This is a genomic window from Candidatus Hydrogenedentota bacterium (assembly GCA_035450225.1).
In the GTDB taxonomy this organism is placed as follows: Bacteria; Hydrogenedentota; Hydrogenedentia; order Hydrogenedentales; family SLHB01; genus DSVR01.
Genome location: DAOTMJ010000001.1, coordinates 127813 through 185483, shown reverse-complemented (window position 1 = coordinate 185483; position 57671 = coordinate 127813). Strand labels below are relative to the sequence as shown.

Annotated in this window: 52 protein-coding genes and 1 tRNA gene (2 of these 53 only partly in view); 26 read left to right on the top strand and 27 right to left on the bottom strand. The window is 57.7% G+C overall.

Features of this window, described 5'->3' with window-relative positions; genetic code table 11:
- The 3 genes from P5540_00745 to P5540_00735 all read right to left on the bottom strand — a co-directional run.
- Positions 1–1507: the 5' portion of an immunoglobulin domain-containing protein gene (locus tag P5540_00745; GenBank protein ID HRT63325.1), read on the bottom strand. 1052 nt of this gene lie to the left of the window's left edge; only the first 1507 of its 2559 coding nucleotides appear in the window; the start codon lies at positions 1505–1507; its stop codon lies off the left edge, out of view.
- A 479-nt stretch (positions 1508–1986) separates the two neighbouring features.
- A complete protein-coding gene (locus tag P5540_00740) occupies positions 1987–2466 on the bottom strand; it encodes a hypothetical protein (GenBank protein ID HRT63324.1) in 480 nt (159 codons plus the stop codon).
- Positions 2467–2481: 15 nt separating this feature from the next.
- Complete coding sequence (locus P5540_00735) at positions 2482–2769, bottom strand: hypothetical protein (GenBank protein HRT63323.1); 288 nt, start codon at positions 2767–2769, stop codon at positions 2482–2484.
- 266 nt (positions 2770–3035) lie between these two features.
- On the opposite strand from P5540_00735, the gene P5540_00730 reads away from it, so the two are divergent.
- The 3 genes from P5540_00730 (at position 3036) to P5540_00720 (ending at position 4993) form a co-directional block, all read left to right on the top strand.
- Entirely contained in the window at positions 3036–3266 is a 231-nt protein-coding gene (locus tag P5540_00730) for a hypothetical protein (GenBank protein ID HRT63322.1), read from the top strand.
- A 393-nt stretch (positions 3267–3659) separates the two neighbouring features.
- On the top strand, positions 3660–3917 hold the full coding sequence (locus P5540_00725) for a hypothetical protein (protein ID HRT63321.1): 258 nt from the start codon (positions 3660–3662) through the stop codon (positions 3915–3917).
- Positions 3918–4147: 230 nt separating this feature from the next.
- Complete coding sequence (locus tag P5540_00720; GenBank protein HRT63320.1) at positions 4148–4993, top strand: hypothetical protein; 846 nt, start codon at positions 4148–4150, stop codon at positions 4991–4993.
- A 252-nt stretch (positions 4994–5245) separates the two neighbouring features.
- On the opposite strand, the gene P5540_00715 is transcribed toward P5540_00720, so the two are convergent.
- Positions 5246–6115: an HDOD domain-containing protein gene (locus tag P5540_00715; GenBank protein HRT63319.1), complete on the bottom strand. Its 870-nt coding sequence runs from the start codon at positions 6113–6115 to the stop codon at positions 5246–5248.
- A gap of 98 nt (positions 6116–6213) precedes the next feature.
- Positions 6214–6933, bottom strand: coding sequence for a hypothetical protein (locus P5540_00710; protein HRT63318.1), 720 nt, complete (start codon positions 6931–6933; stop codon positions 6214–6216).
- 220 nt (positions 6934–7153) lie between these two features.
- On the opposite strand from P5540_00710, the gene P5540_00705 reads away from it, so the two are divergent.
- From P5540_00705 to queF, 3 genes are all read left to right on the top strand, one after another.
- On the top strand, positions 7154–7801 hold the full coding sequence (locus P5540_00705) for a radical SAM protein (protein HRT63317.1): 648 nt from the start codon (positions 7154–7156) through the stop codon (positions 7799–7801).
- Positions 7802–8031: 230 nt separating this feature from the next.
- On the top strand, positions 8032–8730 hold the full coding sequence (locus P5540_00700; protein HRT63316.1) for a 6-carboxytetrahydropterin synthase: 699 nt from the start codon (positions 8032–8034) through the stop codon (positions 8728–8730).
- Entirely contained in the window at positions 8720–9157 is a 438-nt protein-coding gene (gene queF, locus P5540_00695; protein HRT63315.1) for a preQ(1) synthase, read from the top strand. Before P5540_00700 ends, queF begins: the two co-directional genes overlap by 11 nt.
- A gap of 81 nt (positions 9158–9238) precedes the next feature.
- Here the strand turns inward: queF and P5540_00690 are convergent, their stop codons facing one another.
- On the bottom strand, positions 9239–9544 hold the full coding sequence (locus tag P5540_00690) for an antibiotic biosynthesis monooxygenase (GenBank protein ID HRT63314.1): 306 nt from the start codon (positions 9542–9544) through the stop codon (positions 9239–9241).
- 139 nt (positions 9545–9683) lie between these two features.
- Between P5540_00690 and P5540_00685 the strand changes: the two genes are divergently transcribed.
- From P5540_00685 to P5540_00670, 4 genes are all read left to right on the top strand, one after another.
- Entirely contained in the window at positions 9684–10220 is a 537-nt protein-coding gene (locus P5540_00685) for a nitroreductase family protein (GenBank protein ID HRT63313.1), read from the top strand.
- Positions 10221–10297: 77 nt separating this feature from the next.
- A complete protein-coding gene (locus tag P5540_00680) occupies positions 10298–11512 on the top strand; it encodes an aminotransferase class I/II-fold pyridoxal phosphate-dependent enzyme (protein HRT63312.1) in 1215 nt (404 codons plus the stop codon).
- Between the two features lie 6 nt (positions 11513–11518).
- Complete coding sequence (locus P5540_00675) at positions 11519–12154, top strand: HAD family hydrolase (GenBank protein HRT63311.1); 636 nt, start codon at positions 11519–11521, stop codon at positions 12152–12154.
- Positions 12151–13584, top strand: a complete 1434-nt coding sequence (locus tag P5540_00670) for an amino acid permease (protein HRT63310.1) — start codon at positions 12151–12153, stop codon at positions 13582–13584. The genes P5540_00675 and P5540_00670 overlap by 4 nt, the downstream gene beginning before the upstream one ends.
- 36 nt (positions 13585–13620) lie before the next feature.
- On the opposite strand, the gene P5540_00665 is transcribed toward P5540_00670, so the two are convergent.
- On the bottom strand, positions 13621–14769 hold the full coding sequence (locus P5540_00665) for a Gfo/Idh/MocA family oxidoreductase (protein ID HRT63309.1): 1149 nt from the start codon (positions 14767–14769) through the stop codon (positions 13621–13623).
- Positions 14770–14851: 82 nt separating this feature from the next.
- Positions 14852–15685: a DUF998 domain-containing protein gene (locus P5540_00660; GenBank protein ID HRT63308.1), complete on the bottom strand. Its 834-nt coding sequence runs from the start codon at positions 15683–15685 to the stop codon at positions 14852–14854.
- Positions 15686–15970: 285 nt separating this feature from the next.
- On the opposite strand from P5540_00660, the gene alaS reads away from it, so the two are divergent.
- From alaS to P5540_00630, 6 genes are all read left to right on the top strand, one after another.
- A complete protein-coding gene (gene alaS / locus P5540_00655; GenBank protein HRT63307.1) occupies positions 15971–18610 on the top strand; it encodes an alanine--tRNA ligase in 2640 nt (879 codons plus the stop codon).
- A gap of 167 nt (positions 18611–18777) precedes the next feature.
- Positions 18778–19212, top strand: a complete 435-nt coding sequence (gene ruvX, locus P5540_00650) for a Holliday junction resolvase RuvX (GenBank protein ID HRT63306.1) — start codon at positions 18778–18780, stop codon at positions 19210–19212.
- Positions 19209–20318, top strand: a complete 1110-nt coding sequence (mltG, locus tag P5540_00645) for an endolytic transglycosylase MltG (protein ID HRT63305.1) — start codon at positions 19209–19211, stop codon at positions 20316–20318. The genes ruvX and mltG overlap by 4 nt, the downstream gene beginning before the upstream one ends.
- Positions 20319–20736: 418 nt before the next feature.
- Positions 20737–21432: a glycosyltransferase family 2 protein gene (locus P5540_00640; protein HRT63304.1), complete on the top strand. Its 696-nt coding sequence runs from the start codon at positions 20737–20739 to the stop codon at positions 21430–21432.
- 58 nt (positions 21433–21490) lie between these two features.
- Entirely contained in the window at positions 21491–22894 is a 1404-nt protein-coding gene (locus P5540_00635) for a radical SAM protein (GenBank protein ID HRT63303.1), read from the top strand.
- A 13-nt stretch (positions 22895–22907) separates the two neighbouring features.
- Positions 22908–24608 (top strand): carbamoyltransferase C-terminal domain-containing protein, encoded by a 1701-nt coding sequence (locus tag P5540_00630; GenBank protein ID HRT63302.1) that lies wholly within the window; start codon positions 22908–22910, stop codon positions 24606–24608.
- A gap of 17 nt (positions 24609–24625) precedes the next feature.
- Here P5540_00630 and P5540_00625 read toward each other — a convergent pair whose 3' ends face one another.
- The 8 genes from P5540_00625 to P5540_00590 form a co-directional block, all read right to left on the bottom strand.
- Positions 24626–26716 (bottom strand): glycosyltransferase family 39 protein, encoded by a 2091-nt coding sequence (locus P5540_00625; protein HRT63301.1) that lies wholly within the window; start codon positions 26714–26716, stop codon positions 24626–24628.
- 197 nt (positions 26717–26913) lie between these two features.
- Positions 26914–27768 carry a bifunctional methionine sulfoxide reductase B/A protein gene (locus P5540_00620; GenBank protein HRT63300.1) on the bottom strand — a complete coding sequence of 285 codons (855 nt, stop codon included), beginning with the start codon at positions 27766–27768 and terminating at the stop codon, positions 26914–26916.
- A gap of 165 nt (positions 27769–27933) precedes the next feature.
- Positions 27934–28809, bottom strand: coding sequence for an ABC transporter permease subunit (locus P5540_00615; protein ID HRT63299.1), 876 nt, complete (start codon positions 28807–28809; stop codon positions 27934–27936).
- A complete protein-coding gene (locus P5540_00610; protein HRT63298.1) occupies positions 28806–29726 on the bottom strand; it encodes an ABC transporter permease subunit in 921 nt (306 codons plus the stop codon). The genes P5540_00615 and P5540_00610 overlap by 4 nt, the downstream gene beginning before the upstream one ends.
- Positions 29727–30015: 289 nt before the next feature.
- Positions 30016–31620: a peptide ABC transporter substrate-binding protein gene (locus tag P5540_00605; protein HRT63297.1), complete on the bottom strand. Its 1605-nt coding sequence runs from the start codon at positions 31618–31620 to the stop codon at positions 30016–30018.
- Between the two features lie 275 nt (positions 31621–31895).
- Positions 31896–32708: a sugar phosphate isomerase/epimerase family protein gene (locus P5540_00600; protein ID HRT63296.1), complete on the bottom strand. Its 813-nt coding sequence runs from the start codon at positions 32706–32708 to the stop codon at positions 31896–31898.
- Complete coding sequence (locus P5540_00595) at positions 32705–34048, bottom strand: diguanylate cyclase (protein HRT63295.1); 1344 nt, start codon at positions 34046–34048, stop codon at positions 32705–32707. Before P5540_00595 ends, P5540_00600 begins: the two co-directional genes overlap by 4 nt.
- A gap of 119 nt (positions 34049–34167) precedes the next feature.
- Positions 34168–34419 (bottom strand): hypothetical protein, encoded by a 252-nt coding sequence (locus tag P5540_00590; GenBank protein HRT63294.1) that lies wholly within the window; start codon positions 34417–34419, stop codon positions 34168–34170.
- Between the two features lie 164 nt (positions 34420–34583).
- On the opposite strand from P5540_00590, the gene P5540_00585 reads away from it, so the two are divergent.
- From P5540_00585 to P5540_00575, 3 genes are all read left to right on the top strand, one after another.
- Positions 34584–35348, top strand: a complete 765-nt coding sequence (locus tag P5540_00585; protein HRT63293.1) for a ComF family protein — start codon at positions 34584–34586, stop codon at positions 35346–35348.
- Between the two features lie 136 nt (positions 35349–35484).
- Positions 35485–37635 (top strand): hypothetical protein, encoded by a 2151-nt coding sequence (locus P5540_00580; protein HRT63292.1) that lies wholly within the window; start codon positions 35485–35487, stop codon positions 37633–37635.
- Between the two features lie 149 nt (positions 37636–37784).
- Positions 37785–40337 carry a Tex-like N-terminal domain-containing protein gene (locus P5540_00575; GenBank protein ID HRT63291.1) on the top strand — a complete coding sequence of 851 codons (2553 nt, stop codon included), beginning with the start codon at positions 37785–37787 and terminating at the stop codon, positions 40335–40337.
- Here the strand turns inward: P5540_00575 and P5540_00570 are convergent.
- Complete coding sequence (locus P5540_00570; protein HRT63290.1) at positions 40327–42537, bottom strand: YfhO family protein; 2211 nt, start codon at positions 42535–42537, stop codon at positions 40327–40329. The two genes, P5540_00575 and P5540_00570, sit on opposite strands and share 11 nt — an antisense overlap.
- A gap of 389 nt (positions 42538–42926) precedes the next feature.
- On the opposite strand from P5540_00570, the gene P5540_00565 reads away from it, so the two are divergent.
- From P5540_00565 to P5540_00550, 4 genes are all read left to right on the top strand, one after another.
- Entirely contained in the window at positions 42927–43421 is a 495-nt protein-coding gene (locus tag P5540_00565; GenBank protein HRT63289.1) for a nitroreductase family protein, read from the top strand.
- Positions 43422–43728: 307 nt separating this feature from the next.
- Positions 43729–44730 (top strand): D-alanine--D-alanine ligase, encoded by a 1002-nt coding sequence (locus P5540_00560; protein ID HRT63288.1) that lies wholly within the window; start codon positions 43729–43731, stop codon positions 44728–44730.
- 8 nt (positions 44731–44738) lie between these two features.
- Complete coding sequence (gene dapF, locus P5540_00555; protein HRT63287.1) at positions 44739–45566, top strand: diaminopimelate epimerase; 828 nt, start codon at positions 44739–44741, stop codon at positions 45564–45566.
- 182 nt (positions 45567–45748) lie between these two features.
- A complete protein-coding gene (locus tag P5540_00550) occupies positions 45749–47644 on the top strand; it encodes a transketolase C-terminal domain-containing protein (GenBank protein HRT63286.1) in 1896 nt (631 codons plus the stop codon).
- Between the two features lie 7 nt (positions 47645–47651).
- Here P5540_00550 and P5540_00545 read toward each other — a convergent pair whose 3' ends face one another.
- The 4 genes from P5540_00545 to P5540_00530 form a co-directional block, all read right to left on the bottom strand.
- A complete protein-coding gene (locus tag P5540_00545; protein ID HRT63285.1) occupies positions 47652–48524 on the bottom strand; it encodes a metal ABC transporter permease in 873 nt (290 codons plus the stop codon).
- Complete coding sequence (locus P5540_00540) at positions 48517–49275, bottom strand: ABC transporter ATP-binding protein (protein ID HRT63284.1); 759 nt, start codon at positions 49273–49275, stop codon at positions 48517–48519. Before P5540_00540 ends, P5540_00545 begins: the two co-directional genes overlap by 8 nt.
- A gap of 65 nt (positions 49276–49340) precedes the next feature.
- On the bottom strand, positions 49341–50183 hold the full coding sequence (locus P5540_00535; protein ID HRT63283.1) for a zinc ABC transporter substrate-binding protein: 843 nt from the start codon (positions 50181–50183) through the stop codon (positions 49341–49343).
- Positions 50184–50193: 10 nt separating this feature from the next.
- Positions 50194–50466, bottom strand: a complete 273-nt coding sequence (locus tag P5540_00530; GenBank protein ID HRT63282.1) for a CopG family transcriptional regulator — start codon at positions 50464–50466, stop codon at positions 50194–50196.
- Between the two features lie 397 nt (positions 50467–50863).
- Between P5540_00530 and P5540_00525 the strand changes: the two genes are divergently transcribed.
- From P5540_00525 to P5540_00515, 3 genes are read left to right on the top strand one after another with little or no spacing between them, the layout of a single operon-like run.
- Positions 50864–51535: a MotA/TolQ/ExbB proton channel family protein gene (locus P5540_00525; GenBank protein ID HRT63281.1), complete on the top strand. Its 672-nt coding sequence runs from the start codon at positions 50864–50866 to the stop codon at positions 51533–51535.
- 5 nt (positions 51536–51540) lie between these two features.
- Positions 51541–52008 carry a biopolymer transporter ExbD gene (locus P5540_00520; protein HRT63280.1) on the top strand — a complete coding sequence of 156 codons (468 nt, stop codon included), beginning with the start codon at positions 51541–51543 and terminating at the stop codon, positions 52006–52008.
- A complete protein-coding gene (locus P5540_00515; protein HRT63279.1) occupies positions 52005–52454 on the top strand; it encodes a biopolymer transporter ExbD in 450 nt (149 codons plus the stop codon). Before P5540_00520 ends, P5540_00515 begins: the two co-directional genes overlap by 4 nt.
- 56 nt (positions 52455–52510) lie before the next feature.
- Here P5540_00515 and P5540_00510 read toward each other — a convergent pair whose 3' ends face one another.
- The 6 genes from P5540_00510 to P5540_00485 all read right to left on the bottom strand — a co-directional run.
- The gene (locus P5540_00510; protein ID HRT63278.1) at positions 52511–52873 is read right to left on the bottom strand and encodes a flagellar protein FlaG; all 363 of its coding nucleotides are present in this window, start codon (positions 52871–52873) and stop codon (positions 52511–52513) included.
- A gap of 30 nt (positions 52874–52903) precedes the next feature.
- Positions 52904–53719, bottom strand: a complete 816-nt coding sequence (locus tag P5540_00505; GenBank protein HRT63277.1) for a flagellin — start codon at positions 53717–53719, stop codon at positions 52904–52906.
- Between the two features lie 647 nt (positions 53720–54366).
- Complete coding sequence (locus tag P5540_00500) at positions 54367–55182, bottom strand: flagellin (protein ID HRT63276.1); 816 nt, start codon at positions 55180–55182, stop codon at positions 54367–54369.
- A 589-nt stretch (positions 55183–55771) separates the two neighbouring features.
- A tRNA-Ser gene (locus P5540_00495) sits at positions 55772–55863 on the bottom strand.
- 96 nt (positions 55864–55959) lie between these two features.
- On the bottom strand, positions 55960–57453 hold the full coding sequence (locus P5540_00490; protein HRT63275.1) for a hypothetical protein: 1494 nt from the start codon (positions 57451–57453) through the stop codon (positions 55960–55962).
- Positions 57454–57568: 115 nt separating this feature from the next.
- A protein-coding gene (locus P5540_00485) for a DUF2961 domain-containing protein (GenBank protein HRT63274.1) crosses the window boundary here: on the bottom strand, positions 57569–57671 show its 3' portion. Its footprint extends 968 nt past the window's final position; 103 of the gene's 1071 nt are visible here — the last part of the coding sequence; its start codon lies off the right edge, out of view; its stop codon occupies positions 57569–57571.

The window sequence follows — 57671 nt, the reverse complement described above, 5'->3', positions numbered from 1 at the left end:
CGTAACCGCCGGTGGCCGTCACGACAAAGGAATGCGACGCGCCCGGCGCATGCGTGCCGCCGGCGGGATGCGAGACAATCTGGATGGCATCCGCGACGCGCACCACCGCGTCCGCTGTCAGAAGCGAATCTATCTGATCCCTCACGAGGCAGGTGTACGTGCCGGAATCGCCCGGCGCGAGCGGGGACAACGTCAAGGTGGCGTCCGTAGCGCCGGAAATGTCTCCGCCGTTTTTCCGCCACTGGAAGGTGACGGATCCCACGCCGTTTTCCACCACGACGGACAGCGTGTGGGATTGGCCGGTATAGGCGTCCTTGCCCTGCGGTTGTTGGGTAATTTGGAGCGGATCGCCCACGCCAAGTTCGGCTGGATTCGACGCCTTGGGCGTGTCCCATGCGTCCCTGACCACACACAGGTAATAGCCGGCATCGTCCGGTTGTAAATTGTTCATCTCGTACAAGGCCACGGTCGCATCGGGAATGGGTTCGCCGTCTTTCATCCACTGGTAGGAAAGCGATCCGCCCCCGCCGCCGATGGCCGTCACGGAGAAGGTGTGCGACGCGCCGGTATAATGGAAACCGTCGAGAGGCTGGCTGGTGAAGGTGATTGCATTGCCCACGTTGACGTACGCCACGTTGGATTGCCGCGCAGTACGCAAATCCGACACGATGCAACTGAACCAGTCGGGCATACCTTCCGGTGTCGGCTGGGTCAGCGGATCGAATCGCACGAAATTGCCCACCCATCCGGACATTTCGACGTTGTTCTTGAACCATCGGTACGACAGCGTCCCCAGCCCGCCCTGCGGAATCACGGTAAGCACGAGCACATCGCCCACATAGGCGTTTTGACTCTGAGGATGCACCGCAATCGTGAGCGGTTCCGCGACAAGGACCGTCGCCGCCTCGCTTACCACGGTGTGCGTGTCGTCCGTCACCGCACAGGTATATTCGCCCGCGTCCGCCAGTTGCGCGTTGACAATCGAATAGGATTGGGTCGTGGCGTCTGGGATGTCCATCCCGTACCGCCGCCATTGATACAGAATCGTGCCCGTTCCGTGCGCAATCTGCACCTGCATCGTGTGCGATTCGCCCGTGTAGAGGTTGGCGCCCGCCGGTTGGCCCGTAATCGCGACCGGATCCGACAACGCAATACCGCCCAACGGCACGGAGTCGTCCACTACCACGGTCCAGACCTGCCCCGCGCCCAAATCGCCCGTGCCGCCGACCAGAATGGGCGTGTATCCGGGGATCGTCAGACGCAGGCCCGTCGCCGTCGTCGAACCGGTGTTTGCAACCATAATCTGGTGGAATCCGGCGAACACGCTGTCCACGCCGGACGCGAATTTGACCAGTTCCGGACCGCCCGTATACGCAAGGCGGGCTTCGGTTTCGGTCTTGTTCCAATAATTGGTTTCGCAATACCCCGCCGTCGCGGGGCCGCCCGTCAACGTCGGTATCAGCGGCGCGCTCACCGAGGCGTTGTACGCGCTGGCGCGTTTCAACACGGCATCGTTCGTCGTTGTGCCTTGAGTAATTAAATTCAAATATGCAGGATGGAATAAATTCACGACTGAGGTTGACATATTTGAAATCAGCGAACATATCCCATTGTGATTGGCTTGTGGGTCAACTGCATTGTCTGCTTGTATTGAAGCGTTAGAAGCTTTGATGATCGAACCATGAATTTTGACCATTCCCGGTGTGCCATAACCGGCTTGACCGCCAAGTCCTCCTAAACCTCCTGGACCGCCTGCACCGCCAACTCCTCCTGAACCTCCCATTCCTCCATTTCCGCCTGCATTCGCATTTAAACCTCCAATGCTTCCGCCAGGTGCTCCGAGACCTCCCGGAGCACCTGTAGTTCCAGAAGCGCCACCACCACCATTTCCTCCAAGACCACCCGAACCACCTGATGCCGGCGTAGTGGCAGAAATGTCAATGATTGGAAAACCGTGAAATTCAACAATTCCACGCGCAGCCAATACTATGGCGCCACCTCCAGAGGCCCCTTGTGCCCCAGTCCCCCCAGTTCCGCCCAAACCACCATTGCCTCCTGCTCCTCCAACGCCAGCTGAACCGGGAGCACCACCTTCCGGCCCAGGATGAAAATACCAAGAGAGTCCATCACCTGTCCAACCTTCACCTGGATTTCCAGGATTTCCTGTGCCTGCAAGTGGAGGTAGAAAAGGATTGAATCCGGGGTTGTTTCCCGTATTGCCTGTTTGTCCAGAAAGATTGCCGCTTGCACCTCCGCCACCACCACCGGCACCACCACCTCCACCACCACCTGAGCCTCCTCGTCCACCCCCACCACCGCCACCACTTCCTCCAGTTGCTTTGCGTTGGCTGCTGGCATCGAGGAAATTTCCGCCCCCGCCACCCCCGCCGCCTTGTCCTCCTCCGCCACCAGCGCCACCGCCACCACCTCCCCCACCTGCCCCTCCTCCTCCGCCGCCACCACCATGACCGGCAGCCAAAATCAACGAATTTGCCAAATTTGTGGCATTTGAATATGAGCCTGAAGAACCTTGTCCACCTGGTGCTCCCTGTGATCCCGTTCCGCCGACTCCTGATGCATTTCCACCATTCGCGCCTTGAGTTCCATTACCACCATTTCCGAGTGGCCATCCGCGAGCGCCACCACCACCTTGTCCCGAACCACCACTTCCAACATTAATTGATCCGGAGCCTCCACCGGAGCCAGCGTTGTTGCCACCTGCCCCACCGGCCGCAGGAACTCCCGTGTCTCCAAAACCCAATGAGCCATTAGAACCGTTCATTCCGGAGCTTCCGGGTGCACCTGAATTTCCTGGATTGCCTGAGCTACCGATTGCCCCAGAAACCCCGACACAATCGTTTCCGTTTAATCTATGCGTGAATTGATCTTCGCCCCAACCCCCTTTACCGCCTGCTCCACCTGAACCACCTGCTCCTCCGGTGCCTCCCGTTCCTCCCGTTCCACCGGCGCCTCCCGCTCCACCGGCGCCGCCGCCGAGTTTGCCCGCCGGGACGTTCAGATTGGCGCCGATGAACATGTCGCCCGTGGCGGCCAATGACAGCGGCTTGTGCCCGTCCAGCACGACCGTCACGCCCGACGGGATGTTGACGGACGCCAAGTCGAACACGCACACCCCATCGGTCAGCCGGCCGTTTTTCGTGAAGGCGCCGCCCGCGTCGGTTCCCGAGGCCGTCAGCGTGTCGGTGTTGATGTTCAGGGTCGTTCCAGTCAATGGAATGAGGTTTCCATCCGTGCCATCGCTCTGATAAATGCTCAGCCCGGCGCCGCCGGTGTCGAATTGGATTGAAAAGATCGCCGAGGCGGTATTTGCGTTTCCGGCGACGTCGTTGGCTGTTCCCGCGCCGATTTGCGCCGTCACCGTGCCGTTGTCATAGGGAAACAAATCGAAGAAGTAGTTGGCCCCGCTTCCCGAAAAGTTGGTCAGTAGTGCGTTCGTCACGGTGACGTCGCCGGCCGTGAAACCGGTCACGGATTCCGAAAAAGCCGCCGTCACGCGGATCGGCACGGATGACGTCGGACCGGGAAGGGCGGTTGAGTCCAAGGCCACCGTCGGCGGAATTTTATCAATGGTGTAAATCGCCCCCGAAGCATAACCCGGGGCCTGGTTCCACGCGATATCGTACACGCTGGCGCCGTTCTTGAGATCAAGGCCCAGCGAGCCGCTGCCCGTGCCGGTGGACACGGCCACCGTGAAGGCCGTCCCGCTGGAGGCGGAGACACTCGTAATGGCGGCGTCGGCGATGCTGCCCGCGTGCAGTTGGAAGTCGTTCACATCCACGCGCCGGACGTATTCGCTGAAAACGACGGTGAAATTGACGCTCGCCGCGTTGGTGGGATTGGCGGAAGCCCGCCCGATGCCGGTGCAGGACGGGGCCGTCGTGTCGGTCAGCCAATAGTGGTAATAGTTGGCAAGGCAGTTGTTGAACAGAAGTTTGTAGCCGTCGGGGTTCAAATGGACGGCGTCGCGCCATTTGTTGCCCTTGCTGAGTTCGGGTTGATCCATGCGATCCGGTGAATTGCCGTAATCCGCCCGGCCGCCCGGATACGGGAGATAATCCGGCGGCGTCTGGCCCGGCGACGGCACGGTCAACGGGCCGAACACCTGCCCGTAGGACGCAATGTAGCCGTGCTGGAACTGGATGGTTCCGAACCCTTGGCAATAATCGCATCGCTCGACATTTTGGGCCACCTGCCGCTTATACACGCTGCAATCCGCAAACAACGAATTCAACTTGACTGTCGCCTGGCGGTTCGCCTCGAAATTGAAGGCATCGGGATCGAGTTCCATCGCCATTGGGATGGCCAGATTGATATAATTGAATTCTTCCAGTCCGTACGTGCAGGTCTCGGTGAAATTCAACTTGTCGTAATCGCAGATGAGGACCTTGACCGGGACGATCTGCCCGTTGGATCGTTGCCCCGTGGCCGCCAGATTGATGATACGGCTTACGAGCAGTTGCGTGTTGTCGCGGATGGTCGCGTAGCGCGCGTTTTTCTGTTCCTGCGTCTCGCTCTTCCACTTGGTCACCCACATGTCGTTGCCGCCGATGCTGACATGAACGATGTCAATCGTCGGATTCATGTACAGGCTGTACGCCAGACGTTCCATGTACGTGTGATCGTTGCCGTCCCACGTCGGAAAAGTATCCGTCGGTGGAACGCCGCTGCCGTTGTTCTCGGCCCAACCTTGCGCCGTCGTGCCTCCCAGCGCCGTATACGCACCGTAAACCTCGTATACGTTCGTCCCATAATTGTAATTGAGAACTTGCTGATACGCGCCGGATTTCCACGGCCATTGCGCCCAACTGTCGCCCACGAGCAGGATACGCCGTACCGCGTGCGCATCCGATGCCGCCAGCAAGCCGGCCAACAATACCAGCGCCGCCCCCACTCTCATCCCCATGCCCCGGTATCCGCGTTTATTCACGTATGCCATCCCGGATTTCCTTTCGCCGACTGCACTCTGGTATGACAACACTTCACAGACGAATTATACCCCGAAACTATTGTAATTACAATAGGATTCTGCGGGATATCCGGTGGATTTTGCGGTCATCTTCCGAAGTTGAGCGAAAAATCAACGGAAAGGGCCGCAAAGGACTGAAAAAAACCATGAAGATCCACGGTTGCCGTCCGTGTAAACCAAATAAACAAATACGGTTACGCCAGATTTGGATTCGGCCCCCGTGCGGGGAAATTCGGATTGTTTCCGTCCGAAAACCCATCACGCTTGCGCGAGACTGTCGAAAAGGGCGCGCTTGGCTTCATAACGGTTTCTGAACGCCTGCATGAATGCCGCGTTGCCGTGCAGGAACGCACAGGACTCGTAGGCCGTGGCGGGCGGCGTTTTTTTGGTTTTCGTGGCGGGAAAACCGACGTGATAACACACGGCATTGGCGATGTGAATCACTTTGAGCAGGGATGCGTCGTCCTTGGCTTCGAGGGGGGTGTGGTGCATCTGGATGCTGTGCACGATGGACGTGGGGAGATTCCATTCGCCGGAGGCCCACGCGCCGACGAGGCAATGGTTGGCGCCTCCAAGCACTTCCTGTTCGGCATGGAACTGGCTGAGATGCCGGTCGTCCATGATGGTCATGATCTCGCGCGCGGCTTCGGGCAGGGCTTGCCAGATGATGGCCTTGCCGACGTCGTGCAGCAGCGCCGCCGTAAAGATATCGTCCGCCTCGATGCCACGCAATTGGTAGCATTCGACGAGCGTCTCCGCCGCAATGCCGCACACGAGGCTATGGAGAAACAGTTGGTTGATGGCCTGGCCGCGAATGGTGCGCGCGCTGAAATGTTTCATGACGGAAATGGCGAGGCTGAGCCGTTCGACTTCTCCGAATCCCAGCACCACGACGGCGTCCTCGATGGTTTCGATGGTCCGGCGGAGACCGTAAAACGGCGAGTTGACGGTGCGCAGGAGTTTCATGGCCAGCGCGGGGTCGCGCGAAATCGCGGCGGCGAGTTTGGCGGCCGTTCCCTTGGGATCGCGCGTGATGCGCATGATCTGCGCCACCGAACCGGCCAATGTCACCAGTTCCGTCAACGCCCCGATGCGTTCAAACACTGCGTCGTAACTCAGCCTGACCATCGAATACGCCATCCTCCACCATGTCCAGAGGATACGTTACGGCGTTCCCGATATCAATTCGTGCAAGGCGGAATGGCGAAAAGGGCGGGACGGCCCCCCTACTTGTTCTCGATCAATTTCCAATCATCCCATATCACCACAACGGGAAACTCGCCGCGCTTGTCGTTGCAGCCGGTGAAAATCCGCACGGGGCGATCCGTGTTGGGGACCACCGGGCAGGAAAAGGTCTTGAATTCTTTTGTGAAAGGAGGCACTTCGATGAGGGCATCCTTGATGCGGTCATAGGGGGAAGCCGGACTGCCCGTCTCCTGCCAGGCCGTCACCATCACCATCTTGTCCGAGGGGTTCTTGACGGTTATTTCGAGCGTGTAGTTTCCGCGCGGTTTCAACCCCGCGACATTGATGCCGAATTTGTTTGTGAACGCATCCGCGCCGTCCAGCGCCTGCCATGTCTGGCTGACGGCCAACACGCCTTCCGCGACATCCTTCATTTCCTTGCGAATGGCGGACTTGGCGCCTTTGGGCGCGTCGAAACCTTTCGGCGCGGGTTCGCCGGGTTGCCACTTTTCGAATCCGCCATTGGGCAACAGCGGCGGCTTGTCGGAGAGTTTGACCTCCTCCGAGGAAAGCAGCACAAGGGTTTCGGGCGCGGGCTTTCCACGGGAGGTCTGTTCGCTGGATGGATCAACCGCCTGCGGCGCATCTGGAACATCCGCCTGCGGTTTTTCGGCCTTGCCACATCCCGGCAGGGACGTAACCACCAGGCCCGCGGCCAGAATAGCGATGATTCCCAATATCCTGAAAATCTTTACATCCATCCATGACATCCTTGTCCGGTCTAACGCACGAAAACCGTCCTTCGTTGACCGTTCGACACGTATAGCCTATCCAAAATCCGATGAAGGTTACAATGTTCCTTGTTTCCATGTCCGGCATCGGATAGACTCGACTTCCATGTGGCCATGCACGACGACGAAAATGATAACAGGTGCGAACGGGCAGCGGCGAAGCGCCTTTTCAGAATGATGCGAGGTATGTGTGCCGACGCTTGAAATCGCGGAACTATTCAGGAGCATCCAGGGCGAATCCACATGGGCGGGATTGCCGTGCGCGTTTATTCGGCTGGCGGGTTGCAATCTGCGGTGCGCGTATTGCGACACGGCGTACGCCTACGGTCCGGGCCGGCGGATGGAACTCGACGAGATTGTGCGGCAATGCGCGGTGCTGGCGTGTCCGTTGGTCGAAATCACGGGGGGCGAGCCGCTTCTGCAGGAGGCAACGCCATCCCTCGCGCAACGGCTGAACGATGCGGGGCACACGGTGCTGGTCGAAACGAACGGCACGCTTCCCATCGAGGCGCTCCCGCGCAACACGATTCGCATTATGGACATCAAATGCCCGGGCAGCGGCATGGCGGATCGCATGCGATGGGAAAACATCGAACGGCTTGCCGCTCAGGACGAGGTAAAGTTCGTCGTCGGCAGCCGCGTGGATTACGAGTGGAGCCGTGACGTGCTGCGGCGGTATGATCTGTCCGGCCGGTGCCGGGCGGTGCTTTTTTCCGCCGCATTCGGCCTGTTGGAGCCGAAAACGCTGGCCGGTTGGATCCTCGAAGACGGGTTGCCGGTGCGTCTGCAATTGCAGTTGCACAAGTACATCTGGGATCCCGATACACGGGGCGTATAGACGAAGATGAAGGAGTGAGGAGTTGGGAGTCAGAGCCCGTGAACAAATTCAATGCAACGGTTTGTAACGCCGAATTCCGATTCGGCACGGGCATTGGCCATTTAGCCGAATCGGAATTCGGCGTTACGCTTTCGACTGTGCGAATGAATTCACACGCTCTCAGAAGTCGGTAGTCGGTCGTCACGATCCTTTGGCCATAAGCCTAGAGCCATAAGCTTCAAAGGGATAGCATGCACGTAGAATTAGTCAAGCGTTTTCTAGTCGAAGTGGCGCACCGGAACACGTCGAGCCGGGGCGCGGGATCGCGTCTGCATGGCCATACTTTACGTATTGATATCGTTGCGGAAGGCGAAGTGGATTCCGCGATGGGCTGGCTGGTTGATTTCGGCGACATCAAATCGCTTTTCCAGCCGATCATGGCGCAACTGGATCACCGGTATCTAAACGAAATCCCGGGCATGGGCGACGGTTCGTTCGTTGCGGTTGAAGCATGGATTGACGCCCGGTTTCGTCCGTCCCTGCCGTGCCTGAAGGCGGTGCGCGTCTCCACCGTGGGCGAAAATGCGTTTCGGCCCGTATGGTTGGACGCGTCGCCGGATGAACATCTGCCGCGCCGGATTCGGTTCTCGTTCGAGGCGGCCCAACAACTCGCCCATCTTCCCGAAGGCCATCCCTGCCGGCGGCTGCACGGCCATTCGTACCGCGTGGAAGCGGCGGCGGCGAATCTCGAAAGGCTCGAACCCGCATTGCGCGACATTTATGACGTTCTCGACCACCGCTGCCTCAACGATATCGGAGAACTCGGGGAAGCCACCAGCGAGCGCTTGTGCGAGTGGATCTGGAACCGCCTGGCGCAATCGGTGGACGATTTGCAATGTGTTGTGGTGCAGGAAACGGAAACATCGAGGTGCATTTATCATGGACACTAAGCCCGCCCCCCAGGAGCAATTCAAGGCACTGGACCGGACCCTGCCGTTTGACGGTCCCGAAGCGATCGACCCGGGCGTGCTCGAATGTTTCGAGTACGAATACGCCGACAGCCGCATCGGGCAAAGCGCCGAGATCGTAACCACGACAGACGAATTCACGAGCGTATGCCCGTTTTCCGGCCTGCCCGATTTCGCGCGCATTACAATCGTCTACACGCCGGACCGCCTTTGCATCGAACTGCGATCGCTCAAGTATTACCTCATGTCGTACCGGAATGTGGGCATCTGGTACGAGCACCTCGTGAATCGGATGCTCGGCGATCTGGTGAATGCCTGCAAGCCGCGCAAGATGAAAGTCATCGTCGCCTGCCATCCGCGCGGCGGACTCGCCAGCACGGTCACCGCGGAATACACGAAAGGCGATTGAAGCGATTGGCAGGGACGATTTAGACCTGCCGACACCCTATGCCGCCGCCGTCCGTCTTCGGCCTTCAACCTACCGCCGGCTTCACCACTCGGAATCTCCGGGATCGCAGTTGCGGTAAAGGCCGCGGGTGCGGGGTTCGGCGAACATATCCTTGACGATCTCGGCCCATTTATTGTAATGGGCGGTTTCCTTGTGCGCCGCGACGGCCGCCTCGGTGCGATACGCCTCGACGAGCATGAAACGGGTTGGATCTTCGATCGACTGGATGAAATCGAAGCGGGCCACGCCAGGCTCATTGCGGCTCGCGCGGGCGTTGTCGCGCGTCGCCTCGATGAAGGCGTCCACGCATTCGGGCTTGATTTGAATATTCACCACCAGGATGTGCATCGGTTTTCTCTCCCAATTGCGGATTTTTACGGGTTTATTGTAGCCACGCATCCGAACCGCAGCAAATCAGATTATCATGGGTAGGCACGTTTTCGCTATAATCGGATTATGGGTATCCAGGAAACGGGATTTTTACGGCATGGATTTCTTTGACACGATTGCACACCGACACAGCTATCGCGGCGGGTTTCGTGACATTCCAATTCCGCGCGAGGATCTGAAGCGGATTGTCGAGGCGGGACTGCTGGCGCCGTCGGCCAAGAACGCGCAAACGACGACCTTCGTGATTGTGGACGATCCGGCGAAAGTGGCCGCGATCGCCGCCATGCCCTACAACAAGGCCATGACCACGGCCAAGGCATACATCGTTTGTTGCGTGGACCGAAATCCCTGCGCCGTTTATGAAGGCATCTCCTTCCAAATCGAGGATTGCGCGGCGGCGGTCGAGAACATGCTGCTGGCCATTACCGCGCTCGGATACGCCACAGTATGGGTGGACGGCTGGCTGCGCATCGAAAATCACGCCGAAATCGTGGCCGGGTTGCTGGGTGTTCCGGAAAACAAACAGGTGCGCGTCATCCTGCCCATCGGCGTGCCGGAAAAGGAAGTCGTTTCGCGAGTTGTAAAGAAACCTTTCGAGGAACGGGCATGGTTCAATAGTTATGGCCACGCCTGAATGCGCCATTTGCCCGAATGGGGCAAGAAGGGTGTAAATCAGGTAACAGGTTCAATCACGAAGTAAAGGACGGAATTATGAAGTCATCCCGCAAGGGCAGCGATCCAATGGTGAAAGCGGGCTTTTCGACCCGGTGCATTCATGCCGGCGAGGACCGGTTCCGGTATGCCGACTCAATCACGACGCCGATCGTGCAGACCTCGACGTACGCGTTCAAGGACAGCCAGGACATCGAGGCGTACACGAAGCACGGCAAGGCGCGTTTCGAGTACGGCCGTTACGGCAATCCGACGGAGCAGGTCGCGGCGCGGCGGCTGGCAGCCCTCTGCGGCGCGGAGGACTGCGTGGTCTTCAGTTCGGGCATGAGCGCGATCATCACGACCATTCTCGCGTTGATCCGCACCGGCGACAACATCGTGATCACCGACGACGCCTACAAAAAGACGCTCGAATTCTGCGCAAGTTATCTCCAGCGTTTCGGCGTGGGTTGCTCGGTGGTGCCGTTCGGGGATTACGACGCGCTGGAACGCGCCATTGACAAGCGCACCCGATTCATCTTCTCCGAATCGCCGACGAATCCGTATCTCAACATCTGCGATCTGCACCGCATGGTGGCGATCGCGCGCAAACACAAGGTGTTGACGCTGCTGGACAGCACGTTCAGCACGCCGATGAACCAGCGAACGCTCGATTTCGGCGTGGATCTCGATCTGCACAGTTGCACGAAGTATCTTGCCGGACACAACGACATCCTCGCGGGCGCCGTGCTCGGCCGCAAGGAACTGATCGAGGAAATCCGCGCCATGCACAAGGCCATCGGCGGCGTAATAGATCCTCACTGCTGTTACCTGCTCCTGCGCGGCCTGAAGACGTTTCCGCTGCGCATGGCGCGGCACAACGCCACGGGCATGGCAATCGCCCGATTTCTTGAAAACCATCCATGCGTCAAGCGCGTGTACTATCCCGGCCTTGAAAGCCATCCCCATTACAACATCGCGCGCGAGCAAATGGCGGGATTCGGCGGGGTCGTCACGTTCGACATCAAGGGTGGACTGAAAGAGGCCAAGCGTTTTCTCGACAGCCTGAATCTCTGTTATATCGCGCCGAGTCTCGGCGGCGTCGAAACGCTCATCACCCATCCCGCAACGGTCAGTTACTATGATTCTACGCGTAAGCAGCGCTACGAACTGGGCATTACCGACACCCTGCTGCGCCTGGCCGTCGGAATCGAGGAGGCCGACGACATCATTGCGGACCTCGATCAGGCGCTGCGCAAAAGCCGGCGCGGCTGATTGCCGATGGAGCACGTACTGCTGTTCGACTTCGATGGGGTCATTGCGGATTCCCTCGAAATCTACCACGCGGCCTATACCGCCGTCTGCACTGAAATGGGCTACAAGCGCATCAATTCGCGCGAAGTGTTTCTGAAAATGCTGGAAGGCAATCCGTTCCGGCAACTGCTGTGGTCCGGATTTCCGCTGTTTCGCCTCCGGCGCATTGCGCACACATTCGAGCCGCGCATTCGCGAGGCGCAACAGCGCATCCGGCCCTTCGAGACAATGCCCGCGATCGTCACGGATCTGGCCGGGAAATTCCCCCTCTACATCGTCACATCGAACACCAGCGACGCCGTCGAGCAGTTTCTGGAGCGACATGACATCCGGCATGTGCGCGGCGTGCTCGGCTCGGACGTGGATACGAGCAAAACGCGCAAGATCCGGCGTGTGGCGAAATTGCATCCGCACGCACGGCTGCACTTCGTCAGCGACACCAAGGGCGATCTGCTTGAAGCACGACGCGCCAAGGCCGATCCCATCGCCGTCCTCTGGGGATATCATGCGGCGGAGACCCTGGCGCAGGCCAAACCGTCTTTTCTGGCCGAATCGCCCGCTCAATTGCGGGCGCATCTATGGGAACTGGAATCGGGCGCATGAACCAATCATCCAGCCGAACGCACGCAAGCGGGCTTCTCCCGCGCTTGGGGCTTTTCACGGCGGTCATGATTGTCATGGGCAACATGATCGGTTCGGGGATTTTCAAAAAGAGCGCTGTCATGGCCGACGCGGTGCAGTCGCCGGGGCTGCTGTTGGCGTGCTGGCTGGGCGCAGGCCTTATTTCGCTCATGGGCGCGCTGAGCAACGCGGAACTGGCCGGCATGATCGCGGATCCGGGCGGACAGTACGCGTTCTTCAAGAGGATTTACGGGCGTCTATTCTCCTACATGTTCGGCTGGGCGGGATTTGTCGTGATCCAGTCCGCGTCGGTCGGCTCGATTGCCTATGTGTTCGGCATGTCGGCCAACGCGCTGCACGCCTTTCCACGACTCGATCCATCATGGGAATCCATATCCGTTTTTGGCCTGTTTCACCCCTTCGACAATATTGGCGTCAAGGGTTTCACTATTGCGACGTTGTTCGTCCTGACATCGATCAATTACTTCGGCGTACTCTTCGGCGGGATCGTCGCAAACATTTCGACCACGTTGAAATTGCTCGGCATCGCGATAATTGTGCTGGCCGGTTTATGGTGGCCGGACGGCTCGTACCGGCATTTGACACCGATGCTGGTCGATCCGGCGGCGGAATACTCGGCCTCGCTTGGATTGTTCGGAGCGATGTTCATCGCGATGCGCGGCGCGTTTTGGGCCTACGACGGATGGAACAACGTGATGTTTCTAGGCGGAGAGGTGCGCAATCCCAAAAGGACCATTCCGCTGGCGCTTGCGATCGGCGTGGCCGGCGTCGTCACCGTGTACACATTGGTCAATGTGGCCTATCTGCACGTCATGCCCATTGCCGAAATGCGCGCCTACGCCGGGGATGAAAACGCCATCCTCGGCGTCGAAATTATGCGGAAGGCCTTTGGAGGGAACGCGGCCCTGTTTGTGGCGGTTGTGATTCTTGTTTCGACATTCGGCGCGACAAACTGCCAGTTGCTGCCCCCTTCGCGGATGTATTTCGCGATGGCCCGCGACAGGCTTTTTTTCAAATCCGCCGCGGCATGCCATCCCCGCTTTCGCACGCCGTCGGTGTCTTTATGGATGCAATGGGGATGGACATCGCTGCTCATCCTGACCGGCACATTCGATCAACTAACCGACATGGTCATTTTCGCCTCGTTCATTTTCTACAGCGCGAGCGCGTTGGGAGTCGTTATCCTACGCAGAATCCATAGAGACGCGCCGCGAACCTATCGCGTACACGGTTATCCGTATCTACCCGTGGCTTTTGCCGCGTTCTGTCTTGTGCTGGTAATCGTGACCGTCATTGAAATGCCGGGAGAGTCCCTGTTCGGCTTGGGGCTGATCCTTTCAGGACTTCCCTTTTATTGGCGCTGGAACCGGAAACATCCGGCGGAACGATGAGCGTTTGGCTGGACGTCCTGCTTTAGAAGTGTGCCCTTACAACTCCGGGACGCATGTCCAGGCGCGAGTCCGGCGGCTTTCGAGGGCGGCTTCCATCACGGCTTGCGTTCGGGCGCCGTCGAGAATATCGGGTTGCGCCGGACGATCCTCCGCCACGCATGAAATGAAATTGTGAATGCAATGAACATGAAAGCGTTCCCAACCGATTGTATTTTTGGGACCGGGCAATGACGCCGGTTTCGGGTAGCGCGCCACGCACTCGATGAACTTGAAGCCGCGGTCCGCGCCGTAGGTCCCTTCCGGCAGCGTGCCATCGTAATATTCGAGATAATTCGGCTGCATGAGATTGAAACGAATTGCGCCTTGGCTGCCATGCGCTTCGAACCGGATTTCGTCCTGAACGCCCATCGCCATGCGCGAAGCCTCCAGCGTTCCGACCGCGCCGTTGGCCAAACGAAACAACAGGAGCGAAACGTCGTCTACCTCCACACGTCCCTTGCGCAACGGATCGCTCTTGATCGGGCGTTCCGCAATGAAAGTCTCCGCGAGTTCCTGCACTTCGGTGAATTCGCCGAGCAGGTGGCGCGTCATGTCTATGACGTGCGAGCCGAGATCGAACAGCGCACCGCCGCGACCGCTCTTGTCCTTTTCAAGCCGCCATGTGATGGGCCGATCCGGACTGACGTATCCCGCATGCAGATAACACACGCGCGCGGAATAGAGACGGCCAAGAGCGCCGGATTCGACCAGTTCTTTCGCGCGGAGAATGGCGGGAATGAAGCGGTAGTTGAACGTCATCTGCGTGATGCATTCGGGATGCGCCTTCGCGCAAGCGGCCATTTCGCGCGCCTCATCGAGGCTCAGGCAAAGCGGCTTGTCCATGTATACGTGCTTGCCATGTTCAAGTGCGGCCAACAGTACGTCGCGATGCAGATGGTTCGGCGCGCAGCAGTCAATGATGTCTATGTCGTCGCGCTTGCAAAGGTCGCGGAAGTCTGTCGTGCCGAATCCGTAACCCCATTCCCCCACTGCGCGCCGCCAGCTCGCCTCGGTATTCGTGGCCACGCCCGCCAACACTACCTTCGCCGGAGGCGGATCGTAATAGAACGGAAGCGAACGGTACGCGTGACCGTGCACCTTGCCCATGAACCCATGGCCCACCATCCCCACACGCAATGTTTTCATCCGTGGTATCCCTCCGTTTGAAAACGTAGCATGATGTGGGGCTCGTGCTCAAGACTGCCATGCGTGGATTACAGAATGGTTCCTAGCCGCGGACGTTTTCGGCGTCTTCTTCCAGGCCCGTTTGGATGTCTCCTGAAAGTTCCGGCTGCCCGGTTCGATGCGGCAACGCGATCGTAAACCAGATGACGTAGATCGTAAGGGCCCAAATGGCCAGATGTTCCAGCAGGGGAAAATGGCGGAATCCGCTCAGGGCGGCATCCATCGCCGCCGCCGCCTCGCGTGCCGATGCATTGGCGGCCGCTTGCAGCGCCGCATGGATGGACTCCCATTGGATGCGTGTGGCCGCGATGATGAACACGGGCGAGCACGCCAGGTAAGGACCGGCGAATCGCAGGTACGAGGTCTTCCCGGCCGCGACCAATCGCCTTTCCGAGAACATGTCCTTCAGCAGGAGCAATCCATGCCAGAGAAAACCGATCACGAAGGCGGCCCCCATCGTGCCCGCCACGCCGCCATGAACATGCCTCAAATCCCAGACGCCGAATACCGTCCCGCGCGCATACGGGAACAAGCCTGTCAAAATGAGCCCCACGCAGCCGGCGAGGAAGAAAAATGCCCCTATCGAAGCGCCCCATCTGGAAATGGCGGCAAAGCGGCGATAAACATAAATCATGACCGGAATCATAACCAATCCGCAGTAAATCATGGCCACGGAAAACACCCAAAACCAGTTGGGATTGTGTCGTGCGTCATAACTGCCCAACGCGCTCAGCATGTGGGATGTGATTGAAAACGCGCGTTCCCCCGAATAACCCAGCCAAGCGCAAAAGACAAGTCCCCAATACACTACGGCCAGTACGGTCAAATGCCAACGAATCTCTTGTGGCGCATGGCGTCCTGACAGTATTCGCCTCATCCTGTTCATATAATTTTGACTTTTGATATGAATATTCGGTTTCAACGGCGTGCCCGCATAGAGTCGTTTGAGTGCTGACAACCGAGAAAAAAGGTGCAGGCCGAGCCTTGGATTTGATACATTTTTCACTATCTGTCCACAAAGGTCTGGTTTTGCGAACGGAATCGCGCATTTCGTGCGATTGTGTTCGTTATGGACGAGTAGACCGTTTTTCTAAATGTGCGCGCGAAATAGAAACGCGCGCTGTTGTGAAGCGGAATCTCACGCAGCAATGGAGATTGATCGGTGAAGAGTGACGAAATTCGCGCCAGTTATCTTGAATTCTTTCGAGAACGAGGTCATGTAATCGAACGGAGCGACACGATTGTGCCGTCGAACGACCCTACGCTGTTGTTTTCGAGCGCTGGAATGGTTCAATTCAAGCCCTATTACACGGGCGAAGTCCCCGTGCCGTACCGGCGGGCGGCCACGTCGCAGAAATGTCTGCGCGCGGGCGGCAAAGCCAATGACCTCGACGAGGTCGGAAAGACCTCGCGCCACCTGACGTTCTTCGAAATGTTGGGCAATTTTTCGTTTGGCGATTATTTCAAACGCGAGGCGATTGCATGGGCGTGGGAATACTCGACACAAATCCTAAAACTTGCTCCGGATCGCATTTGGGTGTCGGTGTATGAGGAAGACGATGAAGCGTTCGGCATCTGGGAGAAAGAAGTCGGCATACCGTCCCATAAGATCATTCGCCTTGGAAAGAAGGACAACTTCTGGGGGCCGGCGGGCGACACGGGCGCGTGCGGACCCTGCTCCGAACTCCATATTGACCGCGGCGCGGAACTCGGTTGCGGCCGGCCGGATTGCGCGCCGGGCTGCGAACACTGCGAACGTTTCCTCGAATTCTGGAACCTTGTCTTTCCCCAATATGACCAGCAATTGGACGGTTCGCGTCCGCCGCTGAAGAATCGCGGCATAGACACGGGCATGGGACTCGAACGGGTGGCGGCGTTGTTGCAGAAAAAAGAAACCGTGTTCGATACCGACGGCATTTACCCAATTATCGAGGCAACGCAGGCGCTCTGCAAGGTGAAGTATGAATCAAATCCCGTGCCGTTCCGTGTCATCGCGGATCATGCACGCGCGTTGTCGTTCATGATTGCGGACGGCGTGCTGCCCTCGAACGAGGGGCGAGGTTACGTAGAGCGGCGGCTATTGCGCCGGGCAGCACGGTTTGGACGCGAACTCGGTTTTGAAAAACCATTCTTGCATGAAGTTACAAAAACCGTCGTCGAACGCATGGGACATCATTACCAAGAATTGATCGAGAAGCGGCTTCAAATCGAAAAGATCATCCTGACGGAAGAAGAACGCTTCGCGGGCACGCTGGCGCGCGGCATGGACCGCCTCGAAGAAGTGTTCGAGAGCATGAAAAAAGCCGGCGACAAAACGGTGCCGGGAGCAGAGTTGTTCCGCCTGCACGACACGTTTGGTTTTCCGCTCGATCTCGCGACGGATATCGCCGTGGATCGCGGTTTTGCCGTGGATCGTGAAGGATTCGATACGGCCATGGCCAAACAGCGCGAGCAGGCGCGCACCGCGTGGGCGGGCAGCGGCGAAGAGGCCCTCGCGCCGATTTATCGCGTCGTTGCCGATGAAGAAGGGCCGACCGAGTTCGTTGGGTATGAAACGCTTCAATGTCCTGCGCGCATTGTCGCCATTATTCAGAACGGAAAACGTATCGAGTCGCTTGAGGAAGGCGCCGAAGGCGAAATCGTGCTTGACACGACGCCTTTTTATGCCGAGTCCGGCGGGCAGATCGGCGATACGGGAACGATTGAGACCGCCGACGGTTCCGCGCATGTTTCGATTACAAAAGCCCCCCTTAAAAAGGTGACGCTGCATGGGGTGCGCGTCAATCGCGGCATTCTCAGACAGGGCGATACGGTGTCTGCATGCGTGGATGCCGGGAAACGCCGCGCCACCGAAAATCATCATACCGCAACGCATCTCCTGCAAGCAGCCTTGCAGGACGTGTTGGGCGATCACGTGCACCAGGCCGGTTCCCTCGTTACGCCGGAGCGCCTTCGCTTCGATTTCACGCATTTCGAGGCCATCGGTCCCGAACGCCTCTACGACATCGAACGGCTCGCCAACGCCTACATCCGAACCGATACACCCGTGAACATTTCATACAAACCCATTGCCGAGGCGCGTCAAGCGGGCGCGATGGCGCTTTTTGGCGAAAAGTACGAAGACATTGTTCGGGTGGTGCAGATCGGCGACATCAGCATGGAACTCTGCGGCGGTTGCCATGTTCGCCAAACAGGAGTCATCGGCTACCTTAAGATCTTGAGCGAATCGTCCATTGCGGCGGGCGTGCGTCGCATCGAGGCCGTTTGCGGCGAACCCGCGGTGGAAATGATACAGGCACGCGATCGGCAGTTGGCGCACAGCGCGCACCTGCTGAACGCACCCTTGGATGAACTGCATGCTCGCATTCAGGCGATGCTTGAGGAAAACAAACGTCTTACACGCGAGGTGGCAAAATGGAAACAGGCGGCGGTAAGCGGCGCGGCGGTTGATTACATGTCGCGGGTGCGTGAAGTGAAGGGCATCAAGGTGCTTGCGTCCGAGGTCGAGGGCCAAGACGCCGCCGGATTGCGCATGGCGCTCGACAACCTGCGCGACAAACTTGGCAGCGGCGTGGTCGTGCTTGGCAGCGCGGTTGAGAATAAGGTTTTCCTGTGCGTGGGTGTGACGAAGGATCTGACGGCGCGCGTCAAAGCCGGCGAGATCATCAAGAACCTTGCGCCGATCGTGGGCGGCGGCGGCGGCGGCAAGCCCGATATGGCCCAAGCCGGCGGAAAGCACCCCGAGAAACTGCCGGAAGCCATCGGGAAGGCCGTGGATATCGTAGATGGACTGCTTGGCTGAGCGGTGCGACATAAACACGAAGGACACGCAGAAATCTTTATCGCACGGAAGAACATTCCGACGGCCACTTTGTCCATGAGGTCCGCAAGATCCACGGAACTGGCCTTTGCGAGTTTGAAAATGCCTGTTCAGCGCCTTTGTGCTCTTCGTGCTGAGAGAGAATGATTATGGTTGGCCGAATACTGGGCTTGGATGTCGGCGACGTTCGAATCGGCGTTGCGGTCAGCGATCCGCTGGGAATCATCGCGCAACCGCATTCGGTCGTCAAGTGCTCCGGACTCAAGAATGATATCGCGGCGGTTGCCGGACTGGTCATGGAAACCGAAGCCGTCCGCGTGGTCGTGGGCCTGCCCCTGAACCAGGAAGGCAAGACGGGCCCCCAAGCCGAGAAGGTGCTCACGTTCATCGAGCAACTACGCGCGGCGGTCGACGTCGAAATCGTAACACAGGACGAGCGGTTCTCGACGGCGGCGGCGCAACGGATGCTGATTCAGGCGAATGTCAGCCGGAAAGGCCGAAAACAGGTGATTGACAAGATTGCCGCGCACCATATCCTGCAGACCTATCTGGACCGGCAACGCAACAAGAGAACCGGCGAATGAGCGATTCCGCACGCGAGACCCGCAAGAGGCGTCTTGCATGGGGTTGTGCATTCAAATTGGTTGCACTCGCCATCGGTTTGATTCTGGTGGCCGGGGTCTCCATGGTGCTGGCCGGATTACTGGCCTATCAACATGCCACACGACCGGGTGTGCCGGGAGAACCGATCAAACTGACCATACCGGACGGTGTAACGGGCCGTGAAGCCGGGCGCATGCTGGCCGAAAAGGGTCTTATCGAGCACGAGTTGTTTTTTCGGATTGCTCTCCGCGCGGATCGTGTGCGCAAACCCGTCAAGCACGGGTGGTACACTCTCCCGCGCGGACTCTCGGCGCTCGATTTGCTGCACATTTTGCAAAAAGGTTCCAACCGGCCCCCGGATCCCTCGGAAGTTCCGCCCGAGTTGCGCGTCACCATACCCGAGGGGCTTAGCATTGAACAGGCATCAAAATTGTTCGGCAATCCGGCGGCTTTCGTGGAAGCGGCCTCCGATCCAAAACTTATTGCTCGAATCGGCATCAAAGCCACCACACTCGAAGGCTTTCTCCTGCCCAATACCTATTATTTCGACAGGAAGCCCACGGAACGCGAAGTCGTCGAACGGATGATTGCGGAATTTGAAAAACAATATGCTTCATTGATAGCACAGTCTCCACCACCTGAAGGATTCGACAAGCTGGCCATTGTAACGATTGCGTCCCTGATCGAGGAGGAAGCGCGCGTCCCGGAAGAACGGCCCAGCGTTGCGGCGGTCATCTACAACCGACTTCAAAAAAACATGCCGCTTCAGTTCGACTCGACGCTCCAGTTTGCACTAAAAAAATACGGCCAGCGCCTCCTGTACGAGGATCTGGAAACCGATTCGCCGTACAACACCTACAAGCACACCGGCCTCCCGCCCGGTCCGATTTCGAGTCCCGGCACGGCCGCCCTGAAGGCGGCTTTGCGCCCGGCCCGGGCGGATTTTCTCTATTTCGTCTCGAACGCCGACGGACAGACGCATACCTTCAGCGCAACCGAAGCCGAACATCTCAAGGCCGTCGCCCGTTTTCGCAAGGAGATCGCGCCGCAGAGAAAAAAACAGGACACCGGCGAAAACCCGCAGTAAATACAGCCGAAGTCAATGGAAACGATACTGCCGGTATATTCCGGCCCCCGCAAGCAACAGGACGAGTCCCGCAACCGTCCAGATGTTCGACACGGGCATCGCACCCGGTTGAACCGTCAACCGGAGCGGCTCGCTTTTCACCAGCAAACGACGAGACTTGCCATCCCCAGCATTTTTGCCACTGCCGCCATTCAACCCTCTCCTTTCGGCCACGAAAGCCTCATCAAACCACAGTCGCCACGAAAAAGCAAGGAAACGGAGCAATTGGGTCCAATCGCTCTTTGCCACCCGAATCGGCCCTGCAAGCCGATAACCCCGACGTCCACAAGTTGGAAAGTGTTTGTGGTTTTGATGATGTCGTGTATAATCTTTTTTACCTTGGCAGGTTTGGCCGCATTTCCTACACATCAGGGACAGCATGAGCAAAGAAGAAGCACGCAAGCCGCGAATATCGGTCGTTATCGCCGCTCAGAACGAAGCGGAAAACATCGGCGATGTCATCGTGGCGTGCCAGCGCCACGCGGACGAGGTGGTGGTGGTTGACGGGCATTCGACGGACGATACGAAAGGCGTCGCATCCCGTCTGGGCTGCGTGGTGCTGTCGGATCACAACCGGGGAAAAGGCGACGCCATCCGCGTGGGCATCGAGGCGGCCAGCGGGGACATACTGGTCTTCATGGACGCGGACGGTTCGCACGATGCAAACGATATCCCCCGGTTGATTGAACCTATCGTGAAAGGCGAGGCGGACCACGTGGCGGGAAGCCGCCTTTTGGGCGGTTCGAGCGAATTGCACGGCGGTTTTGATGAATTTTTCCGTCTGGCAGGAAGTTCCTTTATTACGGCCTTCATCAATTGGCGTTTTGGGGTTCGCCTGAGCGAAAGCCAAAACGGATTTCGCGCCATCCGCGCCGATGTGGCGCGCAAACTGGATTTGCGCGAAAATATCGCCTCCATTGAGCAGGAAATGATTATCAAGACGTTACGGCGCGGTTATCGGATGGCCGAAGTTCCCGCGCACGAATACCGCCGAAAATTTGGATCTTCCCATATCAAACTTTGGAAGGTCTCATTCCGATTTGTCTACACACTCATAAAGTATTGTTATTTATGATGTTTCCTGCGCCGGAATACAGGACGGGCGCGCACGCCCGCGATTCGGAAGGCCAGCCGTGATCGCCGCAGGAGAACGATTGAACAACATCCGCGCGATCTTGGTCAATCCGCCGGGCGAACAGCCGCAAACGCGCGAGGGGCGTTGCACGCAAAGCGGAGGCATCTGGCGCACCACATGGCCGCCGCTGACGCTGGCTTATTTGGGGGCGCTGCTTCGGCAGGCAGGCGCAACCGTTCGGATAATTGATTGCGCCGTCTGCTGCACAAGTCTTCAGGAATTGCTCGTCGAGGTCAAGGCATTTCGGCCCGATATCGCGATATGGCCGGTCGGCAATGTAACACCCGAATTGGATCTGGGCGTTGCAACAGCCTTGCGAACGGTGATTCCAAGCACGCGAACAGCGATCATCGGAACCTTTCCGGCGGCGCTGCCGGAAGACTGTTTCAACAGGCAGCCTGACTTGGACGCCATCTTCCTGGGAGAACCGGAAGATTGCATTGTAGAGGCGGCGCACGCTCTGGTCCATTCAGTTCCCCGCCCGGACATGCCGGGCGTCTGGTTCCGAAAAAACCCTCGTCCTACATCAACCTTGGTGCGGACGGACCTCAGTGCATTGCCTTTTCCGGATTGGGGTCTCGTGGGGGCTCTTCAATACCGGTTGCCCCTGTCGGGACGGCCTTTTTTAATGGCGGCGCCCAGCCGCGGCTGCCCTTTTGACTGCTCGTTTTGCACGTCGGCGGCCTATCATGGCAAACGAGTCCGAAAACGGGATCCGGTTCATTTCGTGGACGAACTCGATCGAAACACCCGCGATTACGGTGTACGTGATTTCTTTTTCTGGTCAGACACCTTTACCGTTGACCGCAACCAAGTTTTGGGTATTTGCGAGGAACTGCTTCGCCGCCGACTGAAAATTCGGTGGACGTGCAACAGCCGAGGGGACACCTTGGACGCGGATCTTGCCCGAATGATGCGCCGGGCGGGATGCTGGATGGTCAGCTTCGGAGTCGAATCCGGCGATCAAGGCATCCTGGATCGTTCCGGAAAAAGAATAAGCATCGAAAAAATCCGCAGCGCGATAGAAATGACGGGACGTTCGGGCATACAGACTTCGGGCCATTTCGTGCTGGGTTTGCCCGGCGAAACGGCCCGGACGGCACGTGCAACGATAACGATGGCCCATGCGCTTCCGCTCGATTGGATACAATTCTATGGGGCGGCGCCATGGCCAGGATCGCGGCTGTTCGCGGATGCCGTTTCACAAGGCTTGTTGACGGTTGACGATGTCTGGAAAGGAATCAGCCAAACCCATGTCCGGCACAGTCTTTGCGAATTGAGTCCGGAGGAACTGAACGGGTTGCTTGCCGAAGCAAATGGCATGATGTACCGAAGGGCAAGGACGTGGTGGGCGGCTTTGCGCCAGGCGCGTCCGTCCGGCCTATTGAGACTGTTGCGATGAGAGGCCAAGGATCATGATAGTGTTGGGTATATGGGATGGCCACGATTCGGGCGCTGCGCTGTTGGAAAACGGCCGGGTACGAATCGCGGTAAACGAGGAACGGCTTACCCGCAGAAAACTGGAGATACGTTTTCCCGCTCTGGCAATACGCTGTTGTCTCGATTTCGGCGGATGGCGGCCCGAAGATGTGGATCTCGTGGCGTATTCGACGGGCGACTTGTCGAAAACGCTGGCGCGATGGGCGCCTTTCACAAAGGAAACCTACTACCAGATCCGCCGGCGAAAACTGGCGCCGTCCCATTTGCATCGGACGGAGAAGCGATGGAAGTACTGGCTGACGACCCTTCCCGGAAACCGCGTGTCGGAAATGCTGAGCGACGCGGCCATGCGGCGAAGGCTTGTCGAATTGGGAATAACCAGCCGCCGGATAGTATTGGTGGATCATCATCAGGCCCATGCGGCCACGGCGGCCTATCTTAGCGGTTTTGACTCTGCGTCCGTCGTTACGTTGGATGGAGTGGGCGACGGACTTTCCGCCACGGTTTCCGTCTATTCCGGTGGCCGTTTGGAACGCCTCGAGGAAACGCCGGCATCCGACTCACTGGGGGTATTTTTTGAGCATGTGACCAATTTATTGAATATGCGTGAACTCGAGGATGAGGGCAAGGTAATGGCCCTTGCCACCTACGCGTATCCCATTCCGGACGAGCAGAACCCCCTGATAAGCCTTTTCGAGGTAAACGGACTGCGTCTGCGGGCACGATACGGTCCTTTGCGTCTTTACGACGAATTGAAGCGAATTCTCTGGTACTATCCCTCGGAACAATTCGCGCGCATGGCGCAACGATCCCTCGAAATCCATGTAATGGCGCTGGCGCGGAACGCTGTGCGCAAAACCGGCTTCGGGAACTTGGCCCTAGCCGGCGGGGTGGCCTCGAATATCAAGGTGAACATGCTGCTCAGGGAGTGTCCCGATATCGCGGATGTCTTCGTGTTTCCCCATATGGGAGATGGCGGATTGGCCGTGGGGGCGGCCCTGCAGGCGGCCAAGGAGGCCGGCGAAAACGTGGATGCGCCGCTCGAGGACGTTTTCTGGGGTCCCGAAACGAGCGACCCTACGGAACCCCCGGCGGGTATCGCGCGAATGGCGCAATGCGAGGGCCAAGAAGCCGTGGTCCGGCTGGCGGCGGAACTTATTGCCCGGGGAGAAATCCTGCTTTGGTACGATGGCCGGATGGAATACGGGCCGCGCGCGCTGGGTCATCGCAGTATATTGGCCCGCGCCGATGCCCCGGATGTCCGTGACCGCCTTAATCTGCAACTCAAAAAACGGGTTTGGTACCAGCCTTTTTGTCCTTCGATTCTCGACAGGGAGGCGCAACGTCTCCTGGAAAATACCAAGGGGCGTCCGAACCGTTTCATGACCATGGGATACCGGGCGAGGACCGAATGCCGTTCCTCCCTCCAAGCGGTGCTGGGCGTGGATGGATCGTGCCGTCCCCAGTTTGTTCGGGAAGACGGATCGTCCTTTGCACGGTTGCTTGCCTTGATTCAAGAACACACCGGGACGGGATGCGTGCTCAACACGAGCATGAATCTGCACGGGGAGCCGCTGGCCGCCTCCTTGGATCATGTCTTCCGGCTCATGCGCGAATGCGGATTTCGCTATCTCGCCTGTCCCGGCACAGGTTCCTTCTACACACTCGACGCCTGATCGCGTGGCGCAAACAATCAGCCGCCATCGGCTTCCAACCATAATTCGACACGGCGAAAACACACCGGGACAAAAGGGTGCACCGGCGTCGTGATTTCAAGCCCTGCGGAAACGAAACAGGCTTCCGGGGGTGATAAAACGCCCAGTTGAAAAATTCGCCACGACGAAGGCGCGGGGAAATCCTTCTTTGCAGGGACTCGTATGGGCCATTCGCAAATGAGTTTCCGGTCGGCATCGAAGAAACGTAGGCAAAGCCCCACGCCCCGACGGGTTGTGTCCAACGCGCGTATCTCTCCGCGAATGAATGCCATGCGATTGGCATGGCAAGGCTCCGGCGGCGAAAAGAGTTCCCAGTGCCACGTGCGGCGCGTGGGGGTTACGAACAAGGCGCGTTCCGCCGGATCGGAGACATTTTCGGCCAGTTCCAATTCCATCGGATCCATGAAGTCCCGGGTGGACATGGCCCATGGCTCTAGGGATTCCAGGATTTGAACGCCCGGTTTGAAAGCAAAGGGTGGCAAGGCGACTTGACGCAAGTCGGGCAATGTCACTTCGCACGCCCAGACGGCGCATCCGTAAAAAGCGGCCTTTCGCGTGAAAGGCAGGGTATGCCCGTCTTCCCGGGGAGTCTTCCCAACTTGGGAAGGAACGATCCAGACTGTGAGATTGCGTGGCGGCCAGGGAGTGGCGGAGATGGAAGGATACACATAACGCTCCGCGTAATGCTCCACCGGGTGCATCAGAAATCGGGGATAGGAAAAAATATCGTTTCGCGTTACCCGTTCGCCGACATATTGCGCCGCTGACTTGGTGTCGGCAAGCACACAGGTCATTATGGGGCTATAATACGGAAAATTTCGCGCATAGAGCGGCAATGTGCCTCTTGCCAAAAAACCGGCAAGGAGGACGAACACGGCAACGGAAGCGACAAGACGCCATCCCTCCCCTGATAGTCCGGCTTCATCCGTGGCGGCAAACTCGTGGCCGTTCGTGCGATTCCGCCATTTCCCCGCAACCCATCTGCCGGCTGCGACAATTCCCGCCCCGGCCACCTCGGCGCACAGGGCGGTTCCGGCCGCCATCGAAAGGACGCAGAACGGCAGCAGGAACAGGGTGTAGCGTGGTTCGATCCGGAGTTGGAAGACGATCAGCGCCGCGGCGGGGGCAACGATCCCGGCCAGACAAATCAGGGCGCCATGCGCGCCGCGCCGAACCGACAGAGCCGTTCCGAAAATCGCCAACATGCAGGCCGCCCCGAAAAAAAGGCCCCGAAGCCCTGTAAGCGCTTCGGTATAGTTCCAGAAAGGCTGCCAAACCTGTTCCGCGCCCGCGAGAAACGTCGAAATGTCGGTGGGCCATGCGCCCTGAAACGCGCGGCCCATCACACCGTGAAACAAAAGAAACACGGGGGAATAGGCAACGTGAATCAGCGCCAGCCCCGTCATCAACGCGGCGCCGGCCGCCACGCAGGATCCTATCCGCCGCCACAATCTCATGGGGCGGTAAATCAACGCGTAAAGGGCATACACGCCAATCACGGCGCCCCATGCCGCAAACACCACCAGAGCCGACAAATGACTCAAGCCCATCAGGAATGTCGCGAGAACAAGTCCCAGCCACCGCAAGGGCGCCGGTTTCTGCAAATTTAGATAGAGGAACGCGGCGGAAAACAGAATAAACAAAAACATGGGGCAATAACCGCGCGCATTGACGGAATAGGCAACCGGAAAGGGCGCCCACGCGAAGAAAAACGAGGCGGCAAGGCCGGCGCCCCGGTTTCGGAAAAGCAACGTGCCAACCGGATAGGCTGCAAGAACAGTCGCCAAGCCTATCGCCAAGGTCGGCAATTGAAAGGCCCAGTCATGATCCCCGAACAGATTGTACATGGCCCAGACCAACAACGAGGTCAGCATGTGGTTGCCGGCAAGGTAGGGGCCGAACAATACGGAATCGAGGCCCTTTACGATATTGTTCGTGAAGGTGTACGCCTCGTCGGGCGCCATGCAATAGTCAAGTCCCGGCAGGCGAAGCAACAACGCAAGGAAAAGAATGGCGCCCAGCACCGTGGCGATGGAATGTTGCCGAAATTTGGCGATGAGGACGGTCATACCGAATTTTCAAGGGTCCATATTTATTTTTTTACGCCAAGCCACACAAGACACACGGCTTTCCATTAGGACAGCGAATAAAATTAGGGGGTTTTAGAAATCAACATGTCCTCGGATTGCGACGCCTTGGACGACGCTTTTTTATGTACAGCAGTCTAGAGTAGCGTCGCTTGGCGTGTCAAACGGGGCCGGATGCGTTAAAAGCGTTTGGTGTGGACGTGGCAATACGGCTTGCCGCCGGTTTTGTCATAGTAATGTTGATGGTATTCCTCGGCAGGCCAGAAGGTGGAAGCCGGAACGAGTTGCGTGGCGACATCGAGCCCTTTCGCCCGAAGTTCGGCGATAAGATGTTCGGCCACGGTTTTTTGCGCATTGCTGGTGTAAAAGATTGCCGATCGATACTGTTCCCCCACATCCGGTCCTTGCCGGTCCACTTGGGTCGGATCGTGCGTCTCGAAAAACAGTCTCGCCAATTTTTCATAGGTGGTCTTTTCCGGATCGAAGACGATCTCGACGGCCTCGGCATGGCCGGTCCGGCCACTGCACACTTCCGTGTAGGTTGGATGCGGGGTGCGACCGCCCGTGTAGCCGGCGCGTGTCGAAATTACGCCCGGCTCGCGCTGGAACACGTATTGCGTGCCCCAGAAGCAGCCCGAAGCAAAGACGGCCGTCTCACGCGCCGGTTTTGGTTCGGTTGCGGGCACAAAATCCATCGAAATCGAGTTCACGCAATGCCGGACGTTCTTGTCCGTCAGCCGCTCGCCCACGAATACATGTCCAAGGTGCCCGCCGCATGCCGCGCACAGGATTTCCGTGCGCATACCGTCGGCATCGCGTTGGCGGCGCACCGCATTCGGGATTTCATCATCGAAACTCGGCCAGCCGCAACCCGAATCGAATTTGTCCTCCGAACGGTACAGCGGAGCGCCGCAGCGCTTGCACACATAGGTCCCCTTTCCTGAAAATCGCTCATACTTTCCACTGAACGGACGCTCCGTTCCCTTATGAACGATTATGGCCTCTTCTTCCGGGGTCAAAGTTCTCCATTCCATGCCGGATCCCTTTGTTGTTGAAGTCCATGCGCACATCAAGCACGTCAACGACAGTACGCAAATGTCCACGCGTTTCATATCGTGATCTCCTGACGTTGGAACACGCAGGGATACGGAATTGTTCCATACAGTCAAGGCGGAGCAGAATGGCGCCTTATCGTGTCGTCAATCTTTTGCGGCGCGGGGATCGAAGGCATCGCGGAGTCCATCGCCGAAGAAATTCAGACAGAACAAGGTCACGGAAAGCGCCATGCCGGGGAAAACGAGCATCCATGTGAACTCTTCCATGGCGTCCGCCCCCTCTTTGATAAGGACGCCCCAGGAACTCATGGGCGCCTGCACGCCCAGCCCCAAAAAACTCAGAAAGGCTTCAAGCAGCATGACATTGGGAATCGTCAGGGTTGTGTAGACGATCGCGGGTCCAAGCACGTTCGGCGCGATGTGGCGGAAAATGACGCGTGGATAAGAGAACCCCATCGTAATCGCCGCCTCGACGAATTCCGTATTGCGCAAACTCAGCACATGTCCCCGGATGATACGCGCCATCGTGAGCCATTCGACGGCGCCTATCGCCAGGAAGAGCAGTACCAGGTTTCGCCCAAAGAACACCACGAGAATAATCACGAAGATCGTGAACGGGATTGTATACAGGATGTCCACGATGCGCATCATGACGCGATCGATGCGCCCGCCGAAGAAACCGGATATAGCGCCATACGCCACGCCCAATATGAGCGACACAGCGGTCGCCGCCAATCCGACGCCGAGCGATACGCGCCCCCCGTACAGAATGCGCGTGAACAGGTCACGGCCAAGCGGATCGGTTCCGCACCAGTGACGGAGACTTGGCGCCGAGGCGCCCAACTGGAGATCTTGGGCATCGTAGGCATAAGGCGCAATCCATGGGGTTGCAAGGGCGGTTGCGGTCAACAGCGCCAGTATCCCTGCGCTTGCGAACGCAAGTCGGTTGCGCATGAGTCGTCGCGCGGCGTCGCGCCATAGCGATGTCCCACGCTCGATGGGTTCCGCCGCGTCTGTCATGAAGCGCCTCGAATCCTGGGGTCAATCCACGCCAGCACAATGTCCACGAAAAGGTTGAAGAGCAGGATTAGCACCGCGTAAAAAAGCACCGTGCCCATGATCATCGTGTAATCGCGGTTGAAGGCCGACTGCACGAAGAAACGACCAAGGCCGGGCACGTGGAAAATGGTCTCGACCACGAAGGAACCGCTGAGGAGTCCCGCCGCCGCCGGGCCGAGAAACGAAACGACCGGCCGAACGCCGCCGCGCAATGCATGGCGCAGCACCACCCGCGCCTCCGAAAGGCCCTTTGCGCGCGCGGTGCGGATAAAATCCTGGGTCATGATTTCCATCATCCCGCCCCGGGTCAGCCGTGCGATATAGGCCGCGTAGACGATCCCCAGCGTAAGCGACGGCAGTATCTTGTGCGAGGGACCATCCCAGCCCGCCACCGGCGCCCAATGCAGATACAGCGCGAAGACAAGCAGCAACACGGGGCCGAGCACAAAAGTCGGCACGCAAATACCCAGTGTTGCGAACGTCATGGGAATGTAGTCCAGCAGCGTGTTGGGTTTGAGCGCGGCTCCAATGCCTGCCAGCAATCCAAGGAACAAGGCGATTACAAGCGCATAGAGGCCCAGTTCAAGCGACACGGGAAAACCCAGCGCGATTAGTTCGTTTACGGACCAGTTCGCGTTCTTGAAGGACGGGCCGAGATCGCCTTGGACCAGCCGAGCCATATAGTCGAGATATTGCCGGTAAAGAGGCAAATCCAAATGATAATAACTGTTCAGATTCTGCAAAACATCTTCCGAAACGACGCGATCCGCGTCGAAAGGCCCCCCCGGCGCAAGACGGACCAGAAAGAAGACAACGGTAACAATGATCCAAAGCACGGGGATCATTTCAAGGAGACGGCTTCCCGCGAAACGGATCATGCGCAAGCCCTCCCGTTTCTGCCGCGTCCCGAATGATTCCAGCCGCCACACTGTTCGTGCCCGTGCTCCTGATCGGACATATAATCGCAAGTACACGGATGAACGACGAAAACCAAGTGCTGGATATCAAATTGCCTAACGCGGCTCAGCCGCAATACATCAATCCAGGATATGATTTCTTTGTCCGCAACTTCTGTGTACCATGCACAGAAGTTGCGGACAAAGAAACTACATACGCGTGGCTGACAAAGATTTTGCGCGCGAACACGTGGAAAACCGTTGCGTGATTTCATTGCGCCGCATCCTCGAAATACAAGTCCTTGAACGATATATAACCCAGAATATTGCTTTTCCAACCTTTGACTTCGGGCGATTTCAAATAGACGCGGGTATAGTAATAAATGGGAATGATCGGGCACTCGTCCAGCAGGATACGCTCCGCCTCGCGCAGACGATCCAACCGCGCGGCCGGATCGGGCGTCTGGGCCGCCTCGTCCAGCAGCGTATCGTACGCCGCCGAGGTCCAACCGGTGTTGTTGTTGCCGTTGTCGCTGCGAAAACATTCCAGAAACGTGTTTGGATCCGCATAATCGCCGATCCAACTTGCCCGCGCGACCGAATAATCCAGGGTGCGCTGCGACGCGAGATAGACCTTCCAATCCTGATTCAAGAGCTGTGCGGAAATATTCAGATTCGTCTTCCACATGTCCTGGATGGCTTCCGCGATAATCTTGTGGCTTTCGCTCGTATTGTAGAGGATTTCCACCCCGGGAAATCCGCGTCCGCCGGGATACCCGGCCTCGGACAGGAGCCGTCGCGCCCCAGCAGGATCGAATTCGATGCCGGCATCACACACATAGTCCGCGACACCCGGCGGCGTAAGCGTGCCCGCGGGACGCTGCCCGCCGGTCAGCACACGCGTGGTAATCGCCTTTCGGTCAATGGCCATGGCCAGCGCGCGACGCACCCGGACGTCATTCAGCGGCGGCCGCGTCACGTTGATCCGATAAAAATAGGATCCGAAATACGGATCCAGATGGATTTGCTCGGGATGGTCGCGCCGGTAAGCAGGCACTTTCAACAAGGGAACGTTTTCCGTCAAATGCAATGCGCCGGTGCGAAAACTACGCTCTTCGGTAAATGCGTTGTCCATCGGCCAATACACGATGCGCGGCAAACGCACCTTGTGCGCGTTCCAATACCGCTCGTTCTTCACGACTTCGATGTAATTGTTCGGGACCCAGCGGTTCAGGCGATACGCGCCGTTGCCCACGAGATTGCCGGGACGCGTCCATTTGCTATTTCGTGAAGCGATCGCACCGAACCGTTCGATCGTTCCGCGATGCACCGGATACCAAGCAAAATGGATTTGCATTGAAAGAAAATACGGTGTGGGGTTTTCAAGCGTGACTTCCAGGGTTTTCGAATCGATGGCGTGAACACCGACTTTCCCGAAATCGTCCAATGTTCCCTCGTGATAGGCCCGCGCATTTTTCAGGCAATACAACATCTGGGCGTACTGCGCGCCAAGGGCCGGCGTCAAAATGCGCCGCCACGCATAAACGAAATCCTCCGCCACCACCGGGTCGCCATTGGACCATAGCGCGTCGTGGCGCAGTTGAAAGACATACTGCCGCCCGTCGTCTGAAACGGTCCAGGATTCCGCCACCGCCGGCATGATGTGCAGATCGCCCGGATCGCAATCCACCAGCCCCTCGAACAGCGTCGAAAGAATTCGGTGCTCGGGAACCCCCGAGACCACATGCGGATCCAAATCCTGCGGTTCCGCGCCGTTTCCTACACGCAGCGCGGAAATCTCGCGGCGTTGGCAGCCCGACGCCCAAAGCGCCGCGCACAACAAGATCGCGATCCCATATCCAAACCTATTGCGCATGAAAACATTCCCGAACCATCTTGCGCTACCATACCACGCGGTGAAGGGCGCGATCATGCGCTTGGGTGCGATTCTTGTTCCGGGAGCTGAAAAGCGGTTGCGGGGGCGCGTGGAGATATGGAAACAGGAGCGATTGGCAGACAGGCCAATCCATTCAGCCATTTACACGCATTTATCACTTTCTACCATTATGCCCCCATTTTCCATTCCATAAATATGCCTGTATGAACTTTTGACCGGCCATGCGATTCTCTGGACCGGATTCGGATTGCGGATTACGCGAAACGTTTCATGTATTCGAGGCTTTTGACGGCAATGGCTTCGGGGCCGGGTTCAAACTTGAAAACCTCGACGGACATGTAACCCTTGTATCCGATATCGCGGAGGGCCGCGAAAATAGGCCCGAAATCCACATCGCCCCAGCCGGGTCCGTTCATGTTTTCGTCGTTGGCGTGGTAATGGGCGAGGTATTTGCCGAATCGGCGAATCGTGGCGGGACGCCCCTCTTTTTCGAAAGTCATGGCCTTGGTGTCGAGCAGGAGACGGAAGTTCGGATGCGCGATACGGTCAATCAGGCGCACCGTTTCCTCGGCGCTGGTGCAGAAGTTCGTTTCGAGATGCGTCAACGGCTCCATGCAGATAGTGACACCGCGTTCGGCGCAGACCGGCAGGGCCTTGCTGAAGACCTCGACGGCATGGTCGAAGGCTTGGTCGTAGGTCACGCCATCCATGACGCTGCGCTGTTTCGGCGATCCGAAAACCATGACCCGCCCGCCGATATCACCGCAGAAATGGGCCAGATCGGCGATATACTGCGCGGTACGGTCGCGGACGGCTTGGTCGGGATGGGTAAGGTATATGCCTTCCGGCCCGACGAGCACCCAATGGATGCCCAGGATGTCGAGGTCGTGTTCGCGCGCTTTCGCGACAATCTCCCTGCGGGTTTGCGCCGGTATGTCGGTCACGTACTGCGCCAGCGTGAAGGGGGCGATTTCGAGGCCGTCGTAACCGGTTTCCTTCACAAAGGCGATGGTGCGGCCGATGTCGTTCCAATCCTTGAAAATTTCGCTGCAAATACCGAACTTCATGTTTGCTCCTGGGATGCGGCGTTTTCGGGCCGGTAAACGAAGATGCGGTTGCCGCCGGACCGCTTGGCATCGTACATCATGGCGTCGGTGAATTGGATGAACGTGCGCAGGGAATAGCCCTGACGATAGGTCATCAAACCGATGCTCAGCGTGAGGGTGTCGAAACGTCGGGATTCAAAACTGCTACGAATGCGTTCCGCGATGTTATAGGCCGCGGCTTCGTCCGCTTCGGGGAGGATGACGGTAAACTCGTCCCCGCCGTATCGAAAACCGATATCCACGTGCTCGCGGGTGGACTCCATCACAACCTGTCCGACGGTTTGAAGGACCGTGTCGCCCGCGAGATGGCCGTGGCAGTCGTTGTAGGTCTTGAACTGGTCAATGTCGAATAGAAGCAACGACAAGGGATGGTCCTGGCGGCGCGCACGCTCGATTTCCGCTGCAAGCCGGTCGTAAAAGAACCGCTGATTGAAAAGACCGGTCAGCGAGTCCTTGATGGACATTTCCTTGAGTTCGCTTTCGAGTTTTTTCTGGCGCGTGATGTCCTTGCAGATGGCCAGAATCGAGGCGATGCGCCCTTCGGTATCCTTGACGAACGAGATGGACATGTTGACCGGGACCAATCGGTCATTCTTGTGCTTCAATTCGGTCTCGTAATTCTGCAAAGGGGCGTTTTCGCGCAGAAGTCGTTGCACATAAGCCGCCTCGTCACGACCGCCCGTATAAAACTCGGCAAGAGGATGATCCAGAAATTCTTCGCGGCAATGGCCCAGCATGCGGATGGCGCCTTCATTGGCAAACGTGATGACGCCCGCCGGATTGGTGGTGAAAATGGCGTCCACCGTGCTATGCAGCAGGTTTTCCAGATACTCCTTGGTGGCCCGCAGTTCTTCATTGGCCTTCTTGAGATCGGCGGTCGCCGCAAGAATGTTTTGCTCAAGATCCTGCTGATGACGGCGATTTTCGATGACAAGATTGCGCTTTTCGATGGCGCGGTTCACGGCCAGTGAAATCTCGCTCAGATTGAACGGCTTGAGCACATAGTCATAGGCGCCGATTCGCAAAGCCTGAATGGCATGCTTGACGTCCACCAGCGCCGTAATCACGATAATGGCCAAATCGGGATCGTTTTCCTTGGCGATGCGCACCACCTCGATGCCATGCATTTCGGGCATCTTGAGATCGGTCAGCAGCACCGCGAAGGACTGTCCACGCAGTTCTTCAAGGGCTTTTTTAGGGGAGGTGGTTACGACACATTCGTACTGTTCTTCGGCAAGGTGCTGTTGCAGCACATCAAGAACGGTCACTTCATCATCGAGAATAAGTATTCGCTCTTTCAAGATGATCGTTCCTATCTCACAGACCTTGCCGGGCGCGAGACACCTTGCCACAGGTAACCCTTCCACCATTCGGCGCCGGTCACCCGCCAATGGGATTCATGCGGGTTCAACGTGTTTGACTACAACCATTTGAGGATGGCGATCATGACGAAAATCGAACCAATTCCGACCGCCATCTGCACCTTGGAGGCTTTGGGCTTGTCGCCGCCGCCGGCATTTTTCAGGACATCCATCCCTTGCTTGGCGCCGATTTTCTTGTCGGCGCCCGTTCGAAGATCGTCCTGGGCGAAGGCCGGCTGCACAATCCAACCCACACATAGGCATAAAACAAGCACTAAGGTTAGAACCAACAGGACTTTTTTAGCCGACATGTCGTCATCCTCCATGTCCAACAACAATATAAGTTTACTTCAATTGCGCTGAATACCGCAAGTGTCCCGATTCTGCAGGAAGACGCGAATACCCGGATTTCATGCGGAAACATCCTGGATGCGCCATGAGACCGAGACAGGATAAACTACCCGGGGAGAAGATCATGCGTCCTTTGAACGACTGGCTGTTGGCCGTAAAAAATATTTTGACGCCGATCTTTTGTCATCAGTGCGGCATCCGGTTGCTGACAGAGGAAAATCTGTTTTTTTGTCCGACATGTTGGGAAATGAGTCCACGAATCGAACCGCCGTTCTGTTGCATCTGCGGGAAGCCGCATCCGACGGCCGCGGGATTCGGCCTGCGTGGAAATTTTCCCTGCGCAACGTGCAGATCCGAACCTGTGCCCCCCTACCGGCGCATCTATGGCGCGGCCCGGTACGCGGAAGCCGTCGAGAAAGCGATCAAGTTGCTGAAGTTTCACGGCAGACGGAATGTTGCGCAATATCTGGGCGCATTGATGCGGGATTTTGCCGTCCGCCACATGGATGTGGGCCGGTATGACTGTATCGTGCCTGTTCCCTTGTACCGCGTGCGTGAACGGGAACGCGGCTACAACCAGACACGGCTTCTTGCACAGGAAATAGCCCCGGTATTTCCAAATGCCCGGCATGATGAATCGCTTCAACGAATCCGCCCCACGATTCCTCAGAGCCGCCTGCGATCCCCTGAAGAACGCCGACGCAACGTGGCGGGGGCCTTTGCGTTCAGGGACCGCTCGACGGAAGGAAAGTCGGTGTTGCTGATTGACGATGTCGTTACGACACGGGATACCGTCACGGAATGCGCCCGGGTGATCCGTGAAGCCGGGGCGGAAAACGTGGACGTTTTCGCCGCCGCGCTCGCGCTTCAGCGAGCGGCCGACTCCTGACGGAAGTCTGGTCCGGCCCGCGGTTCGCGGATGCGGCTTCGCCATGGCGCCAAGAGGAATGGTGTTGCCAATCTGGGCTATGATTGTGCCCGCAATGACGCACAGGGCGATGGAACCATCCGGAGAGGATCGTCAAATGCATGGGTTGATTTGTCTTTCGATTGCGGTGTTGGCGTTGTTGGCCGCCGTTCCCTGCCATGCGCAGGCGCGGGACTATACCTGTTTCCAAGTAAGCCCGGGATATGGGCCGGCCATTGATGCGGCATCCGACGTGGCCATTGTCTATGGCGTCGGATCGAACTTCCCCGAACGCGCAAAGTCATGGCGGGATCAAGGGTACACGGTCAGCCTGATGACGGGTATCGCATGGGGCGGATACGACGCGTACTACACGGTGGACGGGCGGTTTCGCAAGGAAGAGGTTCAGACGACGAGTACGGGCCAATTGCTGATGCACGGCCACAGCACGACGGTCGGTTACAACGTGCCGACACCTTCCTATGTCGAGTTCATCAAGCAGTACATCGCCCCGGCGATTGACGACGGCGTGCAGGCGGTTTATCTCGAAGAGCCGGAGTTCTGGACGCGCGCGGGATGGAGCGAGGCCTTCAAGCAGGAATGGCTGCGTTTCTACGGCGAGCCGTGGCAACCGCCGGATTCGAGCCCGGACGCCCAGTACCGCGCAAGCCGCCTAAAGTATGAGATGTATTTCAATGCGCTGAACGAGGTGTTTGCCTTTGCCAAGGCGCGGGCGGCGGAAAAGGGCCGGACGGTCGAATGCCATGTGCCGACACATACCCTTTTGAACTATGCGCACTGGGGGATCGTAAGCCCCGAATCGCATTTGAGCGACATTCCTTCGTTCGACGGCTACATCGCGCAGGTCTGGACGGGCACTGCGAGAACACCCAACATCTATCGGGGCAAAATGAAGGAACGCACGTTCGAAACGGGTTTTCTCGAATACAGCCAAATGATCGCGATGGTGCGGCCGACCGGCAAGAAACTGTGGTTCCTGGCCGATCCGGTCGAGGACAATCCGAACCGCAGTTGGAACGACTACAAGCGCAACTATGAATGCACGCTGGTCGCCTCGCTGATGTGGCCGGAAGTGTTTCGTTTCGAGGTGATGCCGTGGCCGGACCGGATTTTCTGCGGCGCGTACCCGAAGGTGGACATGGACGCGAAATCGGACCAGCGCGAGGGAATCCCGGCGGATTATGCGACGGAGTTGCTGGCCGTGTTCAATGCGTTGAACGACATGGAGCAGACAGATGTGCGGTACGATACCGGCTCACGCGGCGTGGGGCTGCTCGTGTCGGACACGCTGATGTTCCAGCGCGCGGCGCCGACGCCGAGCGATCCGCCATTTGGGCATGTGTACGGCTTGGCGATGCCGCTGGTCAAGCATGGCATTCCCCTGGAAATCGTCCAGTTGGAAAACTGCGTCCGCGCGGACGGCCTGAAACCCTACTCGGTGCTGCTGCTTTCGTATGAAGGCCAAAAGCCGCTCAGGGCCGATTATCATGATGCGTTGGCGCAATGGGTGCGAGGGGGCGGCGCCCTGATTTACGTGGAAGGCAAACCGGATGCGTATCACGGCGTGCGCGAATGGTGGAACGATTATGGCAAAGTTCGGGCCACAGCCCACGAGGATCTCTTCCGCAAACTGGGCACAACGGATGTTGCCCTGTCAAAACCGGAATCCGTGGGCAAGGGGTTTGTGCGAATTTTGCACGAGTCGCCATCCGCATTGTCCAGACAGTCCGATGGCGCGGAAACGGTAATGAAACTGGTGTCTTCGATGTTTGACTGCCAGGGAGGCAAATTGAAGACACAACATTATTTGAAAATAAAGCGCGGGCCGTATGTGGTGGCGGCGGTCATGGACGAAAGTGTTTCGTCTAAACCACTGCATATTCGGGGTCATTTCGTGGATTTGCTGAATGCGGATCTGCCCATTGTCAGAAAGAAAACCGTGCTGCCGGATGAACGGGTTTTCCTGGCCGACCTTGACTGGCTTCGCAAGCACGCCCCGGCGGCGAAAGTGGTGGCCGCGGCAGCGCGGATCCGTAATGAACGTTTTGAAAACGACCTGTTGACCTTCGATGCGCGCGGACCGCGGGCGACGCAATGCCGGGCGCGAATATTGTTGCCGCGCAAACCGAAATCCATTGTGTCCATGCCGGAGATCCCTCTTGAGACGAAATGGGATCCGGCTTCGTCAACGCTCTGGCTCTCGTTTGAAAACCGCGCAGAGACGATGGCGTTTCAAGTGGCTCTTTGAATGGTGGACATGCAGCATGAAATGACTTGCCCGCGCGCCATGCTTGGGTTTCTGCCGGTTTTTTTCTTTGTCAGCGTCGTCTTTTTCTGCTAGACTTGCATTATTCGTGCCTTGTCGGTTTCTTTAGGTGCAGTGGAGCCATTGGGATCATGCTGGAAGAGAAGTGGGTTGAACGAATTGCGAGGGAGTTGTCTTTGAAAACGGACGCAGCGCTGGCGGCGTGCCGGCTGCTTGAAAACGGGGCCACTCCGTTTTTTATCGCGCACTACCGCAAAGACGCAACCGGGGGACTGGATGAAAGCATGATCGAGGCTCTTGCCGAACGCTGCCGGCAAGCCGTCAACCTCGTCAATCGCCGCAAGGCCATTCTCAATGCGTTGGAGGCAGAAGGCGCGTTGACGGATGAGTTGCGGACGCGGATCGAGGCATGTGACGACAAGATGCGACTCGAGGATATTTACCTGCCTTACAAGACAAAACGTCGCACACGCGCCACAACCGCCATCGAGCAGGGGCTGGGGCCCCTCGCCGACTTTATCATGAAGCAACTCCCCGGCATTCAGACGGTGGACGAGTTCGCCGAGGCGTTCGTCAGGCCGGACAAGTCCATTAGTTCCTCCGAGGAAGCGCTCGAGGGAACGCGGTATATTCTCATCGAACGTTTTTCGATGGATCCGGACATCCGCGCGCTGATTCTTAACTTCATGCTGGAACACGGCACGCTTACCGTGCGTCCGGCCAAAAACGCCGATGGGGCCAAAACCCGCTACGAATCCTTTTTCGGTCTTTCGGAACCGCTGGCAAAGATTTCACCCGCGAAACTCTTGGGGATTTTGCGGGGCGCCAAGGAAGGCATGCTGCGCGTGGACATCGTGATTGACGAAGTCCGCATGTTCAACATCCTGCTCAATCATGGGCTGACGGATCCGAACTCGGTCTTCGGGGCGCAGATTCGGCTCGCGCTCATAGACGCCTATGCCCGTCATCTCCGCCCCATGATGGAAAAAGAAGCGTTGGAATTTGTCCGACGTCGCGCCGAGGCAGAAGCGATTCGTACGTGTCGAGAAAATGCCCGGAATGCCCTTATGGGCGCGCCGGCCGGTCCCGTGCCGGTCATCGGCGTGGCCGTGGCCAAATCGGGTTGCCGCCTGGCTGCTGTCGGATCGGATGGCGCTTTTATCGAATCATTGGCGTTGCCGCCCTTGGACAAAACGGAGGATGCACAGGCCGCCGAGGATACGCTTCGCGCCTTCATGGATAAACACGGTATTTACGTGCTGGCCATGAGCAATGCCGCCGGGACGCGTGAAACCGCCAAGCGTCTCAACGCCATTCTAGCCAAGCTGCGCAGGAAAGGCGCGTATCTCTCGGTGGAATCTTCCGCCGCGGCAACGGCGTATGCGTCCTCCCAGTCGGTTGTCGAGGCCCTGCCGGATGTTGAACCCGAAGTGCGCGAGGCGGTTTTCATGGCAAGGCGATTTCAGGATCCTCTTGCGGTGTTGGCGGGCATGGAACCACGCCATATCGGCGTCGGTCCGTTGCAATACGAGGTCAACCAGAAACAGTTGCGCGAGGGACTGACAAAAACGATCGTCTCCTGTGTTTCCCAGACCGGCGTGGATGTAAATACGGCCCCTTTGGAATTGTTGCGATATGTCAGCGGCCTGCCCGCAAACGTCGCCCAAAATATCATCAAGAAACGGACGGAACTGGGCGGGTTCACTTCCCGGGCGCAATTGGCCGAAGTCGAGGGTATGACTCCCAAAATCTTTGAACAATGCGCGGGGTTGCTTCGTATTCGCAATGGGGTAAATCCCCTGGACGACACCCCAATTCATCCGGAAGCCTATGGCGTCGTCGAACAACTGGCGGCAAATCTCAAGATGCCGGTTTCAGCAATGATCGGCCAACGGCGGATTCTTGCTCATGCCGACATGGCCCCCCTCCAGACCGAAACAATCGGGCCACTGGCCATGGAGGATATCCGCACCGCATTGATGCATCCGGGCGATGATCCACGCGGTCGGTTCCATATTCCGCATCTGTATCCGTTCCTGTCGTGTGTCGAGGATCTGAAGGAAGACATGGAACTCGAAGGCGTGGTGACCAAATTGGTTGATTTTGGCGTGTTTGTGGACATCGGCGCGTTGCAGGATGGACTTATCCACCTGTCCGAATTGTCCAACCGCTATGTGCGGGATCCCCGCCGCCTCGTCAAACCCGGTCAGATTGTCCGCGTCAAAGTCATCAAGGTGGACAAGGAAACGCCCCGGATTTCGTTGTCGGTCAAGGCTTTGCTGGACAAGCCGAAAGATCAGGAAGCGGGTCGTCCCGAACATGCACGGCGTGGCGAACGCCCTGGGGCGTCTGTTGGCGGCGGTCAGTCCGAAACGGGACCGGCCCTTGAGGAGAAACGACCCGCGCGATCATCCCGACGCACCGATACGCGCAGAATCTCCAACGATGAATCGGAAAGCCGGAAGCGTCAAGCCAGGCGACCGCGTCCCGAAGACGGTAGCGATAATCGTCGCGGCGGCGACAAACGCGCCGAACGTCCGGAACGCGCGGATCGCAAACCGGATCGCGGACCCCGGCGTTCTTCAGGAGATCAAAAAGGGGCGACCTACGGCGACACCGGCGGTAATGTCAACACGCTACTAGCCGATCAATTGGCCGCGCTGCGCGGGAAATTCAAATCGTAACCGTTTTTCCTGCCCTGGCAAGAACAGCGCCAAACAGCGCCGTCAGACATAGGCCCGCCGTGGAAAGTGCTTTTCCCCGCCGCAGGTCGTCCGGGGCGAAAATGAATCGAACCGAGTGCTTGCCCTTGCCAACGACACATCCCATGAAATCGCCGTTGACACGCACAATTTCGGCAGGTTTTCCATCTATTTCCGCATCCCATCCTGGATGATAACGTTCAGTTACCGCAAGTATCTGCGTGGCGGGAACTTCCACTTCAACGCCGATTTTTCCGGGTCTGTCGAAAATCAACGCCGCCTTGCCGGGATCGGATTCGGGCAGGAAAATCGGAACGTCGGCAAGAACCGTGGAAGCCAAATCAAGCGATTCGATATCGCGTGCAGGGTTGTCGCTGGCGACGCATTTCGTTACGCAACGCGCGCGTGATACCGGATCAGGGACTTCGATCCATGCTATTCCGCAATCATGGGCCTCTGCGAGTTCTGTTGGACCTCCAAGACGAGTTTTACGCCATTTGCAACCGGCTGCACGCAACGCCGCAATTTGGCCGCCACGATAATCGAGCCGATCGATGGGAAAAAGGGCAGCATATCCCGAAACCACGGAACAACCACGCATGGGAGCGCCGTTGTAGGCCCAGACAGGACGGAAATCCGGATCGATGCGGTAATCACCGCAATCGCCGGGGACTTCAATACGCCGGATGAATGCTTCCAGATTTTCGGCGGGCCTATGACGCAAACCGTACAGGGCCATGTCGGCGATGGCCAACAGGAGAAGGGCCGGGATGGCGTACTGACAGCCTCGCGCCGCGAGGAAAACCACTGCGCTGGCGATACAAAACAGGAGGGCGCCAAACCATGCGTTCGAAACCGGTGCGAGATGTCGGGCAATTGCGCCAACGGATGGAAAATTCGATTGCGCATGAATCGCCGTGGCCGTAAGGGCAATCAGAACGCCCAGGAATGCGGGCAGCCACAGCCATGCAAGCCGCATGCCCCTTTCCCCGCGCGCAGCCATGCGGGCCAGATCGGCGTATGCGACCGCGACAACCGCCGACACGCCCAGATGAAACAGCAGGATATGGCGCGATGAATTGCGAAACTTGTTTAACCAAGGAATGAACGCATATAGGCGGTAAAGGTAGCCGTAGTATCCGAGCGCAAGCACGAGACCGGCAACCGCCATGATCATCGCACCCGCGACGAGTGGCCTCTTCATGGCATCGAGACGACGGTAGCGCATGATCGCCCAAATGATCAGAACCGGCGTCAATGCGGTGAAGTAGGGCGGATCCCATAGTTGAGCAAGGTCGGGAGTCCAGCCGCGCCGGTTGAACAAATAGGGACTGAAAATTTGCAGGAGGTTCGCGGGATGCAGCGAACCGGCCATGATGAATTCAAACGACGGCGCCAGCCGGATGGAGTGTCGGGCGGCCTCCATCTGGGGAAGTACTTGCACCGCCCCGCACAACAATGCCAGAACCTTTGCCGTGGCCAGTATTCCGATGCGTGCGACCGAGGAACGAAATGTCGAACGGTCCTCGTGGATCAGCAGCAGGAGATACAAGCCCTCAATCAAAAGCGAATGGTAGACGCATTGCGGGAAACCCACCAGGAGTTGCGAAGCCGTTAGAAGCGCGATGGCCACAGCAGGCACGGCGCATGCGCGCGGCGTGCGGGCGCGCCATAGCGAATCGAGGCCCAACAACAGCCACGGAACGTGCGCGATGACGGCCGGAATCATGATATGCAGGTAATTGGTAAGGTTGAAACCGCAGAAGGTAAAGAGCATCGCTCCAAACAGCGCCGCATGCGCGGGAAGGGTTCGGCGGCGCAACAGCAAGTATGTTCCTGAGAAAAGGACAAAATAACTCGCCAACATCTCTAGGTTGAAAGCCGGACCCAAGGGAAGAAAGCGATAAAGCAGATAATGCAAGGGGTGATACAGGCCCGCCTGACCCTCGCCATGGAGATAGAAGCCGCAGAACATGGAAGGGATCCAAATCGGGCTGTCGCCTTCGTGCAGGCAGCGATGGTAAAAATGGCGAAGCGGGAGGCTGAACGCGCTAAGGTCGTCCTCCGTATATACGCTCCCCGTGAACAAGGGGCAGGCAAGCACGGTGAAGAAAATCAATATGCCGATAACCGCGATCAGGGAGAGAAGCCGCGATAGTCGCCGCATATCGAGTCCGGTCATGATCCCAACAGTCCCTCGTGCTTGGTCAACACGCGCCTTGGCGATTTCATTCTCTTTGGAAAAGTCTTGTACGCGGGATTATCCGCGGCGTCATTTGCGGGATCAACCGGGACATCTTCCAGAAATCAAAAGCGCGTATGAAATGCAGGGACGGAAGGGACGAAAAAGACCCAAACGACAGGAAGATCGAGCCGTTGACGTTCGGGCAAGGGCATGCGGATTTTGGGAAATGCGGAACGCAACGGGATGTTTGGCGAAGAGTGTCCTTGCGGTCCTGTCCGTCTTTTTGGTCCCTTGTGTTCCCTACTCCCTGCGGATCGGGCCACTGTTTTTTCCCGGACGTTTTTTCCTGTTATGCTATGCCTCGAGAACGGAAATGGAGGAATTGGATGATGGATGCCATTGAAGTGCTGAAGACGCGCCGAAGTATTCGCGCATATACTGCGGAACCGATAGCGAGGAATATCATCGAGGATATCGTGGACTGTGGACGTCTGGCCGCCACGGCGCGCAACGAGCAGCCGTGCGAGTTCGTGGTGGTTACGGACAAGGACATGCGCGCCACGTTGGCCGGTCTGGCGCCGAACGGACTCTTTATCGCGGATGCCCCGGTATGCATCGTCGTGCTGGCGCGCAACGGCACGTATTATCTTGAAGACGGCAGTGCGGCCACGCAGAATCTCCTGCTCGCGGCGCGTGCCCACGGACTCGGTTCGTGTTGGGTGGCAGGCGACAAGAAACCGTATGCGGCCCAAGTCCTTCAACTGTTGAATGCTCCCGACGGATACAAACTGGTCAGCATGGTGACGATTGGCCATTCGACGGCGCAGCCGCAACCCGTGAAACGCGGTTTACGCGAGGTATTGCATTGGGATCGCTTCTGAGGCGGGTTTCGACACGGATGCCCCCCCCTCTATCAAAGTCCCATTCAAAACGCACGGAATTAGTTGAATGCTTTGATCGTCGGGTTCATGCACGGCCGAAAAAATGGAAATGCGTGGAACAGGCTGTCCAGCCTGTCCGGCTGAGGACGCGGCAGTTTTCTGAATACAAACAGATTCTGCAGCCTGTCCAACGTTTTACATTCGGGGGGCTATCGCGGGATGCTTCCATCGTGTCCAACTGTGCCGCGAATGAAACCTTTGGCCGCAAGAGGACATTCTGTGTTTATTCACGAATAAGGACAACGGGATGAACAAGGTGCATGTGGCCGTCTTGATGGGCGGCATGAGTTCCGAGCATGAAGTGTCGCTCGTTTCGGGACACAATGTCGCCGAACGGTTGGATCGCGGCGCATTCGACGTTACGCCCGTGACGATTTTGCGCGATGGCCGATGGTCGTTTTCAGACGGCGATCCCATGGATGTGTTCGACGCCATCCGCGAATTGAAACTTCGCCGCGTGGACTGCGCGTTTATCGCGTTGCACGGCGCCTACGGCGAGGATGGACGCATCCAGGGCATGCTGGACATGCTGGGCATTCCCTACACCAGTTCCGGGTGCGCGGGTAGCGGCCTCGCGATGGACAAGTTGCGCAGCAAGGCCGTGGCGAAACAAGCCGGTGTGCCCGTTGCCGCGCATTGTACGATTTCCGCCGAACAGTGGCGGGAAAACCCTTCGGTTGTGATTGAACAAGTTCAATTGGAATTAGGTTTTCCGTGCGTGATCAAAAGCCCGTGCGAGGGTTCGAGCGTCGGTTTGGCCATCCCGCGTGAGCCCGAAGCGTTTGCCGGAAGCATGAACGAAGTGCTAAAACATGGCGACATTGCCATGGTGGAGCAATATATCCGGGGAACGGAAGTCACCTGTGCCGTCTTGGACGAATTGCCCGGCCGGCGCCCTGTGGCATTGCCTGTCACAGAGATTTGCCCCTTGGCATCGGATTTCTTCGATTACCATGCCAAGTACACGGCGGGCGCTTCGGAAGAAATAACACCCGCGCGGATTTCGCCGGGTCTTACGCAGGCGGTGCAGGAATTTGCCGTCACGGCGCACGAGGCCATCGGCTGCGCCATTTGGAGCCGCAGCGATTTCATCATCGGTCCCGATGGGCCCGTCTGGCTCGAAGTGAACACGACGCCGGGCATGACTCCGACGTCGCTGTATCCGCAGGCCGCCGCCGCCGCGGGCATTTCATACTCGGAACTGGCAGGCCGCTTCGTCATGGCGGCAATCGCCTGGAAAAGGAAATAACCATGTCTATTGCATTCACCAAATTGCACGGGTTGGGCAACGATTATTTGTTCATCGAAACGGAGAAGTATCCGGTTGCCAATCCCCCGGAACTGTCCCGGCAAATGAGCCACCGGCACTTGGGCGTGGGATCGGACGGCATCATCCTCGTGATGCCAGGCGACAAGGCGCCGTTCAGGATGCGCATTTTCAACGCGGATGGCAGCGAAGCGGAAACCTGCGGCAACGGGATTCGCTGTTTCGCAAAGTATGTCTATGATCGCGGCATGATTCATGACACGGAATTTGTCATCGAGACGCTGGCCGGACCGAATCAAGTCGCATTGAAAGTCGAAAATGGCCGGGTTGTAGCAGTCCGATCGAATATGGGCCGCCCCCGTTTCGATCGAAGCGAAATCCCGATGATCGGCGCGCCGGGACGCGTTCTGGAAGAGGATCTTGAGGTGGACGGCCGAACCTTCCCGATCACATGCGCGAACATCGGCAATCCGCATGCCGTCATCTTCGTCGAGGACGCGACGGCCGTCCCGCTTGCGGAAATAGGCCCCAAAATCGAAACCCATCCCAAGTTTCCGCAGCGCACCAACGTCGAATTCGTCAACGTCATGGATCGCGGCAACATCGTCATGCGCATTTGGGAACGCGGCAGCGGCATTACAATGGCCAGCGGCAGCGGTTCATGCGGCGCGGCGTTGGCCTCGATGATAACCGATCGCGTGGATCGCAAGGTGCGCGTGCATCTGGTTTATGGCGAACTCCTCATCGAATGGGCCGAGGACGGATTCGTCTACCAGGAAGGCCCAGCCACCGAAGTTTTTTCCGGCACGTGGACATGACGTCATAATCGTGCCGGGCCGGCCTCAATGAATCCGGCGATGTCCAAGGGTCGCGATGCGGAAATCCGGTACGGCCACATGGTATACTTTGCAATCATGCCTCGCGGAACACGGTGGGAGCGCGGGCCGCATGCAAATGTAAACTTTTCGTAAAAAAACAGGATACACGAGAGGATGCAGGTATGAGTTTCCCCTTGAACACAAGCGCCTACAAACCGCTGGCCATCACACTGGATCAACAAACGCTTACGTCCGAACAGCGCGAACAACTTGCCGTGAACATTCAGATGGTCCGCGATACCATCATTTTCTTTACGGCCATTGCGGGCATACGGGGCCTTGGCGGACACACGGGCGGTGCATACAGCATCGTGCCGGAAGTCCTGATTGCCGACGCCTTTCGGCACGGCAGCGACAAAATTTATCCGATCTACTTCGATGAGGCAGGCCATCGGGTGGCGATTCAATACGCCATGATGGCGTTCAACGGCGAAATTCCGATGGAGAAACTGTTGCACTACCGCGAGGCGGGCCACGGACTCTACGGGCATCCGGAACCCAATCCGCATATCCCGGTCAAGTTCGCATCGGGACGTCTGGGCCACTTGTGGGCATTCGTGAATGGCGTGGCCAAGGCGAATCCGGGCCGGATCGTGTTTCTCTTTGGCTCGGACGGTTCGCAAATGGAGGGCAACGACGCGGAAGCGGCCCGTCTCGCCGTCGCGCAGAATCTCAACGTCAAACTGTGCATTGACGACAACAACGTGACGATTTCCGGCCATCCCGCGGAGTATCTGCCGGGCTACGACATCGGCCGCACACTGGAAGGCCACGGGCTGACGGTTGACACAGGCGACGGGGAAGACCTCGACGCGTTGTTTGCGCGCATGCAGAAGGCCGTCAAGAAAAACGGACCGGTCGCCTTGATCAACAAGCGCGTCATGGCGCCGGGCGTGCCGGGTATCGAAGGCAGCCATGCCGGACACGACGTCATCAAAAAGGATGCCGCCATCGAATACCTCACGGCGCGCGGACATGGCGAAGCCGTCGCGTACCTCAAGGCCCTCACCGTGCCCAAGACCAGCGTTGCATACCTTGGTTCGTCGTCCGAGACCGGCAGCAACCGTACCGAATTCGGAAAAATCGTCAACGGCATTCTCGATCGCATGACGCCCGAGGAACGCGTGAAGCGCGTTTGGGTCGTTGATTCGGATCTGGAGGGATCAACCGGCCTGAACAGTATTCACAAGGCCCATCCGGAGGTCTTTGTCAACGGCGGCGTGCAGGAACGCGGCAATTTCTCGGCGGCCGCCGGTTTCGGTTTCGAAAAGGGCAAGCAAGGCATCTTCAGCACCTTTTCGGCCTTTCTCGAAATGATTGTTTCCGAGGCGACGATGGCGCGCCTCAACGACGCCAATGTCATTTGTCATTTCTCGCACGCAGGCGTGGACGACATGGCCGACAACACCTGTCATTTCGGAATCAATATCTTCTTGGCCCATTCAGGTATTCCCGAAGGCGACAAGACGCGACTCTATTTTGCGGCGGACGCGTTGCAACTCAAGGCCATTGTCGAGCGCATCTGGAACGACGAAGGCATACGCTATGTCTTCACGACACGCTCCAAGGTGCCGTACATTCTCAAGGAAGACGGCAGTAAGTTCTTCGGCGAGGGATATGTTTTCACCCCCGGCAAGGATGATGTCATTCGCGAAGGAACGGCGGGATATGTCGTGTCGTACGGCGAAATGCTCTACCGCGCGCTCGATGCCGTCGAACGCGCGCGCGCCCAGGGTGTCCACGTCGGCCTCGTCAACAAGCCGACGCTCAACGTGTGCGATGGCGAGATGCTCGCCCAAGTGGGCAAAACGCCCTTCGTGCTGGTCGTCGAAGGCCAGAACCGCGTCAACGGTCTCGGCGTGCGTTATGGCACATGTCTGCTGAAAAACGGCTATGCGCCCAAGTACGATTTCATGGGCGTCACCGTGCCCGGCGACGGCGGAATTGCCGAGCAATTGCCGAACCAACGCCTCGAACCGGAACACATTCTGGCCAAAATTCTCGAAATGGCCGGCTGAAATACGTTCATCGCTTGCCCCGGAAACGGACGGCAAGCCGGGCGCGGATGGCTGGCATGCAGAATCCGGCCGTGACGAGATACGCCGTGCCGGCGACGACAATGATGGTCGCGCCGGCGGGCAGATTGGGTGTGTAACTCAACGCAAGACCCGAAACCGTAAAAAATACGCAGAGCAACGTCGCGAGGATCATCATTCCGCGCAATGTGCGCGCGAAATGCCCCGCAATGGCGGCGGGCAACGTCAGCATGGCAATAACGAGGACAACCCCCACCACGGTCACAAGCAACACGACGGTCAGGGCAATCAGCCCAAGCAAAAACAGATAGAAAAAATCAACGGGCACGCCGCGCAATCGGGCGTATTCCTCGTCAAAGCAAACAGCCTGAAACTGATCGTGCCAGATCGTCCCCGCAACGACGACAAGGACATCGAGCGCCAATATCAGCAACAGGTCGTTGCCGGAAACCATCAGAATATTCCCGAAAAGATACGCCATCAAGTCTTCGTTGTATCCCGGCGTACGGGCGATGAAAAGCACTCCGACGGCCATCCCGATCGCCCACAATGCCCCAATGACCGTGTCTTCGCGCTGTTTGGCCCGCAAACTCACGAAGCCGATAATCAGGGCGGCAATCAGCGCCGCGGCGGTCGCACCGTAAAGGGGCGAAAACCACGTCCAGCCGTACACTGTTTCGCAATAACGCGCGGCGCCCATCCCGGCGAGCACGCAGTGTGAAATTCCGCCCGCAATATAACTTATTCGGCGAACAACCACATAGGCGCCGGCGATACCACAGGCAATGCTGGACAAAATCCCCGCCATGACGGCGTATTGCAGAAATCCATGATCGGCTACGGCCTGGAAAAACTCAATCATGACGCACCTCGTGTCCATGCTCGGCGCATCGGTGATCATGTCGGACCAACCGGACATCGCTCCGGTACAAATCGGCGATGGCGCCGCCGGTCAACTCACTCGTCGGATGGACGACGACCGTCCGGTTTACGCACACCACCCGTCGGATGGAGGATGAAACGAACCCGATGTCGTGCGTGACCATCAGGATGGTCAGGCGCCGGCTCAGTTCATCGAGCAGGCGGAAAAGTTCGTTTTGCACAGCCGGATCGATATTGGCCGTCGGTTCGTCGAGCAACAACAGGCGCGGTTCCGAGGCCAGCGCACGCGCGATGAGTGCGCGTTGGCGTTGGCCGCCGGACAAGGCCGCGAAGGGACTTGATGCCATGTCGCCCAATTCCACGTCGCGCAATGCCGATTTCGCCGATTCGCGATCTTCTGGGCGATAGCGCCCCGCGAATGGAATACGGTGCAGGCGTCCCATCAGGACCACATCGAGCACGCGAACGGGAAAACTTGTATCGAACTGGAAAAATTGGGGGACATACCCGACTTGCGATCGGGCTTGCACGGGTGGACGATCCAAAACACGGATACTGCCCATCTGGGGTCGCAGGAGGCCGAGGATCAATTTCAACAAAGTTGTCTTGCCGCCGCCGTTGGGCCCGATGATCGAAACAAAATCGCCATCGTCAATGCGCAAGTTTACATCCGACAGAACCGGCTCCCCCTCGTAGGCAAAAGAAACGTTGTCGAAAACTACCGCGTGCATGGGCTACGCTCCCGGCGCAAACTTGGACACCCAAATCATAAGTATGGATAGGCCAACATTCGGGTTCATGGCTGCATCCATGCATTGCGCAACTGTTGTGCAATGGACTCGACGCCGGCGATGTAATCGCGGGCAAGCGGATCCACGGAAATGACCCGGCCGCCGATAGCGCGCGCGACCGTTTCAGCGGATTTTTTGGGAAACTGCTGTTGGACGAGGATGGCGCGGACGTTTTCCTGTTTCGCGCGATCAATCAAAGCCGCCAGCCGCCAAGCCGTCGGTTCCTTGCCTTCGATCTCGACAGATACTTGTTTCAATCCATACGCATCCGCAAAATAACCGAATGCCGGATGATACACATAAAACGTACGCCCCTTGAACGGTTCGAGGATCGCGGCCACGCGTGCATGCAGCGCGTCGAGTTCCTTTTCCAGCGTTTCAAGGTTTGCCGAATAGCCGGCTTCATAGGCCGGATCGCTGTCCTTGAATGTGCGGGCCATGTTGCGCGCGATAATTTTGGCGTTGAGGGGATTCAGCCACACATGCGGGTCCATGTTGCCGTGATGGTGGCCAGGATGTTCATCGCGCGGTTCCTCGTCCATGTTACGCAACACAATTCCCTCGAGCAAATTGACCACGCGCAGGCGTGGATTGGCCGATGCCATTTTTGCAATCACGCGCTTTTCAAACGGAAATCCCATCTGAAAAAAAACCGGGGCATCGGCAAGATCCGCCAATTGTTTCGGCGACGGTTCATAAACATGATAATTTTGTCCCGGCCCCACCAGCACCGGCGCCTCTACCCTGCCGCCGCCAATTCGTTCCGCCAGATACGCCAGCGGGAGTATGCCCACGCCCGCCTTCAGGGGAGCGGCCATCGCAAAGATACCTATCAACAAAACAAACATCCCCGGATCCTCATCGGTCTTTTTCGACGGAACACACCAGATGAAATTCGTGGCAGTCGCCGCATTCGCGCAGGGGATGCGCCTCGGCGAAGGCGTCCCAATGTTCCTTTTGTTTTGGCGTCAACACGCCCGTTCCATGGCATAGCGGGCAAGCGCTTCCCAGCGCCTGCAATATCGCCTCCCGAATGAACTCCGATCGGTTGTCAATTCCACGCAACAAATTCCAGAGCGATGAATCCACCTTGAAGGTAACGATTTCTTCTTTAGTCTTGGCTTTGGGCATGGCGCGCAATCCTTCTCTTTGCCTATATTATTACAAAGTATTACAAATGCGTCAATTTCGCTGTCCGTCACCAACCATGTTCGTCTTGGGCGGGAAATGAATTTCCAACTTTTTTCGTCGCCTTTGTTCTTTTTCCCGAAAATTGGCTTGAAGCACCGCGAACAAGTGTGGTAGTGTTTGAACGTAAAATCTTGCTTTTCGCGACGATATGTTGTGGTGTTGCGGATTTGGAGTAGGATATATTGTTGATCGCGAGGGGAATAATCGGCCGGTTTGGGCGGATGTTAGGGCAACTTTTATGTCTGCCGCGGGATAGTGTATCGAAAGCCCGGATCAGGCATGGGGTGTTGTTTTTGTGTTCCGGCATGGAATGGTCTTTCGGACAAGGTGATGTAACATGGAATTGATAACGTTTGCCGTCAAGCATGACTGGGCGGTTCTGCTGCCGATTATTTTCTGTTCGGTGTTGGTGCTGTCGGTGGCGGTCGAGCGGTTTGTGTTTTACCGGCGAAACCGGCGCGATGTGGTCCAGTTCATCAACCGGCTCGAACGCGACTTGCAACGCAACAATCTGAACAGCGCGCTCAACCTGAGTTGCGAACTGGGCGGATTGCTGGGCGAGGTTTCGGAAGAAGGAATTCGGACGCTTGCAGAACAAAAAAGCAGTTTCGAGCGCCTCTTCGACATCACGGCCAATCTTGCAACGCGCAAACTGGAACGAAACTTGTCCATCCTCGGAACGATTGCCACTATCTCGCCCTATCTGGGCCTGTTCGGCACCGTTGTGCGCATTTTGCTGACCTTCGGCGAGATGGCCAAAGGCGGCGGGGGCGGGGGCGCGCCGATGATCATGTTCGGGATTGGATCGGCGTTGATTGCAACGGCGTTTGGATTGGGCGTTGCGATTCTCGCCGTGGGTCTGAACAATTATTTCCACACAATCGTGGGCCGTTGGGAAGAAGATTTTCAATTGTTGAAACTCTTGTTCCTTTCGGTGGCTGATCGCCGTCCCGCCGCTTCGGCCGCGCCGGCCGCCGCACAGCCCTATCGGCGTCCCGCGGAGATTTAGCGCGCATGAAAGCGATAGGCGCCAAAGGCCATAAGCGCCTGGTGGATGAAATCAACATCACCCCATTGACGGACGTGTTTCTGGTGCTTCTGATCATCATGATGGTGGTCGCCCCGATGCTGAAAATGACCCGGACCGAAATCATTCCGCCGGTCGTTGACGGCGGGTCGCCCATCGAGAAAGTACGGCTGGTCGTCGAAATCACGCGTGACGGACGCTATTTCGTGGACGGCGACGAGACGAATCCCGCGGATCTCGCGGAGACCATGCGCCAGAAAGGCGGCGCGTTTGCCGAAAAAGACGTCATCATCCAGGCGGATCGCCTGACAAAAAGCGGGGTGGTGCTCAAGGTGTTCGATGCGGCGCGGGAAGCCGAATTTGAAACGATGACGGTCGCCGTCGAGACGTTGTCAAAACGGCGTTCCGAGGAGTTGGATCGTCTTCCCCCGCTTGAAGAGGTCCCGGCGACATGACCTCGCAACGCGGTTACCAGATACACGAAATCAACATCACACCGCTGACCGATATCTTCCTGGTCTTGTTGGTCATCATGATGGTCGTTACTCCGATGATAGATTTCGCGGGCTTGAACATGGCCGTCATGAGCGTGGGTGATGCAAGCAATACGGAGACCACCCCGAAAACCTTGCGGTTGAGCGTGGATGCATCGGGCGCCTATACGGTTGACGGCCGGGTCGTGCCGCTGTCGAGCCTCGGCGATGTGTTGCGCGAGAAAGCTCCGGAAAATCCCGATGGACTGCTGGTCGAAACCGATCCCGACGCGCCGCATGAAGCCATGGCGCGGGCCATGGCCGCGGCAACGTCCGCGGGCATCAAGAAACTGGCCGTTGCCCCGAAAGAACCGCCGACCGACGCCGGCGGTACGGCAGACAAGCCGGCGGGCAAGTCAAAGAAATAATAACGCCTTGGCCGCCGACGGCCGCCAAGGCGTCTTGTTTCTTTGTGCCGCGTTCTTCAGGCTTTCCGGTCGAACAACTTGCCGATCATTTCCTGGAACTTGGCCGAGATCTTCAATATTTCCTCGGGAGGAATCTGTTTGATGATCTCGTTGTTTTCGCCGATGATTTGCGCAATGATCCGCTTGCTGGCGTTGTCAATGCGCAGACGCGTGCCCGTGCGTTTAGGGCCTTCGGACGCCTCGGTTTTCACCGCGGTCCGCTGCTCCTGTTCCACTTTCGGTCTTGGACCCAATCGCGCCACCGGAGCGGCGCTGTCTTGCTGCGATTTTACGGGGCGCGGAAGGAATTCAGGAGCCTGTGCAACAGGATAGGCGGCCGATAGAACCGGGTCCTGTCCGCTGATGCCAGCAACTCCCATAATCATGCTCCTTCAAGGCGCCAAGGCCGTTTAGCGCAACAGCGTCAATGCCGTCTGGGGAACAAGGTTCGCCTGCGCCAGCACCGACGTGCCCGCGCTCACGAGAATCTGGTTCCGCGTGAACGCACTCGTTTCGCTGGCAATGTTCGCGTCGCGAATGGCGCTTTGCGAGGCCGCCGAATTTTCCTGCTGGATGGCCAGTGTGTTGATGGTGAATTCGAGACGGTTCTGGTACGCGCCAAACTTGCCGCGCAACGATGAAACGCTGTTGATGGCGTTATCGATCGTGCTGATGGCGGAAACCGCCGCGGCCATGGTCGAAACGCGCACACCGCTGATGCCCAGATCGTTGGTCTTCGCGCCGCTGACGGCGATGACGAGCGTCTGGCTGGTCATGGCGCCGGCTTGCAGCGTAATCGTCTGCGCCGCGCTGAGCACGCGGATTCCATTGAAATCCGTATCGGTCGCGATCGAGTCAATCTGCGACAGCAACTGGAGCACCTCGCTGTCGATCGCGATGCGGTTGTTCGTGCTCTGCGTGCCGTTGGCGGCCTGCACGGCCAATTCGCGAATGCGCTGAAGGATGTTCGTTGTCTCGCTCAACGCGCCTTCGGCGGTTTGGGCGAGGCTTACGCCGTCCTGGGCGTTTCGCTGGGCCATGTCCGTGCCGCGGACCATCGAGTTGAACCCTTCCGCAATGGCCAATCCCGCCGCGTCGTCGGCGGCGCTGTTGATCCGCAGTCCGCTGGAAAGCCGCTGGAGCGACTTGTTCAGGGCTTGTGTGTTGCGGTTGAGGATTCGGCCCGTGTCAATCGCGGCCACATTTGTGTTGATGCGTAAACCCATGTGTCTACCTCCTTGTTTTTAAGGGGCGCCGGGCATCCCTACCCGGACCCTTGGTTCATCCCTGCCTGCGTCGGACCTGTCGCTCCGGCTCCCGCGCATATCGTCCATCATTTCGTAAACCAACGGTATGCATGGCGATACCGGCATCCTGTATGGCGTTTTCCGCCGCGATCGCGTTTTCCGCCTGAACGGATTGGAAATCGTCAGCGAATTCGACACGGTGAAAACATTTGCCGCCAAAGGAATTGAGGGATCCCGCATGACATTCTGATTTTCCGATAACGCCGGTGAAAAAAGAGACACCCTTCCGCGAAACTGCGACAGTCCGCGAAAGACCGTCAACCACCTTTCCGGCATCCGGATCCGGAACATTCGTCTCAAATCGAAGTTCCAACTAATTTACCTCCTTGAGTGACGCCCGTGAAGCATCCCTGTTTCACGGTGATACATTGTGTTGCCGCCCAAATCTTCCCTTTTCCGGCTGCGCCGCGAAATCGTGTCTTTTCGCATGTCCCATCCGGATGGGCATCGCCTCCTTTCGTTTCATGCAGTTGAGCGCTCCGGCCTTTACGTGTCCAAAAGCCGGAGCGCATTTCCCGATGTAGTCGTGTACTCTCGTTTCACCGGCAAACCGCCGGGAGAAACCGTTACCGGAGCAACTGAAGCGCCGTTTGCGGCACAATGTTGGCCTGCGCCAGGACCGAAGTGCCCGCGCTGACCAGGATTTGGTTGCGCGTGAAAATGATGGTTTCCTGCGCGATATTCGCGTCGCGGATGGCGCTCTCGGACGCCGACGAATTCTCCTGTTGGATGGCCAGCGTGTTGATGGTGAATTCGAGCCGGTTTTGGTAGGCGCCGAATTTGCTCCGCAACGACGTGACGCTGTTGATGGCATTGTCAATTGTGCTGATGGCGGAAACGGCCGCGGCCATCGTCGAAACGCGCACGGCGCTGATGCCCAGATCGTTGGTTTTCGCGCCGTTGACGGCAATGACGAGCGTCTGGCTGGTCATGGCGCCGGATTGAAGCGTGACGGTCTGGGCCGAGCTCAGCACGCGCATGCCGTTGAAATCCGTGTCCGTGGCGATGCTGTCGATCTGCGAAAGCAGTTGCAGCACCTCGCTGTCAATCGCGATGCGGTTGTTCGTGCTTTGCGTGCCGTTGGCGGCCTGCACGGCCAGTTCGCGGATGCGCTGCAGAATATTGGTGGTCTCGCTGAGCGCGCCTTCCGCGGTTTGAACCATGCTGACGCCGTCCTGGGCATTGCGTTGCGCCACAGCGGCGCCGCGGACCATCGAATTGAAACCTTCGGCGATGGCCAGCCCGGCGGCATCGTCGGCGGCGCCGTTGATGCGCAGTCCGCTGGACAGGCGTTGCAGGCTCTTGTTCAGGGCCTCGGTGGAGCGTCGTAAGACGCGGCTGGTGTTGATGGCGGCTACATTGGTGTTGATGCGAAGTCCCATAGTGCTATCCTCCGTGAGTGCTTGGACCCTCGCGCGTCCTTGCGCGATTGTTGTTTGCGGATCGCTTCAGGCGAACCGCGTCCCATTGGGCCGAATGCCTTGGAAACCGAATCTTCAGGATTCGGGATTCCATCCCATTGACATCCGGTGTCGCTGCCTGCCGTTTCCATTCCGGCAGGTTCCATCCATTGACCATTTTGCTTGCCGGCGCCCGGTCCCATTTTCCGCGCGACGGCCGATCCGGTTCTTCCGGACCGTTTGACTCTTATTCAACTGTCCATCGGGCCTCGCGGGCGCATTCCCGCTTACCTGCGTAATTTATCGGCAACTTTAGCCGAAACTTTAGTGGGGTCAAAAAAATTTTTTCAAAAATGTGTGAATCCTTCGGAAGACTATGATTTACAGGCAGTTAGGCGGATATTGCTTCGATAATGCTCTCTTTTTGAAAATCATTCCGGCCGGCATAAATGGAAAAATTTCCCAGGAAATGACTACAAACGGTACCGGCGGCGCAATGGCGATTTGGGATGCAATTTTGCCTTTGGATTTGAAGGGACACGATTCCACCGCACCGGAAAAAAGAAAGAGATGGCGGAGAGGGCGGGATTTGAACCCGCGGCACACCTTTCAGCGTGCACACGATTTCCAATCGTGCTCAATCAACCACTCTGACACCTCTCCACAAGGGGTCAACCTGATATTTCGATTATAGGGGGGGTACGCCCCGGATGTCAAAGAAACGTTGTTGGCATCGTTTAAAAAGCGCCGGCCGCCAAGTTATCTGCTTCTTCCACGGCCCATCGAACGTATTCCGGCGGCCAAAAGGGCGATTGCTGAGAGCCATCCGTTGACAGGAAGCCCCACGCTTCGGTCTATCGTGTAGGCGGGACCCGGCATCCAATTCATGCTTTTCCCCGTGGCCCAAAGCGAATGTCCCGAAGCATTCTTGATCGAGTCGTCGTCGCGCACGGCCAGATTCAACGTGCCTTCGCCCACACCTGTATCAACCACGATGCGATACGATGCGGCGTCCTTGGCCGGTTCAATGCCGATGATCGACGCGCCCGCCAGGCCGTTGCGCCCCACAGGCTCGAAGTCCGATTCGTCCACACCCGTAACCGGTTCGCTGAACGTGACAAGAAAGGCGACTTCCTGGTTACCGGTTGTTTCGATAGTTTGCAAGGGATTGATTGGATTTACGCTGCACCGTTCGACGGATACGACCTTGGGATAGGGGTAATCGTTCAAATAATCGTCTATGCAAACTTCAAAACAGTGATTCACCAGGATGGCATGTCCAAGCGCGCTCAAATGAATCCAATCGTCTATCGGTCCCATGCCATCAATGCCCAAAACCGCCGGATCCAATCCATAGGACGCAATTTCCTCCGACCATTGGGATTCATAGAACAAGATTCCTTCCCACGGGCTTTTGCGAAACGTTGGATCGCCTCCCAAGAAGGGGACATAGTTGTCCTCCAGTTGACCCGGTTTGGGAACCTGATGCGGGGCAAAGCGAAATTGATCCACGCCGGCGGGATCCCAGTGCGGCGCATGCTTGCATTCGCCGGTCCATGGCTGTTGCACCCATGCGGGAATGTTTTCGCCGGGATACCCCAGTTCATACTGGAGCATGCCGTAATTGTTGACGAACCGGCACCGCTCGATATCTTTTACTTCCTGCAGAATTCGCTGTTCACATCGCGCCATCACGTCGTTGACCCCGTTGCACATCAGCAAGGCGTCGGACGGCAAAGTGGCGCAATTATTGCCGGCTTTCTTGATTGAATTCGCATAATCGTATCCGCACAGGACGACGCGAATGTTTGGCCGCGTTTCAACCATGTTGCGAATAACGGTGGCGACATTGCCGGCAATCCAAGAAAAAAACGCGGCCTCCTGTTCCGGCGTATCGTGATTTTCGAACCAACTGGTGGGTTCCCCGTACATGACGTCGTTTCCGCCCAAGGTCAGAAAAACGATATCCACCTCGGGATTGGCCAACAGATAGTTTCGCGTATTTTCAAGTTTGATCGGCATCGCCCATTGATTGGCCTTGGTGCTGCCCAAGGCGATATTCCATGCATCGAACTGAGGGAAACCCCGGGCGTCGAGCACCTCGCGAAAGGTATGGTCGAGCCACATGAAATGAGTCCAACTATCGCCGGCCATTAAAATGCGCGTCACCGGCCCCGTCCCCCGCGCTTCCACGTTCCACCCAGCAACCATCACCAACATCAACAACAACGGGTACTTCAACTGCTTTTGCACTGCAACTGCTCCTTACTGCATGTACTACACCTGCTATACAATATCTTACCATTTTATACAAAACGGACAGACGATTGCACGTGGAAATTTTCTTCAGGTTTCCCAATGGATTCGGTTAGATGACCTCCAGTTCATCCCGGCCGGGCAATTTCGGGAACGCCGCGTGGGGTTCGCGTTGATACCAAAATGCCACGGACGCGAGATCGTCCTGAAGGGGC

Coding starts and splice junctions, on each gene's coding strand:
- P5540_00680 (HRT63312.1), top strand. CDS start 10,298: ATGAAGTCATCCCGCAAGGGCAGCGATCCAATGGTGAAAGCGGGCTTT.
- P5540_00665 (HRT63309.1), bottom strand. CDS start 14,769: ATGAAAACATTGCGTGTGGGGATGGTGGGCCATGGGTTCATGGGCAAG.
- P5540_00670 (HRT63310.1), top strand. CDS start 12,151: ATGAACCAATCATCCAGCCGAACGCACGCAAGCGGGCTTCTCCCGCGC.
- P5540_00740 (HRT63324.1), bottom strand. CDS start 2,466: ATGGTGGTGGCGGCGGAGGAGGAGGGGCAGGTGGGGGAGGTGGTGGCG.
- P5540_00625 (HRT63301.1), bottom strand. CDS start 26,716: ATGACCGTCCTCATCGCCAAATTTCGGCAACATTCCATCGCCACGGTG.
- P5540_00515 (HRT63279.1), top strand. CDS start 52,005: ATGACCTCGCAACGCGGTTACCAGATACACGAAATCAACATCACACCG.
- P5540_00640 (HRT63304.1), top strand. CDS start 20,737: ATGAGCAAAGAAGAAGCACGCAAGCCGCGAATATCGGTCGTTATCGCC.
- P5540_00660 (HRT63308.1), bottom strand. CDS start 15,685: ATGAGGCGAATACTGTCAGGACGCCATGCGCCACAAGAGATTCGTTGG.
- P5540_00735 (HRT63323.1), bottom strand. CDS start 2,769: ATGGCTCATTGGGTTTTGGAGACACGGGAGTTCCTGCGGCCGGTGGGG.
- mltG (HRT63305.1), top strand. CDS start 19,209: ATGAGCGATTCCGCACGCGAGACCCGCAAGAGGCGTCTTGCATGGGGT.
- P5540_00700 (HRT63316.1), top strand. CDS start 8,032: ATGCACGTAGAATTAGTCAAGCGTTTTCTAGTCGAAGTGGCGCACCGG.
- P5540_00585 (HRT63293.1), top strand. CDS start 34,584: ATGCGTCCTTTGAACGACTGGCTGTTGGCCGTAAAAAATATTTTGACG.
- P5540_00610 (HRT63298.1), bottom strand. CDS start 29,726: ATGATCCGTTTCGCGGGAAGCCGTCTCCTTGAAATGATCCCCGTGCTT.
- P5540_00510 (HRT63278.1), bottom strand. CDS start 52,873: ATGGGAGTTGCTGGCATCAGCGGACAGGACCCGGTTCTATCGGCCGCC.
- P5540_00630 (HRT63302.1), top strand. CDS start 22,908: ATGATAGTGTTGGGTATATGGGATGGCCACGATTCGGGCGCTGCGCTG.
- P5540_00560 (HRT63288.1), top strand. CDS start 43,729: ATGAACAAGGTGCATGTGGCCGTCTTGATGGGCGGCATGAGTTCCGAG.
- P5540_00535 (HRT63283.1), bottom strand. CDS start 50,183: ATGTTTGTTTTGTTGATAGGTATCTTTGCGATGGCCGCTCCCCTGAAG.
- P5540_00520 (HRT63280.1), top strand. CDS start 51,541: ATGAAAGCGATAGGCGCCAAAGGCCATAAGCGCCTGGTGGATGAAATC.
- P5540_00505 (HRT63277.1), bottom strand. CDS start 53,719: ATGGGTTTACGCATCAACACAAATGTGGCCGCGATTGACACGGGCCGA.
- P5540_00525 (HRT63281.1), top strand. CDS start 50,864: ATGGAATTGATAACGTTTGCCGTCAAGCATGACTGGGCGGTTCTGCTG.
- P5540_00575 (HRT63291.1), top strand. CDS start 37,785: ATGCTGGAAGAGAAGTGGGTTGAACGAATTGCGAGGGAGTTGTCTTTG.
- P5540_00620 (HRT63300.1), bottom strand. CDS start 27,768: ATGGAATGGAGAACTTTGACCCCGGAAGAAGAGGCCATAATCGTTCAT.
- P5540_00690 (HRT63314.1), bottom strand. CDS start 9,544: ATGCACATCCTGGTGGTGAATATTCAAATCAAGCCCGAATGCGTGGAC.
- queF (HRT63315.1), top strand. CDS start 8,720: ATGGACACTAAGCCCGCCCCCCAGGAGCAATTCAAGGCACTGGACCGG.
- P5540_00710 (HRT63318.1), bottom strand. CDS start 6,933: ATGGATGTAAAGATTTTCAGGATATTGGGAATCATCGCTATTCTGGCC.
- P5540_00605 (HRT63297.1), bottom strand. CDS start 31,620: ATGCGCAATAGGTTTGGATATGGGATCGCGATCTTGTTGTGCGCGGCG.
- P5540_00685 (HRT63313.1), top strand. CDS start 9,684: ATGGATTTCTTTGACACGATTGCACACCGACACAGCTATCGCGGCGGG.
- P5540_00570 (HRT63290.1), bottom strand. CDS start 42,537: ATGACCGGACTCGATATGCGGCGACTATCGCGGCTTCTCTCCCTGATC.
- P5540_00540 (HRT63284.1), bottom strand. CDS start 49,275: ATGCACGCGGTAGTTTTCGACAACGTTTCTTTTGCCTACGAGGGGGAG.
- P5540_00545 (HRT63285.1), bottom strand. CDS start 48,524: ATGATTGAGTTTTTCCAGGCCGTAGCCGATCATGGATTTCTGCAATAC.
- P5540_00600 (HRT63296.1), bottom strand. CDS start 32,708: ATGAAGTTCGGTATTTGCAGCGAAATTTTCAAGGATTGGAACGACATC.
- ruvX (HRT63306.1), top strand. CDS start 18,778: ATGGTTGGCCGAATACTGGGCTTGGATGTCGGCGACGTTCGAATCGGC.
- P5540_00500 (HRT63276.1), bottom strand. CDS start 55,182: ATGGGACTTCGCATCAACACCAATGTAGCCGCCATCAACACCAGCCGC.
- P5540_00615 (HRT63299.1), bottom strand. CDS start 28,809: ATGACAGACGCGGCGGAACCCATCGAGCGTGGGACATCGCTATGGCGC.
- P5540_00530 (HRT63282.1), bottom strand. CDS start 50,466: ATGCCCAAAGCCAAGACTAAAGAAGAAATCGTTACCTTCAAGGTGGAT.
- P5540_00730 (HRT63322.1), top strand. CDS start 3,036: ATGTCGCCCGTGGCGGCCAATGACAGCGGCTTGTGCCCGTCCAGCACG.
- P5540_00580 (HRT63292.1), top strand. CDS start 35,485: ATGCATGGGTTGATTTGTCTTTCGATTGCGGTGTTGGCGTTGTTGGCC.
- P5540_00715 (HRT63319.1), bottom strand. CDS start 6,115: ATGGTCAGGCTGAGTTACGACGCAGTGTTTGAACGCATCGGGGCGTTG.
- P5540_00590 (HRT63294.1), bottom strand. CDS start 34,419: ATGTCGGCTAAAAAAGTCCTGTTGGTTCTAACCTTAGTGCTTGTTTTA.
- P5540_00550 (HRT63286.1), top strand. CDS start 45,749: ATGAGTTTCCCCTTGAACACAAGCGCCTACAAACCGCTGGCCATCACA.
- P5540_00675 (HRT63311.1), top strand. CDS start 11,519: ATGGAGCACGTACTGCTGTTCGACTTCGATGGGGTCATTGCGGATTCC.
- P5540_00565 (HRT63289.1), top strand. CDS start 42,927: ATGATGGATGCCATTGAAGTGCTGAAGACGCGCCGAAGTATTCGCGCA.